The 56,667-nt window shown below is 37.7% G+C and carries 59 protein-coding genes, 2 tRNA genes and 3 pseudogenes (1 of these 64 only partly in view); 39 read left to right on the top strand and 25 right to left on the bottom strand.

What is annotated here, in order from left to right:
• A protein-coding gene (locus G9371_RS16275; protein ID WP_000423281.1) for a LysR family transcriptional regulator crosses the window boundary here: on the top strand, window positions 1-473 show its 3' end. The gene continues 487 nt to the left of window position 1, outside the view; only the last 473 of its 960 coding nucleotides appear in the window; the start codon falls outside the window, past its left edge; the stop codon is at window positions 471-473.
• 48 nt (window positions 474-521) lie between these two features.
• Here the strand turns inward: G9371_RS16275 and G9371_RS16270 are convergent, their stop codons facing one another.
• The 7 genes from G9371_RS16270 to G9371_RS16240 all read right to left on the bottom strand — a co-directional run bounded on the left by G9371_RS16270 (window position 522) and on the right by G9371_RS16240 (window position 6,243).
• On the bottom strand, window positions 522-1,403 hold the full coding sequence (locus tag G9371_RS16270; protein WP_029424259.1) for a transporter: 882 nt from the start codon (window positions 1,401-1,403) through the stop codon (window positions 522-524).
• Between the two features lie 185 nt (window positions 1,404-1,588).
• Window positions 1,589-2,650: an NADH:ubiquinone reductase (Na(+)-transporting) subunit F gene (locus tag G9371_RS16265; protein WP_002163292.1), complete on the bottom strand. Its 1,062-nt coding sequence runs from the start codon at window positions 2,648-2,650 to the stop codon at window positions 1,589-1,591.
• Window positions 2,651-2,664: 14 nt separating this feature from the next.
• Window positions 2,665-3,027 (bottom strand): phenol hydroxylase subunit P4, encoded by a 363-nt coding sequence (locus tag G9371_RS16260; protein WP_000218246.1) that lies wholly within the window; start codon window positions 3,025-3,027, stop codon window positions 2,665-2,667.
• A 59-nt stretch (window positions 3,028-3,086) separates the two neighbouring features.
• Window positions 3,087-4,613, bottom strand: coding sequence for an aromatic/alkene/methane monooxygenase hydroxylase/oxygenase subunit alpha (locus tag G9371_RS16255; protein ID WP_000211830.1), 1,527 nt, complete (start codon window positions 4,611-4,613; stop codon window positions 3,087-3,089).
• A gap of 45 nt (window positions 4,614-4,658) precedes the next feature.
• A complete protein-coding gene (locus tag G9371_RS16250; protein WP_000049448.1) occupies window positions 4,659-4,925 on the bottom strand; it encodes an MmoB/DmpM family protein in 267 nt (88 codons plus the stop codon).
• Between the two features lie 11 nt (window positions 4,926-4,936).
• Window positions 4,937-5,935 (bottom strand): aromatic/alkene monooxygenase hydroxylase subunit beta, encoded by a 999-nt coding sequence (locus G9371_RS16245; protein WP_029424258.1) that lies wholly within the window; start codon window positions 5,933-5,935, stop codon window positions 4,937-4,939.
• 20 nt (window positions 5,936-5,955) lie between these two features.
• On the bottom strand, window positions 5,956-6,243 hold the full coding sequence (locus tag G9371_RS16240) for a phenol hydroxylase subunit (RefSeq protein WP_000193470.1): 288 nt from the start codon (window positions 6,241-6,243) through the stop codon (window positions 5,956-5,958).
• Window positions 6,244-6,612: 369 nt separating this feature from the next.
• Between G9371_RS16240 and mobR the strand changes: the two genes are divergently transcribed.
• Window positions 6,613-8,283 (top strand): phenol degradation transcriptional regulator MobR, encoded by a 1,671-nt coding sequence (gene mobR, locus G9371_RS16235; protein WP_029424257.1) that lies wholly within the window; start codon window positions 6,613-6,615, stop codon window positions 8,281-8,283.
• A gap of 57 nt (window positions 8,284-8,340) precedes the next feature.
• Here the strand turns inward: mobR and G9371_RS16230 are convergent, their stop codons facing one another.
• Window positions 8,341-8,541, bottom strand: a complete 201-nt coding sequence (locus tag G9371_RS16230; RefSeq protein ID WP_001985155.1) for a heavy-metal-associated domain-containing protein — start codon at window positions 8,539-8,541, stop codon at window positions 8,341-8,343.
• 166 nt (window positions 8,542-8,707) lie between these two features.
• Between G9371_RS16230 and G9371_RS16225 the strand changes: the two genes are divergently transcribed.
• The 3 genes from G9371_RS16225 (at window position 8,708) to G9371_RS16215 (ending at window position 12,091) form a co-directional block, all read left to right on the top strand.
• Complete coding sequence (locus tag G9371_RS16225) at window positions 8,708-11,179, top strand: heavy metal translocating P-type ATPase (protein ID WP_029424256.1); 2,472 nt, start codon at window positions 8,708-8,710, stop codon at window positions 11,177-11,179.
• A gap of 75 nt (window positions 11,180-11,254) precedes the next feature.
• A complete protein-coding gene (cueR, locus tag G9371_RS16220; RefSeq protein WP_001020650.1) occupies window positions 11,255-11,656 on the top strand; it encodes a Cu(I)-responsive transcriptional regulator in 402 nt (133 codons plus the stop codon).
• A gap of 27 nt (window positions 11,657-11,683) precedes the next feature.
• Window positions 11,684-12,091, top strand: coding sequence for a GFA family protein (locus tag G9371_RS16215; RefSeq protein ID WP_029424255.1), 408 nt, complete (start codon window positions 11,684-11,686; stop codon window positions 12,089-12,091).
• A 591-nt stretch (window positions 12,092-12,682) separates the two neighbouring features.
• On the opposite strand, the gene G9371_RS16210 is transcribed toward G9371_RS16215, so the two are convergent.
• Together G9371_RS16210 and G9371_RS16205 are read right to left on the bottom strand one after the other, a co-directional pair.
• Entirely contained in the window at window positions 12,683-13,039 is a 357-nt protein-coding gene (locus tag G9371_RS16210; protein ID WP_001088962.1) for a four-helix bundle copper-binding protein, read from the bottom strand.
• A gap of 479 nt (window positions 13,040-13,518) precedes the next feature.
• Window positions 13,519-13,848 (bottom strand): hypothetical protein, encoded by a 330-nt coding sequence (locus G9371_RS16205; protein ID WP_000980495.1) that lies wholly within the window; start codon window positions 13,846-13,848, stop codon window positions 13,519-13,521.
• A gap of 441 nt (window positions 13,849-14,289) precedes the next feature.
• Here G9371_RS16205 and G9371_RS16200 point away from each other — a divergent pair, with 441 nt between their 5' ends.
• Window positions 14,290-14,883, top strand: a complete 594-nt coding sequence (locus G9371_RS16200; RefSeq protein ID WP_000253377.1) for a LysE family translocator — start codon at window positions 14,290-14,292, stop codon at window positions 14,881-14,883.
• A gap of 50 nt (window positions 14,884-14,933) precedes the next feature.
• Window positions 14,934-15,158, top strand: a complete 225-nt coding sequence (locus G9371_RS16195; RefSeq protein ID WP_000825869.1) for a hypothetical protein — start codon at window positions 14,934-14,936, stop codon at window positions 15,156-15,158.
• A 224-nt stretch (window positions 15,159-15,382) separates the two neighbouring features.
• Here G9371_RS16195 and xseB read toward each other — a convergent pair whose 3' ends face one another.
• Window positions 15,383-15,577 (bottom strand): exodeoxyribonuclease VII small subunit, encoded by a 195-nt coding sequence (xseB, locus tag G9371_RS16190; RefSeq protein ID WP_000998196.1) that lies wholly within the window; start codon window positions 15,575-15,577, stop codon window positions 15,383-15,385.
• Window positions 15,570-16,832: an exodeoxyribonuclease VII large subunit gene (gene xseA, locus G9371_RS16185; protein WP_001283239.1), complete on the bottom strand. Its 1,263-nt coding sequence runs from the start codon at window positions 16,830-16,832 to the stop codon at window positions 15,570-15,572. The genes xseB and xseA overlap by 8 nt, the downstream gene beginning before the upstream one ends.
• Before the next feature lie 255 nt (window positions 16,833-17,087).
• On the opposite strand from xseA, the gene G9371_RS16180 reads away from it, so the two are divergent.
• A tRNA-Met gene (locus G9371_RS16180) sits at window positions 17,088-17,164 on the top strand.
• Between the two features lie 173 nt (window positions 17,165-17,337).
• The gene (locus G9371_RS16175; RefSeq protein WP_000636785.1) at window positions 17,338-17,571 is read left to right on the top strand and encodes a transposase; all 234 of its coding nucleotides are present in this window, start codon (window positions 17,338-17,340) and stop codon (window positions 17,569-17,571) included.
• 150 nt (window positions 17,572-17,721) lie between these two features.
• Here the strand turns inward: G9371_RS16175 and G9371_RS16170 are convergent, their stop codons facing one another.
• Window positions 17,722-18,393 (bottom strand): XRE family transcriptional regulator, encoded by a 672-nt coding sequence (locus G9371_RS16170; RefSeq protein ID WP_001185369.1) that lies wholly within the window; start codon window positions 18,391-18,393, stop codon window positions 17,722-17,724.
• A gap of 600 nt (window positions 18,394-18,993) precedes the next feature.
• Here G9371_RS16170 and G9371_RS16165 point away from each other — a divergent pair.
• Both G9371_RS16165 and G9371_RS16160 read left to right on the top strand, forming a co-directional pair.
• Window positions 18,994-19,383, top strand: coding sequence for a hypothetical protein (locus G9371_RS16165; protein ID WP_029424254.1), 390 nt, complete (start codon window positions 18,994-18,996; stop codon window positions 19,381-19,383).
• Between the two features lie 37 nt (window positions 19,384-19,420).
• The gene (locus tag G9371_RS16160; protein WP_001019685.1) at window positions 19,421-19,966 is read left to right on the top strand and encodes a glycoside hydrolase family 108 protein; all 546 of its coding nucleotides are present in this window, start codon (window positions 19,421-19,423) and stop codon (window positions 19,964-19,966) included.
• Between the two features lie 66 nt (window positions 19,967-20,032).
• Here the strand turns inward: G9371_RS16160 and G9371_RS16155 are convergent, their stop codons facing one another.
• Complete coding sequence (locus tag G9371_RS16155; protein ID WP_000015976.1) at window positions 20,033-20,650, bottom strand: LysE family translocator; 618 nt, start codon at window positions 20,648-20,650, stop codon at window positions 20,033-20,035.
• Window positions 20,651-21,160: 510 nt separating this feature from the next.
• On the opposite strand from G9371_RS16155, the gene G9371_RS16150 reads away from it, so the two are divergent.
• The 3 genes and pseudogenes from G9371_RS16150 to G9371_RS16135 all read left to right on the top strand — a co-directional run bounded on the left by G9371_RS16150 (window position 21,161) and on the right by G9371_RS16135 (window position 22,901).
• Window positions 21,161-21,376, top strand: coding sequence for a cold-shock protein (locus G9371_RS16150; RefSeq protein ID WP_000072673.1), 216 nt, complete (start codon window positions 21,161-21,163; stop codon window positions 21,374-21,376).
• A gap of 203 nt (window positions 21,377-21,579) precedes the next feature.
• Entirely contained in the window at window positions 21,580-21,804 is a 225-nt protein-coding gene (locus G9371_RS16145; RefSeq protein WP_000350299.1) for a hypothetical protein, read from the top strand.
• 280 nt (window positions 21,805-22,084) lie between these two features.
• Window positions 22,085-22,901, top strand: a pseudogene (locus tag G9371_RS16135) (pyrroline-5-carboxylate reductase family protein).
• A 155-nt stretch (window positions 22,902-23,056) separates the two neighbouring features.
• On the opposite strand, the gene G9371_RS16130 reads toward G9371_RS16135, so the two are convergent.
• A complete protein-coding gene (locus tag G9371_RS16130) occupies window positions 23,057-23,176 on the bottom strand; it encodes a hypothetical protein (protein ID WP_001982898.1) in 120 nt (39 codons plus the stop codon).
• Between the two features lie 485 nt (window positions 23,177-23,661).
• On the opposite strand from G9371_RS16130, the gene G9371_RS16125 reads away from it, so the two are divergent.
• The 3 genes from G9371_RS16125 (at window position 23,662) to G9371_RS16115 (ending at window position 25,962) form a co-directional block, all read left to right on the top strand.
• Complete coding sequence (locus G9371_RS16125; protein ID WP_001127325.1) at window positions 23,662-24,120, top strand: hypothetical protein; 459 nt, start codon at window positions 23,662-23,664, stop codon at window positions 24,118-24,120.
• 293 nt (window positions 24,121-24,413) lie between these two features.
• Window positions 24,414-24,758, top strand: a complete 345-nt coding sequence (locus tag G9371_RS16120; RefSeq protein WP_001004676.1) for a hypothetical protein — start codon at window positions 24,414-24,416, stop codon at window positions 24,756-24,758.
• Between the two features lie 97 nt (window positions 24,759-24,855).
• Window positions 24,856-25,962 (top strand): minor capsid protein, encoded by a 1,107-nt coding sequence (locus G9371_RS16115; protein WP_029424253.1) that lies wholly within the window; start codon window positions 24,856-24,858, stop codon window positions 25,960-25,962.
• Here the strand turns inward: G9371_RS16115 and G9371_RS16110 are convergent.
• Window positions 25,957-27,171: an MFS transporter gene (locus G9371_RS16110; protein ID WP_029424252.1), complete on the bottom strand. Its 1,215-nt coding sequence runs from the start codon at window positions 27,169-27,171 to the stop codon at window positions 25,957-25,959. The two genes, G9371_RS16115 and G9371_RS16110, sit on opposite strands and share 6 nt — an antisense overlap.
• A gap of 111 nt (window positions 27,172-27,282) precedes the next feature.
• Between G9371_RS16110 and G9371_RS16105 the strand changes: the two genes are divergently transcribed.
• From G9371_RS16105 to G9371_RS16085, 5 genes and pseudogenes are all read left to right on the top strand, one after another.
• The gene (locus tag G9371_RS16105; RefSeq protein WP_029424251.1) at window positions 27,283-27,729 is read left to right on the top strand and encodes a winged helix-turn-helix transcriptional regulator; all 447 of its coding nucleotides are present in this window, start codon (window positions 27,283-27,285) and stop codon (window positions 27,727-27,729) included.
• Window positions 27,730-27,815: 86 nt separating this feature from the next.
• Window positions 27,816-28,145, top strand: coding sequence for a hypothetical protein (locus G9371_RS16100; RefSeq protein ID WP_001210983.1), 330 nt, complete (start codon window positions 27,816-27,818; stop codon window positions 28,143-28,145).
• 70 nt (window positions 28,146-28,215) lie between these two features.
• A pseudogene (locus tag G9371_RS19420) lies at window positions 28,216-28,320 on the top strand (hypothetical protein); the annotation flags it as partial.
• 426 nt (window positions 28,321-28,746) lie between these two features.
• A complete protein-coding gene (locus G9371_RS16090; protein ID WP_000644346.1) occupies window positions 28,747-29,340 on the top strand; it encodes a DUF4142 domain-containing protein in 594 nt (197 codons plus the stop codon).
• 382 nt (window positions 29,341-29,722) lie between these two features.
• Entirely contained in the window at window positions 29,723-30,352 is a 630-nt protein-coding gene (locus tag G9371_RS16085) for a hypothetical protein (RefSeq protein ID WP_029424248.1), read from the top strand.
• A 140-nt stretch (window positions 30,353-30,492) separates the two neighbouring features.
• Here the strand turns inward: G9371_RS16085 and G9371_RS16080 are convergent.
• From G9371_RS16080 to cysS, 3 genes and pseudogenes are all read right to left on the bottom strand, one after another.
• Window positions 30,493-30,759: pseudogene (locus G9371_RS16080) on the bottom strand (site-specific integrase); the annotation flags it as partial.
• A 197-nt stretch (window positions 30,760-30,956) separates the two neighbouring features.
• Window positions 30,957-31,032, bottom strand: a tRNA-Gly gene (locus G9371_RS16075).
• 63 nt (window positions 31,033-31,095) lie between these two features.
• Window positions 31,096-32,517: a cysteine--tRNA ligase gene (gene cysS / locus G9371_RS16070; RefSeq protein ID WP_029424246.1), complete on the bottom strand. Its 1,422-nt coding sequence runs from the start codon at window positions 32,515-32,517 to the stop codon at window positions 31,096-31,098.
• A 213-nt stretch (window positions 32,518-32,730) separates the two neighbouring features.
• Between cysS and G9371_RS16065 the strand changes: the two genes are divergently transcribed.
• From G9371_RS16065 to G9371_RS16015, 11 genes are all read left to right on the top strand, one after another.
• The gene (locus G9371_RS16065) at window positions 32,731-33,708 is read left to right on the top strand and encodes a KpsF/GutQ family sugar-phosphate isomerase (RefSeq protein WP_001133554.1); all 978 of its coding nucleotides are present in this window, start codon (window positions 32,731-32,733) and stop codon (window positions 33,706-33,708) included.
• Window positions 33,709-33,711: 3 nt separating this feature from the next.
• The gene (locus tag G9371_RS16060; RefSeq protein ID WP_000179337.1) at window positions 33,712-34,251 is read left to right on the top strand and encodes a KdsC family phosphatase; all 540 of its coding nucleotides are present in this window, start codon (window positions 33,712-33,714) and stop codon (window positions 34,249-34,251) included.
• Between the two features lie 37 nt (window positions 34,252-34,288).
• Window positions 34,289-34,837 (top strand): LPS export ABC transporter periplasmic protein LptC, encoded by a 549-nt coding sequence (lptC, locus tag G9371_RS16055; RefSeq protein WP_000381220.1) that lies wholly within the window; start codon window positions 34,289-34,291, stop codon window positions 34,835-34,837.
• Entirely contained in the window at window positions 34,821-35,369 is a 549-nt protein-coding gene (gene lptA, locus G9371_RS16050; RefSeq protein ID WP_000554244.1) for a lipopolysaccharide transport periplasmic protein LptA, read from the top strand. Before lptC ends, lptA begins: the two co-directional genes overlap by 17 nt.
• Window positions 35,369-36,115: an LPS export ABC transporter ATP-binding protein gene (gene lptB, locus G9371_RS16045; protein WP_001183458.1), complete on the top strand. Its 747-nt coding sequence runs from the start codon at window positions 35,369-35,371 to the stop codon at window positions 36,113-36,115. Before lptA ends, lptB begins: the two co-directional genes overlap by 1 nt.
• Before the next feature lie 274 nt (window positions 36,116-36,389).
• Entirely contained in the window at window positions 36,390-37,856 is a 1,467-nt protein-coding gene (locus G9371_RS16040) for a TolC family protein (protein WP_000927323.1), read from the top strand.
• A complete protein-coding gene (locus tag G9371_RS16035; RefSeq protein ID WP_000988402.1) occupies window positions 37,853-39,994 on the top strand; it encodes a type I secretion system permease/ATPase in 2,142 nt (713 codons plus the stop codon). The genes G9371_RS16040 and G9371_RS16035 overlap by 4 nt, the downstream gene beginning before the upstream one ends.
• Window positions 39,991-41,181, top strand: coding sequence for an HlyD family type I secretion periplasmic adaptor subunit (locus G9371_RS16030; RefSeq protein WP_000003555.1), 1,191 nt, complete (start codon window positions 39,991-39,993; stop codon window positions 41,179-41,181). Before G9371_RS16035 ends, G9371_RS16030 begins: the two co-directional genes overlap by 4 nt.
• A 92-nt stretch (window positions 41,182-41,273) precedes the next feature.
• Complete coding sequence (locus G9371_RS16025; protein ID WP_000885987.1) at window positions 41,274-41,873, top strand: IMPACT family protein; 600 nt, start codon at window positions 41,274-41,276, stop codon at window positions 41,871-41,873.
• Window positions 41,866-42,477: a chloramphenicol acetyltransferase CAT gene (locus G9371_RS16020; RefSeq protein ID WP_000132356.1), complete on the top strand. Its 612-nt coding sequence runs from the start codon at window positions 41,866-41,868 to the stop codon at window positions 42,475-42,477. The genes G9371_RS16025 and G9371_RS16020 overlap by 8 nt, the downstream gene beginning before the upstream one ends.
• A 155-nt stretch (window positions 42,478-42,632) precedes the next feature.
• A complete protein-coding gene (locus G9371_RS16015) occupies window positions 42,633-43,475 on the top strand; it encodes a universal stress protein (RefSeq protein WP_001082436.1) in 843 nt (280 codons plus the stop codon).
• A gap of 116 nt (window positions 43,476-43,591) precedes the next feature.
• Here G9371_RS16015 and G9371_RS16010 read toward each other — a convergent pair whose 3' ends face one another.
• The 6 genes from G9371_RS16010 to G9371_RS15985 form a co-directional block, all read right to left on the bottom strand.
• Window positions 43,592-44,260: an O-methyltransferase gene (locus G9371_RS16010; RefSeq protein WP_001186835.1), complete on the bottom strand. Its 669-nt coding sequence runs from the start codon at window positions 44,258-44,260 to the stop codon at window positions 43,592-43,594.
• 139 nt (window positions 44,261-44,399) lie between these two features.
• A complete protein-coding gene (locus G9371_RS16005; protein WP_001986294.1) occupies window positions 44,400-45,122 on the bottom strand; it encodes a D-Ala-D-Ala carboxypeptidase family metallohydrolase in 723 nt (240 codons plus the stop codon).
• Between the two features lie 129 nt (window positions 45,123-45,251).
• Entirely contained in the window at window positions 45,252-45,575 is a 324-nt protein-coding gene (gene fdxA, locus G9371_RS16000; RefSeq protein ID WP_000144889.1) for a ferredoxin FdxA, read from the bottom strand.
• 344 nt (window positions 45,576-45,919) lie between these two features.
• Window positions 45,920-46,450, bottom strand: a complete 531-nt coding sequence (locus G9371_RS15995; protein WP_086221521.1) for a GNAT family N-acetyltransferase — start codon at window positions 46,448-46,450, stop codon at window positions 45,920-45,922.
• Window positions 46,451-46,514: 64 nt separating this feature from the next.
• The gene (gene mutS, locus G9371_RS15990) at window positions 46,515-49,160 is read right to left on the bottom strand and encodes a DNA mismatch repair protein MutS (RefSeq protein WP_010590519.1); all 2,646 of its coding nucleotides are present in this window, start codon (window positions 49,158-49,160) and stop codon (window positions 46,515-46,517) included.
• A 273-nt stretch (window positions 49,161-49,433) separates the two neighbouring features.
• Window positions 49,434-49,901, bottom strand: coding sequence for an Lrp/AsnC family transcriptional regulator (locus G9371_RS15985; protein WP_001290075.1), 468 nt, complete (start codon window positions 49,899-49,901; stop codon window positions 49,434-49,436).
• Window positions 49,902-50,019: 118 nt separating this feature from the next.
• On the opposite strand from G9371_RS15985, the gene G9371_RS15980 reads away from it, so the two are divergent.
• From G9371_RS15980 to G9371_RS15955, 6 genes are all read left to right on the top strand, one after another.
• Window positions 50,020-50,880, top strand: a complete 861-nt coding sequence (locus G9371_RS15980) for an EamA family transporter (RefSeq protein ID WP_165471287.1) — start codon at window positions 50,020-50,022, stop codon at window positions 50,878-50,880.
• A gap of 508 nt (window positions 50,881-51,388) precedes the next feature.
• Window positions 51,389-52,738 carry an EAL domain-containing protein gene (locus tag G9371_RS15975; protein WP_086221520.1) on the top strand — a complete coding sequence of 450 codons (1,350 nt, stop codon included), beginning with the start codon at window positions 51,389-51,391 and terminating at the stop codon, window positions 52,736-52,738.
• Window positions 52,739-52,868: 130 nt separating this feature from the next.
• The gene (locus tag G9371_RS15970) at window positions 52,869-53,801 is read left to right on the top strand and encodes a lauroyl acyltransferase (RefSeq protein ID WP_029424242.1); all 933 of its coding nucleotides are present in this window, start codon (window positions 52,869-52,871) and stop codon (window positions 53,799-53,801) included.
• A 321-nt stretch (window positions 53,802-54,122) separates the two neighbouring features.
• Window positions 54,123-54,431 carry a CorA family divalent cation transporter gene (locus G9371_RS15965; RefSeq protein WP_223241117.1) on the top strand — a complete coding sequence of 103 codons (309 nt, stop codon included), beginning with the start codon at window positions 54,123-54,125 and terminating at the stop codon, window positions 54,429-54,431.
• A 206-nt stretch (window positions 54,432-54,637) separates the two neighbouring features.
• Window positions 54,638-55,327 (top strand): hypothetical protein, encoded by a 690-nt coding sequence (locus G9371_RS15960; protein WP_000157168.1) that lies wholly within the window; start codon window positions 54,638-54,640, stop codon window positions 55,325-55,327.
• Window positions 55,328-55,967: 640 nt separating this feature from the next.
• Window positions 55,968-56,528, top strand: coding sequence for a TetR/AcrR family transcriptional regulator (locus G9371_RS15955; protein ID WP_002070076.1), 561 nt, complete (start codon window positions 55,968-55,970; stop codon window positions 56,526-56,528).
• The last annotated feature ends 139 nt before the right edge of the window (window positions 56,529-56,667 follow it).

Genomic DNA, 56,667 nt, shown 5'->3' with positions numbered 1-56,667 from the left:
GTTTGGTCGTTGCCGCGCATACCAGTCATCCAATTGCACAGCGCACAGAAGGGGTATATCTGGCCGATTTGATTGATGAAAAGATGTTTATGTATCCCACTTCACCGAAACCGAACTTCTCAACCCAGCTTTTGAATATTTTTGCCGAACATAGTTTGGTTCCCAAAAATATGCATGAGATACGAGAAATTCAATTGGCTTTGGGCTTAGTCGCAGCAGGAGAAGGGATCTGCATTATTCCAGCAAGTGCCGATACCATTCGATTTCCACACTTAAACTATATTCCGATTTTAGATAACGGCGCGGTCAGCCCAATTTTTATTACTGCACGGGCAATGGACCGAAGTGAAGACTTACAATCATTGTTCGATTGTATTTATCAGGTTTATGATTTAGAAGGGATACCTTATCAGCGAACTGTTTTTACACTCGACCAGAACCCGATAGATGATTCAAATGGTATCGACTCTTAAATAAGGGAGGTGCATAGCCTCAAGGTTGAAGCTATGCGTTGATGTGTTTTAGAAAGCCCAAATTAATTTTAGCCAGCTGGTATGGCCTTCGGGGCGATATTCGACTTCGGTTTCTTTTAGAAATTTGGCTTCAATAGACCAATTCTTATCGGCATATTGAATGCCTGGCCCAATTGCAAAAGCCTGTCCTTTAAACCCAATGTCACTTCCGTTTACTTTGTCATCTGTGGTTTGTTTAAAGGCATAGCCTTCAACTGCAACTTTGAGTTTTGGGTTAATGCGATAACCCAAGCTATAGTCACCCGCAATGTATTGTCCAGACTGGTAGTCGGTCGCGTCATTACGCGTATTCCAGCTATAAGACAATTTAGTAGATAGATCTAAACCTGCCGCGTTGGCATAACTATAGGCAATAATTGGTCGAATGGTGTGATAGTTTTTCCCGAGATTGGCTTCAACTGGATGTGTCGCACTTGGAGTGTCATATTCACCTGTCCCGAGCACAGTTTCTAGGGCTGCAATCCAGTGATGATTTCCTTGATGCCAGCCGAGCATGCCACCCAAAATCAAGTCTCCGAGACCTTGGTTTGAGTCAGCCATTCCATTTATTTTAAGCCTTTGATAAACCAATGGTTGGGCTGCATAAAAACCGAGTTGTCCATCCATAATTTTTTGATCGGTCATCCAAACCAACCGCGGAACCACAGCGTTGACATCAACATGGAACTGATTGGGACCATTTTGAAACTCTGATGCGTGGTAATTTTGATAATAACTGAGTAAGTAGACGCCAGCAGGTGGTAGAGCACCTACCATCATACCTTCGGCACCTAAAGCAAAAGAGTCTGAGCCATTTTCTGTCGCAAATGCAGACGGAAGGTAAAGGGAGCTGATTACACCACATATGATTGCAGAGATTTTGTTATTCATAGAATGTCCTATTCTGTGTTGTTTGGCTTGTCACTAAAAAAACGTTATTCCTTAACGGTCTTTAAAAATTTGAGTCTGTTTAACCTGTAAATTTGGAATGCAGAACTCTTTTGAGCCTTGTATTTGCTTTCTAAATTACAAATACAAAGCTCATTTGAAAAAGCCGAGTGCTTAAAGGTTTATCTTTAAATATGTTTGAATAAAGCTGAACGCGATTGTCCGGCAGCACCATCGGCTGCATTTAAGAAGCGTTCAGTGTGAATGTCCCGTTCGAATAAGCGACTTTGCATGAGTGTTGAAATTGCCGAGTCGATCATGATGGGTGGGCCACACAAATACGCTTTGTGTCCACCACATCGATTTTCAAAGTAATCGGCAACAGCCTCATGCACAAATCCGGTAAATCCAGTCCATTGGTCTTCTGGTTTTGGTGCATTGAGAGCAGGGATATAGCGGAAGTTCGGATAGTCTTTTACGAGCTGTTCAAACAATTCTCGGTTGTATAGCTCTGCCAAGTCTCGTGCTCCTTGGAAGAGGTAAATCGTGCGACTATCTCCAGACTCAAGCAAATCTAAAATCATCGATTGTGGGCTTGAAAGACCTGAACCACCCGCAATGAAAATGGCATTTTGATCATCTGACTTGCGTACAAAAAATTGACCATAAGGGCCTGAAATATCGAGCTGATCACCTGTGGTAAGTTGTTCATGCACATAAGTCGTTGCTGCACCGCCTTCAACTTTACGAATATGCAGCTCAACGATGCCGACTTCACTTGGTGAGTTGGCAATTGAAAATGCACGAGTTCCTTCAATGTTTGGAAATTGGACATTGATATATTGGCCAGCTTGGAATTCGATTGAACGATCTAGTTGTAGACGAATACCCTTAATGGTCGGGGATAAGTCTTTTATTTCAATGACGGTCGCTTGATAGTCTTGAACCAAATGACCTAAGAAATCTGGGTCTTCATCGACATCGGCTTCAATGACCATGTCGGACTGTGGTTTGCAGCAGCAGGCAAGCACCTTATTTTCATCACGTTCAATATCCATGAGCGCAAAGGGAGAAGCTTCACCGACATCATAAAAACCATCGGTGACTTGAACCTTGCATGTCCCGCAAGTGCCATGACCACAGGCAAAGGGTAACCAAACACCTTGGCGTAAAGCTGCATCTAAAATGGTCTGGTCTTCTTCTACTTCAATCGTTGTTCCGATCGGTTCAATGGTGACTTGATAACTCATGACACACCTCCGAATTAAACGTAACTGTCGTTATAGCCATTTAATTCTGGCGTAACGAAACGAAGTAATGACTTATGCCCAAAACCAAGCTCTACCAAAGTTTTTGTACTCTCAGGACTAATTGCTTGACCATCTAATGTGTATTGCACTTTTGACCAATCAATTTTGGAAAAATCTGGATGTTGGGCAAAACCACCTGTAATTTGTTGCTCAATCAACTGTCCAAAAGTTTGTTGAGGCGAGGCAAGCATGGCATGTGCCGAGCAAAAAAGGGTGTGATGATCCCAACCCACGTAAAGTAAGAATTGATCGCCATAATTTTTTTGCAGATCAAGCGGTTCAAATTGATAGTTGTTGTGTATCGCGCGAACAGTCATGTTCAATCTCCTTATTTCCTATCAGGCAGCTTGATGACTGCCTGAACAATTCCTTGTGCTTAAGCTGCGTTGCCTTTCCATTTTTTCCAGCGCTGTTGGTCTGGAGAACCTTCAATATCCAGATTGTCGGCACCGACATTCATGCGGTAATAATCACGGAGCATAGTTTCGAGGTCACCGCCACCACAGTTACCTTGCAATATTTGATTTACAGGTAGCCATGCTTGTATATATTTTTCAGGCTCGCGTTCGAAAATGTCATGACAGCCATCTGAACAGGTGTGGTAGCGTTCGCCTTGGTAAATGCTATGGCGATAACTAAATTGAGTCGGGTCATCGCCCATTTCGGTAAAGGTCATTGGAATCTGACAAACCTGACAAAGCTGTGGTAAACCTGTGCTGTAGAAGCGTTTACCTTCGGCTTCCATTTTGCGAGCCAGCTCCCATTTTGGACGGTAGTATTTATCGAAAGTGTCTGGATATTTAGCAGATAGCCAATCCATTTCTTCGTCGGTTGGAATCCATGTATGGAAACCAGCAGCATGACCAAAGTTATAGAAAATCCACCATGCCTGATGTGAGACATGCTCTTTTTCTTTCACAATGACATCGCTATATTTCGGCATACGAATGCCATAACGGCTTAAATCTTTAAATAGCGCGCCGCCTGCCTGTTCAAAATAAACCTCCCAAGCTTCTTTCCACGACATCACTTTATTTGGCAGCATGTAATCCATCATCATGCCCACAATTGAAAGCAAACGCGTTCCACGCCAGAACCATTTATCAATCCATTCCTGCACAATCGGCACGTTGTCCTCATGCTGTTCGAGCAAGAATTTCACGATTTCAAGACCAAGCGTCATGTGGCGAGCTTCATCTGACTGCGCACTAAAGCCAAAGGTTACAGTTGCCATATCGCCGTTATAAGCTGCACCTGACATAAACGGCACAAACAGTAAGTTGGTAAGTACATATTCAAAAGCAAAACTAATCGCTAATAAAAATTCGAAAGGTCCGGCAGAACGGGCATCTTCAAAAAATGATTTAGGCACAGACAAATACCAAACGCGGTCATGCATATGTGCCCAGTCCTGAAAACCATCAAAGAACTTGTTGTAATGGCTCATGGCATGAATTTGGGTCTGTACATGACGCAGCTCATCAATCGACTGCATCTGAGAAGCAATACGTGCTCCAATACCACTAAACTGGCGACCTACATGGGCATAGCCTTGATAAGCTTGATATTCAAGTGGAGTCACCGCCGTTAAAAAGAGTTTGATCGCATTTAAGTAGCGTTCATTGCTGACATTCATCTGACCATTATTTTGAGCAAAGGCATCAAAAATGGCATAAAGTTTTTTCTCTTTTTCTGCCTGATATTTCCAGTAAGCATCCATGGTTAAACGGAATGGATCTTCCCATTTAGACCAGTCCGTAATTTTGATGCCTTCAAATTCTTCATAAGGAAAGGCGTCTTTACGGTCAGCATAGGAAAAGTCCCAGTCCAGATCACGGGTTAATGCGCGGTAACGATCTTTAGCATTTAACTTTTTGCTGGTTTCTTTCGTTTGAGTTGTCATGATTGATCATCCTTAAATCTTTGTTAAACAACGTCTATGTTGTGATTAATTCCAGTGAAGGCGGAAAGTATCGTCATCTTCTTCGACGTTGCCGCCCAGCGTAATCATGTTGAGTTGTAATGATTGGATGTCCCAATCTTGGCCTAGTTTTTCAGATACGGTTTCGGCTTTAATCACCAAATCAGTTTCACTTTCAATTCGAATCATGGCGGGTAAATACTGAATTGACGCTTCAGGGTTATCTTCTTCAATCGCTTCGATGATGTAGCGTGAAGTATCGTTGTCTTGTAATGCGAGATAGACTTTAGACATGTTGCTTCTCCTTAAGCATTTGTAAGTGGTTGTAGGCCGAGTTTTTTTGCACGATCAATCACAACTTGTTCTGTTTGATCAACTGCATCTGCTGTTAAGGCTGCTGTTGCCCATGGTGTAAAGGCAGCTTTGACATCAGCCAAAGACTGAGTGAACCATTCATTTAATAGCTGTTTGTTATGATCTGACTCTGCTGCGGCAGTTTTAATGACGGTGTCTGACCACTTACGTAAATCACCTAAAGTGTCTTTCATAAACTCAGTCAACATGGCTAAATCACGAGCATTTTGACTCTCTAACCACTTATCAAATTGTTGATAGACCAGTTCTGTCACAAAGCCATCCATCACAAGGTTCTGTAATAAGAAAAGTTTGAAGTAGTCTTGCTCGGTGAGACTTTCTTCACACAAACGGCGTAAGCCTTGCCATGCAGGATGTTGCATCCAAGCCTGTTTTGCCTGTTGTAATGAATCACCGCTATTACCATCTAAAGCTAGACCAATACGTGAGATGTACTGCGCTATCCCTAAATGATCCATTGCGGCATAAATACAGGCTTGAGTAAGCACAGTGCCATAACCATAGGCACTTCCAGACATCATGTGTAAGTTTGCCGTTTGTTCAACGTGGCGAAATGGCAATAGGCACTCAATGACCTTGGCTTTGACTTCATCAGACAAATGCTCTGCAAGCTGACGTTTTTCAAAAAAAGCAAAATTACTTTCGGCAGTATCTTGCAAACGCGCACGGTGCTGAACATAAGTTCCATAATAGAATTGACGTGGATCTTTGAATGCATACCAATCTTGCATTTGCAGGACAGTATGGGTTTTATCATTTAAAGTCTTTTCAGGTTTCCACAGTGGGCGATAGTGAAAGTTAGCTTCTGCCTGTACATCAAAACTCACTTCTTGATATCGAGTTGCTGGCTTACTGCCAAATCGTCTTTCGATATAGGCATAGTTCTGGCGGATAGGTTCGACATTTGACGTTTTGATTTCTAAAGTCATGGCTTTATCTCCTTATATTTTTACATCTGATCATCGTGATCGTTGCTATTACGTTGCGTGCCGACTAAGGTTGCTTCAGTGCCATAGCGCCATTTTTCTTCCTGAGCATCATTAAAAGCTTGCTGCTCTTGGGTCATTTCAACCACTTGATTGGTTTTACAAAAATCATTAAATGCATGTTTAGGCAAAACCAGTTCCACAAATAGACTTGGGTCGTGAATGGCAAAATCGAATTCGATAAACTCTGCGTTTAAGTCGCCAGTGATCCGAATATATTTGGTTAATGCTTCGACTTGAGGTTGCGTCATGCTGTACTCCATCAAGACATGGTCTTGAAATTGATGAATGCTCCTTGCTCTCGCTACTAGCTTTACAAAAGCTATGCCAACTTTATTTTTGTTATTAAAAACAGATGATTAAGTTTTTTATGGAAAATGAGGAATTTTTTAAATTCACCATTTCATGAATTTTTTTGAATGGTGAAATAGATATATTCATGATTTGATGAAGAGAGCCGTAAAAATTTCTTTTTAGATTTTTTGAGGCTTTAAATGGAGAGATTTAGAAATACTTTTTTAGTATGAAGTTATGTCTTTAAGGTACTAGGACATATATCTGGTTCTTCGATAAGATGAGATAACACCCAAATGTGTTTAATGGATTAAAACAGATCACTCATGGCTCGAGTAAAATACGATACAACGGGACGATACGCAGATCATCCGCAAGAAATTCACGATTTGCTGTCTAAACTGCACTTTGATACTGCCCACGGCCAAATCTGGTTTGATGAATATCGGATGCTGCTTTTACACACCAGCATTATGGGATATTTGCGTAAAGATTTAGCGCACATGATTGGGCTTGAGCGGACTAAGCATTTCTTTATTCGTTTAGGGTATCAAGCTGGGTTAAAAGATGCAGAAGTTACAACAAAAATGCGTCCCGATTTAAATGAACACGATGCTTTTATGGCGGGTCCACAAATGCATGCGATTCGTGGAATGGTGCAAGTACAGGCCAACCAGCTCAATTTAAGCCATGATAAAAAACAATTTTATGCCGATTTAAATTGGCTTAACTCTTTTGAAGCCGATGTGCATTTAGAGCATTTTGGCCTAAGTGATAAACCTTCATGTTGGATGTTACTTGGCTATGCATGCGGATATAGCAGTTTTGCGACGGGCATGACTATTATTTATCAAGAAATAGAGTGTAAGGCCTGTGGCCACGAGCATTGCCGTATTATCGGTAAGCCTTTAGAAGAGTGGGAAAATGCAGATGAGCTAATTCAGTTCATGTCTCCCGAACCCATGGAAAAAGAACTCATTGCGTTGCAGGCTGAACTTTTTGAGCTTAAAAGATCAATTTATAGCGATAGCGAAGCTGATTACCAATTATTTAGTTCTGTGGGTAAGTCAGCATCTTATAAACAGGTCTGTGCATTATTAACAAAAGCAGCAGGTTCGAAAGTTTCTATTTTGCTACAAGGCGAAACAGGGGTTGGTAAAGAAGCTTTTGCACGAGGAGTTCATGAAAATAGCCAAAGAAAAGACCAACCTTTTATTGCGGTAAACTGTGCAGCGATTCCACTAGAGTTAATTGAGTCTGAATTATTCGGGGTAGAAAAAGGTGCCTATACAGGAGCACATCAGTCTCGCTTGGGTAAGTTTGAACGAGCCAATGGCGGTACGATTTTTTTAGATGAAGTGATTGAGCTTTCTCCTCGTGCACAAGCAGCACTATTACGCATTTTGCAGGAAGGTGAATTTGAGCGAGTAGGAGATTCACAGACACGTATTTTAGATGTCCGTGTAATTACAGCAACCAATGAAGATCTTGAGCAGGCTGTAAAAACAGGGCGATTTCGGGCAGATTTATATTATCGCTTAAATATTTTCCCAGTGCAGATTCCGCCTTTGCGAGAGCGCCGTGAAGACATTCCTTTACTGGTTGAACATTTTCTTCGTCGCTTTGAAAAAATGTACGGCAAAACCATTCAAGGTGTAAGTGAAAAGACCAAAGTTTTTATGCAGCAATATGAATGGCCGGGAAATATTCGTGAGTTAGAAAACTTATTAGAAAGGGCGGTTTTATTAACGGATGATCAGCAGCTGATTAAGTTAAATGCCATTTTTCCACAGATCAAGCATGACCCAGAGCAGGCGATAACTATAGAAACTGACTTTGGACAATTATTACAGCCAGAGTTTAATTTAGAAGAACACGAGAGACTGTTAATTTTAACAGCCCTAAAAAAAGCTAATCATAACGTGTCTGAAGCAGCACGTTTATTGGGAATAACTCGGGCGGCACTGGATTATCGAATTAAAAAATTTCAGATTTGAATCAATATCAACAAGCTCAAAAATAAAGGCCTAACTTTAAACGTTAGGCCTTATCGACTATTGCACTTTCGCTGGGAAACCATCTTCTTCAAGTGCTTCGGTAATTTTATCGACACTTTCACTGCTTTCAACAGTCACGATTTTGGTCGCTAAGTCTACATCTACTTTTGCATTTGGATCGACATCTTGAATCGTTGCAGTCACACCACGTGCGCAGCCACCACAAGTCATATTTTCAATAAGTAGTTTCATATTCATACTCCATCAAGAATGAGATGTTTGTTTGGATAACACTGAGTCTAAACCTTGTCATGATTGTAAGGTCAAGACCAAATTTTTAAAAAAATATGCTTGACCTTCCCATGATGGGAATCTGTATGCTCAATACAGAATATTAAATTTTGCAGATTTGCAGAGGTGTTTGATGGACTCAAAAACCACAAAATTGCCAGCATATAGTGAAACACTCTCAATTGAGGGCATGACTTGTGCCTCCTGTGTAGGACGTGTCGAAAAAGCACTTAAGAAAGTTGAAAATGTAGAGATTGCCAACGTTAATTTGGCAACAGAAAAAGCCGTTGTTTATTCAAATCAACCGATTCAGCGCGAAGCACTGGTTAAAGCAGTTGAACGTGCGGGTTATGATGTTCCAAAAGCTGCACCAGTGGAGTTGTCTATTGAGGGTATGACCTGTGCATCTTGTGTTGCACGTGTAGAAAAAGCCCTTAAAAAAGTAGAGGGCGTTCAAAACGCTACGGTCAACCTAGCAACAGAGCAGGCTTGGGTACAGGCAGATCCATCAGTCAATGTTGAAGACTTAATTCGTGCTGTTAAAAAAGCAGGTTATGACGCGAAAGCATCTGAAAAAAATCAAGATGAGCAACTCGATAAAAAAGCGTCAGAGTTAGACCAGCTTAAAAAAGATCTGATCATTTCGATTGTGTTAGCCTTACCTGTGTTTATTTTGGAAATGGGTTCACATCTCATTCCAGCTTTTCACATGTGGGTCATGCACACCATTGGTCAATACAATAGCTGGCTTTTACAGTTTGTTTTGACCACATTAGTACTCGTTTTTCCTGGTCGCCGTTTTTACCAAAAAGGGATTCCAGCCTTATGGCGTTTGGCGCCAGATATGAACTCGCTGGTCGCTGTTGGAACTTTAGCTGCCTACAGTTTCTCAGTCGTGGCAACCTTTATGCCGCAGGTTTTACCACAAGGCACGGTCAATGTTTACTTTGAAGCGGCTGCTGTAATTGTCAGTTTAATTTTACTCGGACGTTATTTTGAAGCCAAAGCTAAAGGGCGTACTTCGCAAGCGATTCAACATTTAGTGGGAATGCAACCCAAAACAGCTCGTATTCAGCGTAATGGGCAAATAGTGGAAGTTGCTGTTGCTGAAGTGGTCAGTGGGACTATTGTAGAAATTCGTCCGGGTGAGCGTGTGCCAGTCGATGGTGAGGTGGTTGAAGGGCACAGCTATATTGATGAATCTATGATTACGGGTGAGCCTGTTCCTGTTGAAAAAATAATAGGGCAACAAGTAGTTGGGGGTACAGTTAATCAAAACGGTACTCTAAACATTCGGGCAACCGCTGTTGGTTCTTCGTCTGTACTTTCACAAATTATTCGCATGGTTGAGCAAGCCCAAGGTTCTAAACTTCCGATTCAGGGCTTAGTCGATAAAGTCACTATGTGGTTTGTGCCGGCTGTCATGCTAATTGCTGCAATTACTTTCTTGGTTTGGTTTATTTGGGGACCAGAGCCTGCGCTAACTTTTGGCTTGGTGAATGCTGTTGCGGTACTAATTATTGCTTGTCCTTGTGCGATGGGGCTTGCAACACCAACTTCTATTATGGTCGGTACTGGACGTGGTGCTGAGCTAGGTGTCTTGTTCCGTAAAGGTGAAGCTTTGCAGCTTTTACAAGAAGCACAGGTCGTTGCCGTTGATAAAACGGGTACACTCACCGAAGGTAAACCGACACTGACAGACTTTAATGTGCAATCTGGCTTTGAACGTAACCAAGTGCTGACTTTAGTTGCCTCAGTCGAAGCCAAGTCTGAACATCCAATTGCTCTTGCGATTGTTCAAGCAGCAGAGACGGAGGGGTTAACTTTATTACCCGTAACAGCATTTAACTCGATTACGGGTTCAGGTATTGAAGCAGAAGTTTCAGGCCAAAAAGTACAAATTGGCGCAGACCGTTATATGCACCAACTTGGTTTAGATACCAACTCATTCCAAGCGATTGCTGCTCAGTTAGGTGAAGAAGGCAAAACACCACTCTATGTTGCCATTGACCAGCAACTTGCAGCAATTATTGCCGTGGCAGATCCAATTAAAGAAACAACCTATGCTGCGATTGAAGCCTTACATAAATTAGGTCTCAAAGTGGCCATGATTACAGGAGACAACCGTCATACGGCGCAAGCAATTGCCAAAAAGCTGAACATTGATGAAGTTGTGGCAGAGGTTTTACCCGAAGGCAAAGTGGATACAGTTCGCCAACTGCAAGAACAGTATGGTCATTTGGCTTTTGTTGGTGATGGCATTAACGATGCACCAGCCTTGGCGCAAGCAGATGTCGGTTTAGCCATTGGTACAGGAACAGATGTTGCCATTGAAGCTGCCGATGTGGTGCTGATGTCAGGTAGTTTAAAAGGCGTACCGAATGCAATTGCACTAAGTAAAGCCACCATGCGAAATATACGTCAAAACCTGTTCTGGGCATTTGTATATAACGTAGCCCTAATTCCAATTGCAGCAGGTGCGCTATATCCAGCATTTGGTGTATTACTTTCACCGATGTTTGCAGCAGGCGCGATGGCACTTTCTTCGGTCTTTGTTTTAGGCAATGCGTTACGCTTAAAACGCTTTCATGCGCCAGTACAGTAAGCGTGCTGAAAATCAACTTTTGGTTTAAGATCATGACAGCAGGTCTTAAACCAAATTTAATATTTGAGGTGTGAGATGAATATCGGTCAGGCATCCAAACATTCGGGTATTTCAGCGAAAATGATTCGCTACTATGAAGAAATCGGTTTACTTGAAGCAGCTCAGCGTTCTGCTTCTGGCTATCGTATTTATTCAGAAACAGACCTTAAAACTTTAAACTTTTTAAAGCATGCTCGAGAGTTAGGTTTTTCATCTGAACAGATGAAAGAGCTTATTTCGCTTTGGAAAAATACCGATCGGCATAGTGCAGAGGTGAAAGCTTTAACCGTAAAACACATTGCCGAATTAAAGCAAAAAATTGCTCATTTACAGGAAATGGTTAATATTTTGCAGGCTTCAGCTGATGATTGCTGTGGTGACCAGCAGGCTTCGTGTGCGATTTTAGACCACATTGAAAAAGGTGTAGGCGTAAGTTAAACCTTATAAAAATAAAAAGGAAAAATCATGGCTTATTCAGCTTCTTGTCTTTGTAATGGTGTTCAACTTCGTATTAATGCCGAATTAGAACCCATCATGGTTTGTCACTGTAAGCAATGCCAAAAAGCACAAGGGGCTGCTTTTGCGGCCATCACTCAAGTACAAAAAAGCGATTTAGAGATTGTACAGGGTGAAAATCTTTTGCAAGCGTATTTTGCATCGCTTAATAAAAAGAGAGTGTTCTGTAAAACCTGCGGTTCACCTGTCTGGAGTGAACGTTTAGATAAACCTGATGTGGTGCGTTTAAGGGTAGGGCTCATTAATGAAGAAATATCGACGCCAGTCATCTCTCATGCTTTTGTCAATTCACAAGTGAAGTGGTATCCAATTTGTGATACGGCTCACCAGTATCCAAATGGCGTCGAAAACCCTTGAAATATGAAGGTTTGAAGTATTTTATCTATTTGTAAAAAAACGTGAACAGCACTAGCCATGAATAAATAATGTGCTATAAATGTACTTAAGGTAATCGTAATATCTCCTCGATCCACAGGGAAACTTGGGACAGGGCAAAAGATACGATAAGACCTTATAAACAGCTAGCAAAGAGCAAATAAAAATGGATAGACACATTTTTTGAGTGCTCAACGTTGCAGAAAAGCCCGTGAAACGGGCTTTTTTAATGCCTATGAAAAGTTATTTCTAAGTGTGGGATAACTTATGTTTTTAAACTATTTAAGAAAAAGTAATGTAAAAATAATAAAATATTTAAAATATACAGAATATTCTGTATTGCAATTTATTTTTATTAAGGGTACATTTAGTTAACGGTTTAAAGTTCAAGCTTAATAATGAACTCATGGTCGTTGTGGGAGATCTAAGAGCCTGCATTTTCCCCAAGATGCGGGTTTTTTTTATGCCTAAAAAAGTAATGACTCATCTGATCTAAAAATTTAATCCTTTATTCTATAAAGTTTAAAAACCTACGAACGTAATAGGCCGTAGGTTTCTAAGCACGTCTAAAAATTAAGCACGATATGCCTGACAAGCTTGAGCACATGCTAAACATGCTTTTGCACAAACCTGGCAATGCTCATGTTCGTGTTTACTACACTCAGCTGCACATAGTTGACATGCATTAGCACATAACTGCATGGCTTGTTCAGCAAGTTCGGAATGTCTTAGTTCTAAAGATGTGCATAACTGACAGGTTTCTACACAGGTTAAGCAGTGTTTGATGCACTCACGCATCATATGCACATGCTCTTCTTGTAAACATGCAGAGGCACAATGTTTACAAGCAAACATACATTCAATGCAGGCTTGAATAGAGGTGGATGCTTGATTAAACAGAGATTGATTTGGTTCTTGTGAGCTATTCATTTTAATATTCTCCTTTTGAAAGGCTATTATTAAAAAAACGAATATTGTTATCTTTTTTCATTTTATAAAATCATTTTTCCTATCGGGCACTTTGAAATGAAAGATCTACAAATGCTCAATACGAGATTAACCTCGTATAAGAATGTTACAGGTATTTTGTTAGCTAAATTCTAAAAAGACAGTAAAACCTTAAGAAGAGATACCTAAAAACAAAAAATAAAATTTGTTTGGATATAATACTTTTGGCTAATTTTTTAATGTATGAAAATTAGGCAAATTATTAGTGTGAACTTTAAGGGCACACGTAATGGAAAACATTGAACAGTACGCTCACGGAGCTGAGCATGAAGTCCACGTACACTGCAAACGATCATTAAGCACTTTAATACTGAGTTTGTTTGTATTAATTGCAACTGGTCGATAAAGAAGAAGCACCCACGGGTGCTTTTTCTGTATGACTTGACTATGGGTGGATTAAATTAAGAACCTGTAAAGCCGCGGCGCTTTTTGTAGGCTTTACGATCATAAGAGGGAATATTGGACTTTTGAAGATCAATAGCCAATTGTTTTCTGCGTTGAAATTGCACTTCATTTAAAAGCGCATCATAGATTTTAGGTCGGTCAGTTTTAAACTTTTCTACATCCAGTGGAATCTTACTTTCCTCTTTAACAATATACAAAACTGAACCATTGGCATTGGTTTCATATACTGTCCAACCAACCCGTACTGTATAGAGGCCGGTTTTCTGATCCTTTCCTAAATAAGATTTAAAACCATCGGGATGAGGGCGTACATAAGCATTCATCATGCATCCTCCATCAACTATTTAATTCGATGAAAGCGGCGATCAATGAATTGATGGGAACGATACATCTATTCAGTAAAATCACGATTTTCATGTGTATATATATTGATCAATTTGATAATTTCAAGCTATGTAATTTTTCTTTTTTGTGGGATGAAAAACGTGAGAATTTGTCTAAAAAAGATACAAAAATAACCACTTCATTTTTATAGATAAATTAAGTCTATTTTTAACTTAAATTTGGTTTTTTTAAAATTTATGTGACGTATTTTGCAAATTTAAAATTGAATAATTTATAGTGAAGCTTGAGTTCATTTTTTATTAATAATTTGATTTTAAAAAATAAAAAATATTTGTAATATTTCTTGTTACAACGATTTTGTCGACAATACAGGATTGTTTTTGACATATTTCGCCTAGCGTAATCAATAGAGTTTTTTGCCTATGGTGTCATTTTTATTTATTGGACTTGTAGTCACTATTTTGTTGACTCCAGGACCAACAAATACATTATTAGCCTCGGCTGGTATACAAGCAGGGGTAAAGCATTCTCTTAAGTTGATTCCGGCAGAGGTAATAGGTTACCTGATCGCAATTACCTCATGGGGTGTTTTACTTGAATCGGTGTCTCATTTCATTCCATGGCTTCCAGCCATATTAAAGCTGATGAGTGCGGGCTTTATACTCTATCTTGCTTTTAAACTCTGGATGACATCGTCTGAAGATATTAATTTAAACCGACCGCTTATTACACCAAAAGCTTTATTTCTTGCGACACTTTTAAATCCGAAAGCTTTACTTTTTGCTTCAGCGATTTTTCCACATGCAGCGTGGGAAGTTCCTCATTTATATTTTATTCACATTGTTGTCTTTTTATCTTTAATTACCCCAATTGCTTTTTTATGGATTATGTTTGGTACAGTATTAATCTCAAATAAAGTCACTTGGTTAAATCAACGTAACTTACAACGTATTGCTGCATTTATTTTAACTTTTTTTGCCATGCCAATCGGCTATTCAGCGATTAGCTCATTTTAGACCTAACAAATTAATTTATATTAAAAAATTTAATATACAGGAGTTTTTTCATGAAGAGATTAAAAGTTGTTATTAAAGATCAGTTTGACCAAGAAAGTATTGCTTTAGCAAAGGTTAGACCTGCGAACGATCAGAAATTAGAGCTGTATAAAAGTGTAGAGCATATCGAAATTGATGACGATATTATTCTACCGAATATGGATTTACTCTATGAAAATCCAAAAGATGGAAAAATTTATAAATTAGTCGGCCCGTTTAATGAAGATGAATTATAGAGGGGCGAAGGAAAATTGATTTTTTCATCTGTTTTAGTGTTGCTTAAAATAAAAGCAAACTAACGTATAGACACAATTAAAATCTTGAACACCAAGAGGTCCTTATGGGACTATGTTTTTGCAAAAATGTGACCTAATCCACATTTTTGTATTTCAGGACTAAGTGGTGTTCACTAAGCCCATTTCTTCAATGAGAAGTAGAAATGGGCTTTTTTTATGGAAATTTATTCTTTAAAAGTTTCATCTAAAGCTTGCTGGACTGCTTCAATGCGAGATTTGCAAGCTTTATAAGCACCAATGGATTCTTCAACAATCTTCATCAAATTATCAATATCCGGGCTTTCCTGAGATTCAAGTAATTCGGCATTTCGCTTTAAAATGTCATGACCTTCTTTAAAAGTCAGTTCTTTATCATTCATTTGGAATTACCTCGGTAATATTAGCGTTAATTGCTCCATCTTGCATATCAACAGTAATGGTAGAGCTTGTGATTTGGTGAATGGAACGAATTGCTTTGCCTTCTGATCTTACAATTGCATAACCTTTTGCTTGAATCTGTTTCGGGTTTTGCAAGAGAATTTCTCGCATAAGGGATTCAGTTTGCGACAAAGAAAATTTAACTTGTTGCTGTGAAACAAATTGAATGCGTTCCTTTATCTGCTCAAGGAACTGGTGAGCTGAATTAAGCTGAGCTTGGGCAGAGGATTTAATATGTTGTAGATATTGATCACTCTTACTTTGATAGGTCGTAATTTGATGTTGAGACAAGAGTTTGATTGTTTGCAGGCTGTCTACAGCTTCCTGTACACGTTCAACAATATGGTTGCGAATACCCGCAATCACTTTACTTGGAGTATCAAACGAACGGTGTGCAATCTCGTCAAGGATAGTACGATCTTTTTCATGTCCAATACCGACCCAAATCGGCACGCTGCGTTTACAGAGTAGAGCTGCAAGCTCATAATCATTTAAGTAAGCTAAGTCATTTACAGCGCCACCCCCGCGAATAATTACAATCAGGTCGGGTGGAAAGTTAAAATTATTTGCCCATTGTTTTAAACCTGTTGCCAACGACTCCATAAGACTGACGGCAGCCGTATTTCCCTGAAAGGTCGCACTTTGATAAACAAAATGACAAACCCTATTTCGCTCAAGAGCATCCGCATCCTTTTTAAAGTCACCTAAACCCGCAGCATTTTGAGGAGCAATAACTAATACATTTTGTATATCAAAAGGAGTAGGGAGAAGTTTGTTCTTATGTATTAACCCTTCTTGAGTTAAACGTTCTACAATTTGTTGATAACGTTTTGCAATTTCTCCAAGTGTAAAACTTGAGTCTATTTCTTCAATATTGACTGAAAATCCATATTGCGGATCGAAACGCGCTCTAATTTTGATTAAAACGTTTAAATCACTAGCTAACTCAATACCTGTTTCACGTTCAAACTTGAGAACAATTTTACTTGCTGAAAATTTCCAGATGGTCGCTTTACAGCTTGCAATGACCTTGTCGGTGTCAGCATCTTTTTCTGCAAGCTCTAAATAATAATGTCCACCTTTAACATTTAAATTCCGAATTTCCGCTCTCACCCATACAGGCTCGTCAAAAGTCAGGCGTATGACTTCCTGCACTGTACCGAGATATTCACTAAGAGAGAGCTGAGGATCAGACATATAAACTATAAATGATGGGTTGAAACTAGATAGTATAAAAGCTACCCAAGCATGGCAATTGTTGTCTATGAATAACGGGTTCTGTTTAAAATAAATACAACAATTTAGAGCGTTAAAATTGAAATTGAGGGGGCTTATTTAATTTGAGCGGATAAAAAGAAAAATTAATAAAAAGATAATTCTTAATAATTACAACCGATTAAAAAATAAAGTTTGCTTTATAAAATATATAAGCGTATAAAGCTTACTTCCAATTGCGGGGTGGAGCAGTCTGGTAGCTCGTCGGGCTCATAACCCGAAGGTCGTTGGTTCAAATCCGACCCCCGCATCCAAAATATTATGCTCTGTGATGTACTACTTTTCATGATACGAAATCATGGAAAGCAATTAGCTTATAAATAACCCTATATCAAGCTAAATATTAAATTCTAGACGAATTGTCCATACCTTAAATCTAGCGTTCTAATTAAATACCGTTAAATCACATGAGCTCAGTGATGAGTGAATGATTGTGAATATAGTAAATGAGTGGCAAATCGCCACAGCCGTAAATGGCAATGAAATTAATGTGAGGATTGTTCCTCACGTCCGTAAGCAAAACTCGCTTGATGGTTATCGTTGGGTTGAGGTTGGAAAGAAAATTCAGCTTCAAACTGGTGAAGAAATTGAGTTAAACCAAGACGGAAAAAGCTTTTATGCTGGGTTTAATCAACTTTATCGTTTAAATACATATTGTTGATAAAATCATGGTAATAAAGCAAAAAAACCTATCCCTTTTAAAGGAGATAGGTTTTTTTATATCAAGAAGAAAGTTAATAATTAAAGTTATAAAAAGACGAAAGTGATGAAAAAGGTCTTATTATTATTTTAGCTATATTTAATAACTAAATTAGCCCGCTCTCCAGAACTGACGCCCCATGACCTTAAAGTTTTTACCGTTCTCTTCGGTGACACGTCGGTCTCTAAATTTTTCATTTAAACTATGCAAAATTAAAGAGCCATCTGCCTCTTTAAAAATTTGTTTAATCATGCCTTCACCAGCAAAATAAACGGCATAGATTTCACCATCAATTACTTCTGTTTGAGAAATATCAATACCGACCAGATCACCATCTTTGATGTAATCGGTCATACTATCGCCCTTAGCTTTGATAATACGCATGCATTCCTGAGCAACACGTTTTTCTTTAAAGAATGAAGCGGGGAAAGGAATTTTCCCATTAATTGCATCAAAATGAAATTCGATTGATTCGCCTGTACCACAAGAAAAACTCGCTTCAACTACTTCGATCCAGACATATTGGTCTGCTGCATCGTTATTCACGACAGTAGGACTAAATACATCACTTTCTCTAAAAGAGTCTTCTGAGTTTCCTGTAGTAAGCCAATAAGCATCTACACCTAAAAACTGTGCAATGAGTGGAAGAAAAGCAGATTTTAAATTCTTCCCCGATTCTAAAGCTTGATAAGCAGGCTGAGACATCTTTACTGCTTCAGCAACCTCTGCCTGTGTTTTTTTAGCTTTAATCCTTGAATCTTTTAAACGGTCTTTAAGAGCCATAATGATCGCACCAGCTAACTTATAACAAATATATAACTTAAGTTATATTTAGTAAAACAACTATAGTTATTGACTAATAATAACTATAGTTATAATATCAGTTATAAGGGCATATTGATAGAACGAAAATAATATTTTATTTGAAATTGATTTCTTAATTTTATCAATACCTTATTAAGAAAGTAACGATTATTCTGCCTCACTGGACGACAGAATATAAAAATGGCGATAGTCGATGAGTGGTTTGTAAAGACTATTAAAAACAAGAAATGGAATAAAAAAAGCCCGATTCCGTGGATCAGGCTTAATGTTCGTCGATAAAGGGTATCAAGAACATGAAGAATCTAACAAAGAATTTAATGCGTCACAAAAGTTTCCGATATACGGCAACCTGTTATCTCAACTTTTTGGTCAAAAAAGAGAGGTTATCTAGCGGTGCAGTTTTACTGAGGCTTATGTCATTCATAGCGGTTTAAAAAGAACAAGAGCGACTAGATTAAATCTGTGTACATAGCAGAGTTAGATATAAAAATATGAAAAATAACAAAGCAGTAGCCATGATTATTTTTCAAAAAATTACACTTTAGGCAGGATTAAATTATGGAAAATTTTTTAACTTCAAATGGGCTAGCTGCCGCTTTTAACCTTTATGGCACTGTCATGATGGTGGCTTTAGCAGTGAGCTTAGTTGTTGCAGTAGTTTTAATTATGCGCTTTCCACGTTCACCTCAAGAATGGGTCGTTGGTTTGATTTGTACGGTTGTTTCAAGCTTGACTGGTGGCTCATTCATTATCATGAAATGGAATTTACATGAGTGGGTGACAGATATATGGGGAATGATCACTTTAGGTGGATTCTTCTTTATTTGTGGCTTACCTGGTTGGGCAATTGTGAGGTGGATATTTAATTTCATTAATAGACAAGAAGGAAAAACCATTGTTGAAGTCATGAAAGATCTAAAAAAAGCGAAAGATGATATCCAAAGCTAATAGCTGTTTGGCCCTAATAAAGATGAGGACAACTCTTATGAATATTGAACAATATTTAGATGCACTAATAAAACGCGAAGGTGGCTATGTAAATGATCCACTTGATCATGGGCATGCGACTAAATTTGGAATTACACAAGCCGTTGCTCGTAGTTATGGTTATCAAGGTGCAATGGAGAATTTAACGTTAGAGACAGCCAGAGAAATTTATAGGAATCAATATTGGCTTGAGCCGCGATTTGATCAAGTTAATTTGATCAGTGCACTTATTGCTGAAGAGTTATTCGACACGGGTGTGAATTGTGGCATTAGTTTCACAAAACCACTTTTACAACGTGCATTAAATTTATTGAATAGGCAGGGCAAAGAAGGCTGGGTAGACCTTAAGGTAGATGGTGAATATGGGCCAGCCACTTTGCAGGCTTTAATAAAATATATTAAAAACCGTGGTAAGGAAGGTGAAAAAGTGCTGGTACGGCTTCTTAATATTATGCAAGGCCAACGCTATATTGAAATTACGGAAACAAATCCGAAGCATGAGCAATTCTTTTATGGATGGCTTGCTAATCGTATCAGCTTATAAAAAAGCCAACTTGCTAAAGCTATTGAGTTATAGCCTTACAAGTTGGCTCACTTTCATAAAATAGTTTTATTGAGTAATAAGTAAAACTGCTAAAAGAAAAAATATACAACCACTGACTTTATTGAGCTTAGAAAAATTATTTCCGGCAAGCATCTTCTCTTTGAATATTGAGGAAAAGTTGGCATAAACTAAATGAATTAAAAATCCGATCAAGCAGAATGTTAAAGATAAAACCAAAAACTGATTTAATATTTCTTTTTTAATATCAATAAACTGTGGAAAAAGGGCAATAAAAAAGACAATTGTTTTGGGATTAAGTAGTGAGGCAAACAACCCTTGATAGAAAAGCTTTGATTTCTTTATACTTTTTTGATTATGTTCAGTTTCTAATAAGTCTTGAGTTGGGGATTTTCTAATAAAATTTTTATAGCCTAAGTACATTAAGTAAAAGGCCCCAATAAATTTTAAAGCAGTGAAGATAGTAGGGTTGCTAGTAATAATAAGTCCGACACCGCTTGCAGAAATCACAGCGATAATAAACATACCAATAATTAAACCACTAATGCCAAATAAAGCTGTTCTCACACCATAATTTATTGAATTTGTTACTGTAAATAAAACGCCTGGGCCTGGGCTTGATAAAGTAAGAAAAGCAATGGTTATAAAAACTAAAAGACCGCTCACGTTGATACTTCCTGTTTATCATCAATATGTTAATTGCATGTCTACTTTAAAGCAGAATAGAAATTATGTATACAGACAAGTATGTATAATTTATAAAAAAGTAAATTAATAGGATAATATTTGAAAGTTCCTACACAATCTTATTTTTAAATTATTTGAAAATTAAAAATCCAATGCTTTAAAAAGCATTAAATATGTTTAATTAATATATAGATACAGTGTTAGAAAACTATATTTAAATATCATTGAAAATCAGTTAGAAAGTTAGAATTTGATACCTTTGTATTCAATAAGAAATGAATTAATTAAGATATCGATTGCAATTCGTTAAGAAGCGTGTATAGTCAACACTAACTACAAAAATATTCATGTTACCCAAAGTCTCTCTTTTCGCAGTTTTATTTATAATCCTCCGTATATTTTTAGATATTTAAGTAGAATGTGTATTTTTTAGTTCTATTGGTTTGCCCAATAATAAATGATAATGTTTTTAAAAGTTAGGATTAATTTATGTCTAATACTACTGGTACAGTAAAATGGTTTAATGAAACTAAAGGTTTCGGTTTTATTCAAACTGATGAAGGTAAAGATGTTTTTGCACATTTTTCTGAGATTCAAACACAAGGCTTTAAAGTTCTTTTAGAAGGTCAGCGTGTTCAGTTTACTGTAACACAGGGTAAAAAAGGCCCACAAGCTTCGAATATCACAATTGTGACGAATGCTTAAACTAAAGTAATTTGATGATTTTAGACGATTTGATCTGTAGTGATTTGCTCAATTAAACGGCTCTAATCATCAAGATAGTTAAAAAACCCACTTCTTCCTTTGTGGGTTTTTTATATGAATAATTAAACAAGTTGATTATTTGTTTTATATAATATAGAAATTAGAATTGTGTTGTATAAGTTGAATTTATAACTGGTATAAAAATGGATATTTGTATTGGCGGTATTTTAAACGGTAAAGTAAGAAAGAATAATGAAAATTATTTCTCTATAGGAAACCCTCATTCAGATGATGTAACGGAATATCACAAGCAATATTTCCATTTGGATGGAAAGCTTTTATCATTTTGGGTGTGTAATGAAATTAATTTTCAAGAAGCCTCCAGAATAGCTGAAAGTTTCTTTAAAAAAGAACAAAGTTTTTATTAAGTAAATTTTAATTAAAATACTTTAAGTCTGGTAAGTCTATTTCTTTAATGAGATAAGCTAAAAATTATTTTTAATTACATATTTTTAACAATTTAGATTAATTTGTTATTCATAAAGTCATAAGTAAAGAGTAATCTTAGCTCAGAATTTAAAATCGTTGTAAAATTAAACTTAACATTCATGAAAATTTATTAAATTTTTCTTGTCTTAACGGTGCATGACTTACGTCATAAATAATATTTCTTTTTGTAGTATATCTAAAGGAAGGAAATAATTCTAAATGTTGAATATAGTACAGCCTAATATTTGCTTCATTGGTAGCAGTAATTTGTCTTTAGCTTTAATTGGAGGTTTAGTTTTAAAAGGCTTTCAAAGAGAAAAAATTAATCTAATAGAGGAAGTCAAATTTGAGAATCAAATCATTCTAAAGCAAAAGCAACATGAGGTGAAAAAGGCAGATATAGTTGTTCTATTACTAGACCCAAAAGACTTAAAGGCTATACTGGCGCCCATTAAAAAAATGGTTAGCTGATAAAACTATTGTGTCGATGATGGCCGGAGTTAATATTAAACAATTAATGAGTATTACGGGTTCAAAAAAAATTATCAGAGTCATTTCTAATCCTCCTGTATTAACTTATACAGGTACCCATGTGTTAATTGGTTCAGACTATTTAGAGCCTTTAGATAAAGAAGTGATAGAAACAATTTACTCAGCAACAGGGCGAACCTATTGGGCAAATTCAGAATCCCAAAGTGACGCGATTATTGCTTTATCGGGTTCAGGACCAGCTTACTTCTTCTATATTCTCGACAGTATGGTGAAAACAGGGGTGTCTATGGGGCTAGATAAGCAATTTGCTTTAGATCTAATACTTCAAGCTGCATCAGGCGCTGTAGAAATGGTTCGTAAAAGTAATGTTCAGCCTAGTGAGTTATGTGGCAAGGTCACATTAGCGAATGGTATTACAGAGTCTGCATTACGAATGTTTGAATTGGGCAACCTCTCTGATGATATTCGGTTGGCTTTAAAAGCAGCTTACCATCGTAGTAAAGAAATAAGCTTAGAAATTAATGCAGAAATTACGAGACACTAGCTTTGGTTGATTGCAAAGTACCTTCCAAATATTAACATCTTATATTTGGAAGGTATTTTTTAACCACCCTGGTTTAGCCGTATAAAGGTAAAGCAAACATTATCTTTCAAAGAACCATCAAAACGGCTACTTTAAAAATTAATTATTAGCTCAAGTTATGGAATTTGTAGGAAATACTCCCAAATAATAAAACCTAAGCCGAACCCTAGCATTGAATAGAGGGTAATAATAAATAGTACAAAACTAGCTTTATTTTTCTTTCTTAAAAAACTCATGTTAGCTACCTCGTGTCTAGATAGTTACTATCATGAAGAAAGGCAAGGTGTAATCATAGATACAGAATTTTTTCAAAAAAATATAACAGATGGGTAGGTGTTATAACCTCATCTTTAATTAAGTTTTTCTTCAAATTTATGACTGAAAAAAGACTAAAGTATGGTGAATCTAGAAGCATGAGAGGTACTTATAAAAATTATTTCTACATTGTTTTTTAATGATAATTTATTACTCATGTTGTGTGAAAAATAATCATTTACAATTGAAAGAAAATATTTCTAATTAGTTAAAAGTATTAAATAAAATTGTGAAACATTTAACATTAGTTTGACTATTTGTGTTCCTTTATGGTGCAATTTTACATAATATGGGTAGTTCTTACATTGTTTTAAATTTATTTGCACTCAATTACAATTAAGTCTTCATAATCAGAAGATGAATTTTTTTATTTTCAATTATTTATAATAATATTGAGGAGGAAGAAATGCCAAAGTATTTAGCTATAGCGGAGAAAGTATACAAGGAAATTAAAAAAGATAATTTATTTACTGAAGATACCATTCAAAATTTAAATTGTTTAATTAGCTTGATTCGCAAAGCAATTAAAGGTACTGAGTTCAAACTTAAGTACAATTTTATAAATTTTGAAGAATGCTTAAATCAATTTAATAAAGAAAAATCAGTGCATATTGATTTAAGTCTTATGCCCAAGTTTAAAAATGAAGATGAATTCATTTTGTGGCTTGCAGGCTTTATTGAGCGAATGACAATTGGAGGGAAAGAGAAGCTTCCACCAATTTCAAACTATATTCCAAAAGGCTTTAAAATTGATCAAGCCGAAATTCCTGTGGCTGCTGAACCAAGCAAAGAAGAAAATGCTGAGATGATTATTAACTACTTTAAATCTGAGGATTTCATTAAAAATAATAAAATATCCTCTTAAATATAGAAGTATTTGTCCACCTTACTTCTATATCTGGCTGATAATATTCAGCTACCGCCTTCTGGGGCGGTTTTTTTTATTTAACAAGCTTAAATGATCAGCATATAAAACTTATCAAAAATGTCAGTAAATATGGAAATGTTTTATAAAGAATTAATAATGACATAAAAAATAATAAGTTGGAGATTATATTGTTATTTTTATTAAAATATTTTTCACATAAAAATAATCTTAAATTACGTATAGAAACATTTACTGGTACATAATTTCCAAAAAAATAGGATGATGAAGAGATGAATGAGAATGCTGAACTCATTAAATATTTAGATATTGCCGAAAATGTATACGAAAATATGTATGAAAAGTACCAGATTACGGATAACCCTGTAACCAATCTCAATAGAGTGATGGCAGAAATTAGAAAAGAAGCCGAACAAAATGATTTAAAGTTAAAATATACCAAAATTGATTTTGAAGAATGTTTAACTAAGCCCCTTTCTGAAAGAGAGATAAAAGTTGACTTAAGTCTACTTCCTCGTTTTGAGTATAGAGATGAATTTATTTTATGGCTCACTAATTTTATTAGAAATATTAGTGTGCAAAAAAAGTTCGTAAAACAAAAGTACTATTTTAATTAGCTTTATAAACTTTTTAACTACTCAAAACTATTAATAAATTTTATAGAACAGCGATATAAAAAGAAAAATAAAGTGCACCTTTGTAGAGGTAACTTACATGAAGAATATTACTGAAAAATCACTTTTTGATGTTTTCACCCAGCATCAAGCTTATCTCTACCGAGCATCATCACGATCGGTAAATGAACTTTATAAGTTTTTTAATAGTGAAACGATGGATATGCTTGATCGGTTAAGCAATTTAATGAAAGAGCTGAATGAAACTGAGAGGTTTGCTCTTGCTGGTGGTGAGTATACAACTCAGCATCTAAAAAACATTCAACTTGTTATTTCGAACTGGTTTAATTCAATTAGCACTGTTTTACCGGAAATTTTTACTCACTCGGCAATTGCTTTGGCTATATATGAGTCAAACTATATGGCCAAACTATTTGGTAAGGTTATTAAAGATTTAGAGGGAGAGCAGCTTTATCAGTCAATAAAACGAGTGCCTTTGGCTGGCGGTGCCTTGGTTGATGAATCCTTAGCTCAAATTGGTGAAAATGCCCTTCAACGCATAGAATATGCTATTCGGGATGGTATGAATACCGGAATGACGCCTCAGCAAATCATCAAACGTATTACGGGTACAAAACGCCTTAAGTACGAAGATGGATTGCTCAACAGTACCAAAATCGATATTGAAAGAATTATTAGAACGCTACGTAGCCATATATCAAATCAGGTCTATTTATATAACTTCAAAAATTTTAATTTTGAATATGTAAGGTTCGTGAGTGTTTTAGATGGCAGGACTTCTAAAATCTGTGCAGCCGTTGATGGTTCTATTTGGAAACTGAATGACTCGGCGAAAAGAGTGCCACCTTTGCATCCAAATTGCCGAAGTATTCTGGTTCCCGTAAGTAAGGATGGAAGGCTTATTGGGAACAGATCTTTCGTTATGGATGAAAGAAAAGTACGAGATATTCCTAAAGATGAGCGGACTCAGTTAATGGGTCAAATAGACGCAAATATTTCCTTCAAAGAATTTTTTAATCTGACCGATAATTTTTTCCAAAAAGAATGGTTAGGCCCTAAACGTTATAAGTTATATAAAGAAGGGCAATTTGATTTTGATAAATTTTTTGATCCAAAGGGGCGGCTCTATACTTTGGATGAATTGAGAGAATTAGATGAACGAACTTTTAAAATACTTGGGTTATAGCTTCATCGTTCTCCACCAAAATAATAATGCCAATAAACTCACACATGCGCCTAGACTACATACGCCGAGCCATCCTGCATAAGCATAAGTCGCTGTTGTGCTGATTGCACCCAGTCCACTACCTATTGCATAAAAGAGCATGTATAGACCAACAAGACGACTATGTGCTTCTGGGCGAGTACGAAAAATCATACTTTGGTTGGTCACATGCAGGGCTTGTCCACCTAAGTCGAGCAATACTATGCCAATCATCAGCGCCCAAAGCGAGTAGGTCATGAGTGAAAGCGGCCACCATGCGAGCAGTAATATCAACAGTGCTGCCAAGCTTGTGCGCTGAGCATATCCGCGGTCGGCCCATTGGCCAGCACGAGTGGCGGCTAGAGCACCGATTACACCGAACAGTCCAAAAGACCCAATTACAGTATGCGAAAAGTTATAGGGTGGTGCACTTAACGGTAGTACCAATGCGCTCCAGAAAATATTAAATGCCGCGAACATGAATAAGGCTAATACACCGCGTATTTGTAGGACTTTTTCTTGGCGCAGTAGCTTTAACATAGAAGCTAGAAGTTGCGGGTAGCGCATGGTAACAGGCTGAACATTTAAATGAGGGAGTCGTCTCCAAAGTGGTAAGGCAATCATGAGCATAATGATAGCTGCGCAAAAGTACACGCCGCGCCAACCCGCTATATCACTTATTCCTCCTGAAAATACACGGGCAAGCAGTAACCCAATGAACACACCGCTCTGTGCAGTACCGACCACATGCCCTTGCTCATGTGGGGCCGCAGCACTTGCAGCATAGGCAATAAGTCCTTGTGTCATAGCTGTGCCGAGTAGACCCACCGCAAGCATTCCTGTCAAAAGAACAATTGTAGAGTGGGCAAAGGCAACCATTAGCAATGCAGATATTAAAGCCAGTAACTGTATAGCCATTAACCGACGCCGATTTATAAAATCACCCAATGGCACTAAAAACACGAGGGCAAGTGCACAACCTATTTGAGTGGCTGTAACCACACCACCAATGGCGGCATGACTAACATTAAAGTCACTCGCCAAGATGACGAGCAAAGGCTGTGCATAATAGACATTTGCTACGCTTGCACCACTTGCTATAGCAAATAGCAAAACTACGCTACGAGGTAGGTTCGAATGCGTTTTATTGTTATCTACTGAAGACGTTGAAGATACAAGGGAGGCTTTCATTATTCTAAATCTATCCAATCTAGTTTTAAAATGCAACTAGTTGAATGTTAGATCAACTGGTTTTAAAATGCAACTAGATATCTTATTACTGATTATTGGTAAGGAAACTCAATGGCTAACTCTATATTGATGAAAGAAGAACCTTGTCCTGTTGCACGCTGCGTCAATCTCATAGGAGATCGCTGGTCACTGCTTATTGTGCGCGATGCATTTGACGGAATGCGCCGTTTTGGAGATTTCCAGCGGAGCTTAGGCGTTGCACGAAATATTCTTTCTGACCGGCTAAAAAAGTTGGTGGAAGCAGGTGTTCTCGAAATGCAAGATGCTTCAGATGGTACGGCTTATCAGGAATATGTGTTGACCACTAAAGGGGAGAGTTTATTTCCTGTGATTGTTGCTCTACGTCAATGGGGAGAACACAACTTATTCGAAAGTGGCGAGCGCCATTCTCTGTTAATTGATAAAAATACAGGTCAACAAATTCCATTTATGGTGCCAGTCGCGGCAGATGGAAAAGTGCTAAAAGCCTCTGATACTCAAGTGCAAAAGGTGAAATAAAATAAGAGAATAGAAAAATTAACCTTTTTTAACTTAAATTTTGGGAGATTAATTGCTAACCTTGCGCGTCAAATTAAGGTGAGATTATGAGATTTATATTCCTCTTTATAAGCGCAATTTCAATTCAATGTTATGCAGCATCGGAAGCGATGGAGCTTCATTACTGTGAAACTGTGAAAAAAGCAGCGAGTGGCGTGATGGATGCTAGACAACATGAAGTGCCAGCTAAAGAGTTACATGACATCGCCAATCATCTTGAAGAGCAACAAGCCAAACAACTTTATCAAGAGCTGATCAAATCTGCATATTCTTCAAAGCTATTTGAAGACCCTCTCATTAAGTCAAAAGCTGTCGAGAATTTCCAAACCACTTGGCATGAACAATGTTTGGCAAAAGAATTGGCTAAAAATATGTGAGTGTTAGGGGGAAATGGCTAGCTTAGGTTGGAAGATAGAACTTTATTTCTTACTTATCTCTTCACTAACACTGGCTAAGCGCGGTAAAGAAGGAGAGAAGGTATTAGTTCGAGTTCTTAATATCATGCAAGGCCAACGTTACATTGAAATCTGTGAACGAAATCCTACCCAATAGCAATTCTTTTATGGTTGGATCGCTAACCGCGTTTCACTATGAAGGTTCTGATTTCGCTGTGTATTTTACTTTCAGGTTGCACAGCTCGTACGATATCTACAAAAGTGCATGTCACTGTTTGTGTGCAGTGTGTGAATTAAAGTCTTTAGGAGAACGCTTTTTTATAGATGGGTGAATAAGTTAAATTGGTTTAAATTTTCTTTAAATATATTTAATTTTAGCTTTAGTATCTATAAGTTAATATAACGAGCTTTATTGTTATTTTCGTAAAAATAAAAAATAAAAATTTTTTTAACTTAATGTTTTTTAAAATTATATATATTTTATATTTACATTAATAAGATTGGATACAGAGGCATGATTCATTATTAAATTTATATCATCTATAAGTAGAAATACTCATGAATTAAGTTAAAGGATATTGGTATGAAAGCTATTTTAACGAAGAAAATTATTAGCTGTATCGCAATTAGTGGTGTTTTAAGCTTCAGTGCATTTGAGATTATGGCAGCGAATCAACAAACTATAAATGATGGGAAGAATCACTCTAAAATATTAAATGAAAACCATGAAAATTTGACTGATAGTCAAATTTTCAAGATATTAAGTACAGCTAATAATAGTGAAATTAAGCAGGCAAAAACTGCATTGCCAAAACTAAAAATGGATGAAGCTAAGAAATATGCTGAAATGATGATTAAAGAACATTCAGCCAATGAAAAAAATGCACAAGCGTTGGCAAGTCGGTTACAGTTGATTTCACAAACCAGTAATCTTAGTAAATCATTGCAAAATGATAGTGATAAAATTGTTAGTAAGCTTAATCAAATAACATCAGATACTGATAAAAATTATATGATGAGTCAAGTTAAAGTTCACCGTAAAGTTTTGACGATAATTGATAAGCAGTTAATACCAAACACGAAAAGTTCTGAATTAAAAAATATGCTCGTACAAACACGTGATGCTGTTGCGAAACACCTAAAAGCAGCTGAAGATATATTTAAAAATATGAAATAATATAATTATTTTCTTTTAAAAATACATTTAAAAAGCCTAGTATTAATTAACTAGGCTTTTTTAAATTGCATATACATAAAATCATAATTTCCTGCAGGACAGTGTAAAACTAGAATGTTATGGGTAATGTTTAATCTAGCGAAATATAATGATTATGGGGTAAAGGATGATATAATTGTGATGTCTATTTGAATAAGAATTTTTATTGATGAGAAATAATTTCTTTAATGAATAACATCTCCTTACTTAATAGGGGTATTTATGAAACATAACTAACCTAAAGGTGAATTATAATAATAATTGTCAAGCATACTTCAAAAGTTCTTTTAATATTCTAGCTCTTTTGAAAGACACTAGATTTTAAAATATAGGGAGTAAGAAAATGGTAAATACAAAACAATCAAATTCAGTTGGTAATCATACGACTCAAAAAGAGCCATCTTCTAATGGTAATGTATCAAATAGCAAACCATTACAAGACATTTCATCCACAATTGATAATGCTCGTCCAGATTTAAACTCTCCACCGACTAATAACAATCATGTACCCGATATGAATGAAGGGGGAGAGAATTTGGTTGCTACAGGTGCAGGAACTTTGGGAGGAGCGGCGGTAGGTGCTGCATTTGGTGTTGTTGGCGGCCCTCCAGGTGCTGTTGTTGGGGGGATTATTGGTGGTGTGGTAGGGGCAATAGCAGGTAGTGATATAGCTCAAACAAATAATCAAAAAGATGATAGTAATGACTGGCAAGAAGAAGATAATTATTGGCGAGAAAACTATAAAAAAATGCCATATTATACTGAAAACAAGAATCTAGAATATGATCGTGATTATCGGGCGGCTTATCGTTTAGGTTATGAAAATCGTGTAGATAATAATGCAGAAATTAATTTTTCCGAGGTTGAATCTAAATTGAAAACTAAATGGGAGCAAGTTAAAGGCAGTTCACGTTTACAGTGGGAGGAAGCTAAATTTGCTGTAGAAGATGGATTGAAAAAAATTCATCCTTAAGTCATTTAATATTTAGAAAGTCTCCTCAATGGGGAGACTTTGCGATAATATACTTTTAAGCTAATTTTTAATTTCAATATCAATAAAAACTTAATGATGGGTTTAATCATAAAATATTAATTATATTTTCATTATTCTTTTTTCTTTAGGCATTTAAGTATTTGAACAATTAAGCGGGCACTCTTCATTTTTCTGCCTTCTTCTTGATAGTACTGTTCAAAAAGGGCATAGAAGGAGATATGGATTTTTTCAGACTCAGGATTAGCCTGTTCAGATTGTAATTCTAATAATTTTTTAGCGGCCCATTGTTCACACTCATTCGCTGTATCTCGAGTAGCCGTATAACGTTTGCCTAGATAACGAACAGTGATGCGCCACGCGTCCCCGCACTTAATCGGTTTTTGCATAATAACACTCCAAATTTCATGGTGTCGCCGCGACCCCAAAATTCGCGAATGTCTAAAAGACATCCACTTTTTTTGGTGTCGCAACGGAAATATAAAGCGTTTTTTAATGCGAATTTTGACTATTTTGAGTAGTCAAAGCCAACCAATAGCTAATAAAAAACCACCTAATTCTTTCGAATTAAGTGGTTTTTGAATTTTGGAGCGGGAAACGAGACTCGAACTCGCGACCCCAACCTTGGCAAGGTTATGCTCTACCAACTGAGCTATTCCCGCAATGTGAGCACATTATAGAGTGTTTCATTAAAGTGTCAACACTCTTGTGATCTAATTGAACGTTTAATCAGCACGACGCCAAACTGTACCTTGGCGAGTGTCTTCAAGAACTACGCCTTGCTCAAGTAAAGACTGACGAATGCTATCTGCTTTAGCAAAGTCTTTTGCTTTTTTCGCATCAACACGTTGTTGAATGAAATCTTCAATTTCCGCATCAGACAAAGCAAGCGCATCTTGTCCAATATCTGATTTTAAGAAATCGTCTACATTGTGTTGTACCAAACCTAAAATGTTAGTGAGGTGACGTAATGTCGAATAAAGCACAGTCGCTTGGTCAGCTTGCTCTTCTTTTACAGCACGGTTTAACTCTTTGTTCAGTTCAAACAATACAGCCATTGCTTCGGCAGTATTGAAATCGTCACACATTGCATTGTTAAAGCGTTCAACAAAGCTTTGATCAAGCGTTTCAGTTGTCGTTTGACCATACACTTGTTGATAAGCTTTAAATGAATGATAGAAACGAGTTAAAGATGTTTTTGCCTCTTTAAGTGCTACATCAGAGAAGTTCACAGGGCTACGATAGTGTGAAGACACAATAAAGTAGCGGATTACTTCAGGGTGGAATTTCTCCATTACGTCACGAATCGTAAAGAAGTTGCCTAAAGACTTAGACATCTTTTCACCATCAACGTTAATAAAGCCAACATGCATCCAGTAGTTTACATATTGCTCACCAGTCGAAGCTTCACTTTGCGCAATTTCATTTTCATGGTGCGGGAACATTAAATCTGAACCGCCACCATGAATGTCAAAGTGATTGCCTAGGCAGCAAGTCGACATTGCAGAACATTCAATGTGCCAACCCGGGCGGCCATTACCCCAAGGAGATGCCCAAGACGGTTCATTTTCTTTTGCATGTTTCCAAAGTACAAAGTCAAAAGGATGTTTCTTTTCAACTTCTACATCAACACGCTCACTTGCACCAGCTTGCATGTCATCAAGCTTACGGCCAGAGAGACGACCATATTTTTCAAATTTGGTGACTTCAAAATAAACATCACCGTTTGAAGCAGGGTAAGCAGCGCCTTTATTCACCAGATTGCCAATCATGTTTTGCATCTGGTCAATATATTCAGTCGCTTTAGGTGCTTCATCTGGTGCTAAACAGCCTAAGTTCGCTGCATCTTCATTCATGGCGTCGATGAAACGCGTGGTGAGCTGTTGGATTGTTTCACCATTCTCATTCGCACGTTTGATGATTTTGTCATCAATATCGGTAATGTTGCGAATGTAGCGGACTTTCCAGCCTTGACTACGCAAAAAACGGATAATGTAGTCAAATGCAACCATAACTCGAGCATGCCCGATATGACAGTAGTCGTAAACGGTCATACCGCAGACGTACATATCGATGTGACCTTCTTTGCGAGGTACAAATTCAACTTTTTTTCGTTGCTCAGAGTTATATAAAACAAACGGTTGCATAAGGGTTTTCAAACACTCAACAAAAATAGTGTTACATCATAACTGATGCATCATTTTTAACAAAGTTTTATGCATGAATTTTATAAGCTTGTGAAATCTTATACATTTAAAAACGTGTAACTGATTGAGTTATGCTAGAATGCCCCCAAATCTTTTGATTAAAATCACCGATCTCAACCAGAGATCAGATCAATTATTTTGAGTCAAACTCGTATGCCTAATCCTACAGATTTCCAAAGCAGTGCATTAGCGACATTGCGTATTGAGCAACAAGCCATAGATGTATTAGCAACACAAATTGATGACCGTTTTAATCGTGCTTGTGAAATATTATTACAATGCAAAGGTCGTGTTGTGATCACAGGTATGGGTAAATCTGGGCATATTGGCCGAAAAATGGCAGCGACATTTGCTTCGACAGGCACGCCGTCTTTCTTTATGCATCCTGGCGAAGCAGGGCATGGCGATTTAGGAATGCTGGTTCGTGGTGATGTACTTATTGCAATTTCCAACTCGGGGAAAAGCGATGAAATCATGATGTTAATGCCACTCATTAAGCATCTTGGTGTACCTCTTATTACGATTAGTCGTGATGATAAAGGCCCAATGCCGCAAAATGCAGATATTGCTTTAACTCTAGGTGAGTCTGACGAAGCATGCCCTTTAGGCTTGGCGCCTACTTCAAGTACGACAGCGACTTTGGTTTTAGGCGATGCTTTAGCAGTTGCTTTACTTGAAGCTCGTGGTTTTACTGCTGATGACTTTGCTCGTTCGCATCCAGCAGGTGCGTTGGGTAAGCGTTTACTATTACATGTAAAACATTTAATGCATACAGGCGACGAGTTACCGAAAGTTTCACCTGAGACTCCAATGAATCAAGTGCTTTACGAGATCTCAAATAAGCGTTTAGGCTTGACAACAATTGTTGATGAACAAGACCATCTACTTGGTATTTTTACAGATGGGGATTTACGTCGTCTCATCGATAAACAGCAAGGGTTTGATGTAAATTTACCTGTGTCTGAAGTGATGACAAAGAAACCGTCAACGATCTCTCAAGAAGCACGAGCTGTAGAAGCTTTACAACAACTTAACCAGAAGAAAATCAGTCAGTTTGTAGTAGTCGATGACCAGAACAAAGTAATTGGTGTAATTAGTATGCATGACCTTATTCAGGCAGGGGTGAATTAATCAATGGCATCGTATGCATTGTTAGAACAAGCACGTCATTTGCAGGCATTGGTTCTGGATGTTGATGGTATTTTAAGTGATGGTTTTGTGACATTAACCAACACGGGCGATGAAATTAAATCATTCGACATTCGTGATGGTTTGGGTATGAAACTTGCGCAACAAGCGGGTATGAAAGTCATCATTATTACTGGACGAAAAAGTAATATCGTTGAAAAACGCATGTCCGATTTAGGTGTCGATCTGGTTTTCCAAGGCCGTGAAGATAAAGGCTCGGCGCTACGTGAAGCGTGTGCACAGTTTAATATCCTGCCTTCAGACTGCTTATACATGGGTGATGATTGGCCGGATCTTTCAGCATTTGCCATTGCCGGAATGAGTGTTACTGTTCCAAACGGACATGAAGAAGTGCGCCGTCGTGCGGATTTGGTAACACAGGCGATGGGTGGCCGTGGAGCTGTGCGTGAAGTTTGTGATATGTTGCTGATCGCAAAAGGCATTTACCAAGAACTTCTTGAAAAATATCTTGCAGTACCGCATTAATAACAAGATTACTTAAAAAGGTAGGCTATTCCTGCTCATGGATACCAGAGTTTTATATATTGTTGCTGTAGTGGTTGCTGCTGTGAGTGGTGGTTACTACTACTATAGTGGCAAGGCAAAAAAACTGGACATTGGTTCGGCGAAGAATATGACTTATTCGGCGCAGGGCGTCCATTTGACTCAAACTGATGACAAAGGCAATTTGTATATTCGTGCTGAAGTTCGTCAGCTTGAACAGGATATGCAACAAAAAACGTCAAAGTTGGATCAACTCAATGCCACTATGTATAAATTAGGTAAAGTTGATGCAACATTCTTTGCTAAACAAGCTTATGGATATGATGATAATCAAAAGGTTGTGTTATCGGGTGATGTGGTAGCCACTAAGCTGGCACCGCAAGGAACCATTGAGTTTCAAACCGATGAATTAACTGGTTATCCAAAAACTAGAGATATTGAAACTAATCATCAAGTGACAGTTCAGTCTCCACAAGGCGAGTTTGTGAGTAAAGGACTAAAAGCCAATTTGAATAATGGTCAGTACGAATTTTTTAATATTCGAGGAAAGTATGCACCAAAGTCTTAATTTAAAACGTTCTTCAGCTTTCCTAAAACAAGCTGCGGTAATTACATTCGTTGCTTTATCATCTGCTTCGACTTTTGCTTTGCCGTCTGACCGTAATCAACAAATTTCATTAGTGGCAGACCGAGCAACTTATAATGAAAAAACCGGTTTGACGACTTATACGGGTAATGTCGTGATTGAGCAGGGCACCATGAAGCTTCAGGCTGACTCAATTGTGGCTACGCTAAACTCTAAACGTGAAATTCAAACGATCACTGCTAAAGGTAGACCGTCTAAGTTTCAGCAACAAATAAGTGCTGATAAAGGTATTGCACGCGGTGAAGGACAAACGATTGTTTATAATGCAGATACAGGCATTATTACCTTGTCTGGCGGTGCATATTTATACCAAGATGGTTCAAGTATTCGCGGTAACACCCTGAAATATAGTATGAATAAGGGTGATGTTGAAGCTCAAGGTTCTTCTTCAAACCGTGTACAAATCATTATTCCACCTTCAAGTTCAAAAAGTTTCCCAGGAGCGCGTGACTAATGCAGCAAGCTCTTCAACAACCGCAAACTTTGTGTATTAAACACTTAGCAAAAAACTATAGTAAGCGTTGGGTTGTCAAAGACGTCTCTTTTAGTATGCAAAGTGGACAGATTGTTGGTTTGCTTGGTCCTAACGGCGCTGGAAAAACCACCAGTTTCTATATGGTGGTTGGACTAGTGCGCATGGATAAAGGTGAGATTCATCTTGATGACTTGGATATGTCAGACCTAGCGATGCATGAACGTGCACGTAAGGGTATTGGTTATTTACCTCAAGAAGCTTCTATCTTTAGAAAATTGACGATTGCTGAAAATATTATGTCGATCTTAGAGACGCGTAAAGATTTGAATAAACAGCAACGTCAGCAGCGCCTTACTGAGTTATTAAATGACTTTAAAATTAGTCATATTAAAGATTCATTGGGAATGAGTGTATCTGGTGGTGAACGTCGTCGTGCAGAAATTGCACGTGCTTTGGCCGCAGATCCAAAATTTATGCTTCTGGATGAGCCGTTCGCGGGTGTTGACCCAATTTCAGTAGGCGATATTAAAGATATTATCCAGACCTTAAAGGATCGCGGTATTGGTGTCCTCATTACCGATCACAATGTTCGTGAAACTTTAGCAATCTGTGAACGTGCTTATATTGTAAGTGAAGGCTCGGTAATTGCCGAAGGCACACCACAAGAAATTTTAGACAATGAACAGGTACGTAAAGTCTATTTAGGTGATGATTTCACAGTTTAATTAAAGACATTAATCTGTTTGGTTAAAAAGAGGTCAAGGCCTCTTTTTTTATTTTTTAGTATTTTATAAATAAAAACAAATACATATATCAATCATTTAATGAAAAAATAATGTGTGATTTATTCCATCAATTATGCTGCTTTAGGTGAAAAACTATGTAGAATGTAGAAGCTTTTAAACGATAACAAACAAGATCAACAAGATAAGCATGATTGGATATAACCAAAGAAGAGTAAGAGGGATATGTAGAAAGCAGGCTTTCCTGAAAGGGCTTATGCTTTTAAGTACACTACATGTACCTGTCGTGATATACGCTGCTAAGCCAAGTGAGCAATACCACACCCTGAAAGAAAACTTGTCACAACTTTTTGTCCCTAAAAGTAGTGATGACTTTAAAGTTGCCAAAATGCACAAGCTTAGTAATTTTAAGCTAGACCGTTCTATTGTGCAGGAATTTCCTACTGTTCAACTTAATGATAATCGAGCTTCATCTTTTTCTAACTTGCCATCTAGAACGATGACATTGCAAGATGCGGTAAAAATTGCCATTCAGCGTAGCCCCGATATTTCACAATCTATTGCAACTTTAGCAGGTCAAAATTCAGGAGTTGATGTTGCTAAAGCCGGTTACTATCCCCAGCTTTCAGGAGGGATTACGACTGGTGATTTAAGCAGTGGAGAACGAGGTCGGCAGTTATTAACCTTAAGTGCTACTCAAATGCTTTATGACTTCGGTAAAGTCAAATCAGGTGTTGATGTTGAAGAAGCGAAAGTTCAGGTTGAACAAGCCAATGTCTTGGTTAGCGTTGATACTCTAGCTTTGGATGTTGCACAGACCATTGTGAATATTCAGCGTTATCTACAGCTTAATAAAATTGCTGAGCAGCAAATTGCCGGTATTCGACGTATTCAGGAAATTGCTAACCTGCGTGCAAACGCTGGTGTCGCGAGTCAAGCAGACCCAATTCAGGCGCAGTCATATTTACAGGCAGCGCAGTCTGCTTTGATTGCTCAGCAATCATTATTACGTCAATATCAACAGCATTTAAGAACCTTATTAGGTGCAGATGTTAGTCATACTGGATGGATTATTTCCGATGATCTCGTGAAGCAATCCGATCTTTATGGTGAACCTGAGTTTAATACTATTCCAAAAATGATTGCCGCGCAGGCAGGTGTTGAGGTTGCAAAAGCTCAAAAACAACAAACCCGTTTAACCCGATATCCGACCTTGGCTGTGAAAGGTTCGGTAAGTCAGGCGATTAATGGTAAAAACCCGAATAACGACAAAGATGACGGTTTATATAGTTCAGTCATGCTTGAAGCAACCAGTCAGTTTTACCAAGGTGGTGCTACCGCTTCACAAGTAAAAATGGCAAGTTATGCCGAAGAAGCTGCAAAAGCCAAAGTGAATTCGGTGTATATGGATGTTCTGGACCAAATTAGAACAAGTCGCGAACAGATTGAAAATAAACAGCGTCAAATGCAGGTTTTGGCAAGTCGCCAAGCAACAACGGTTCGTACACGTGAACTCTATCAAGAGCAATACAAGCTCGGTACGCGTTCATTGGTCGATTTATTAAATGCTGAACAAGCTATTCATAGTGCCAACTCAGAACTCGAATCAGCACGTTATGACATTTATAGCAGCATTGTTCAGTACATTGAAGCAACAGGACGTTCCCGCCAAGCCTATGGCTTAAATAATATTTCAATTCAGGGGTTCGAAGTACAACCATGATGACAAAAATAAATTACCAGCCTTGGCTACAGGCGGTCTTAACTATTGCTAAACATTATCGAATAGAGCCTTCAGAAGAAAGAATTCGTTTACAACTTGATTGGAACCAAAATCAGAATTTAGATAACGTCTTGCAGTTAATGACACGTCAAGTCGGTCTGAATCTTCGTAAGGCACCATTTTCCTTAGATTTACTCAACCCATGGCGTTTACCTGTCATGGTGGAGTTTAATGATGGTCAAGTCGGTGTAATCGATAAGGCTGATACCCAAGGAAATGTGAGTATCCAGTTCAGTGGAGATCAGGGCCTTTCACAAAGTTTATCTTTAGACGCTTTAAAAACTACACTTAAAAATGTCTATATCTTGCGTCCTGAAACGTCTATCCCAGATGCACGTATTGACGAATATATCAAACCTTATGAAGCCAACTGGTTCTGGTCAATCGTTTTAAGAGACTGGAAACGCTACGTTGATATTATGTTTGCCTCGCTGATTGCCAATGTGCTGGCACTGGCAACCATTATTTTCTCGATGCAAGTGTATGACCGTGTGGTTCCATCCCAGTCAATACCCACTTTATGGGTTTTGGCGGGTGGTGTACTGATTGCCGCTCTTTTTGAGTTTACCTTACGTGTTTCACGAGTATATTTATCCGATATTATTGGTAAACGTGCTGATTTACGTGTGTCGGATCGTGTATTTGGCCATGCCTTAAGAATTAAAAATAAAGATCGCTCAAAATCTACAGGTAGTTTTATTTCCCAGATTCGTGAACTCGAAGGCGTTCGTGAACTGGTCACCTCAACTACAATTAGTGCGATTGCCGATTTTCCGTTCTTTTTCCTGTTCTTAGTAATTTTTGCCATTATTGGTGGAAAACTGTTCTGGGTAATGTTACTTGTTGTGCCGCTTATGATCTTGCCAGGTATTTTGGTACAGAAGAAGCTGGCTCAACTGGCACAAGAAGGCATGAGAGAATCTTCAATTCGTAACGCAATTTTGGTAGAAGCGGTGCAAGGTATTGAAGACATTAAGCTCTTACGTGCTGAATCAAGATTCCAAAACCAATGGAACCATATGAATGAAGTCTCAGCCGACATCGGTATGAGACAGCGTAAAATTGTGGGTACCTTAATGGCTTGGACCCAAATGGTTCAGGGTTTAACTTATGCCATTGTGGTGTTAGTGGGCTGTTTTGCGGTAATGGACGGTGAAATGACCACAGGTGCGTTAGTCGCATGTTCAATTTTATCTTCGCGTATGTTAGGGCCAATTGCCCAGATTACGGGCGTATTAGGTCGTTTACAACAGGCAAAAGTTGCTAAGCAAAGTTTAGATGAGCTCATGCAGCGTCCGATTGATCAGGCCGACCGTTCACATCTGGTACACAAAGCTGTTTTAAATGGCGACTATGAATTAAAAAATATCTTGTTCCAATATGGAGAAGAAGATCCGAGACCAAGTCTTGCGATCCGCCATTTAAAAATTCGTGCCGGAGAAAAAATTGCGATTTTGGGTCGTAATGGTGCTGGTAAGTCAACATTGCTTCAGCTTTTATCTGGCATGCAGGTTCCAACTCAGGGAGCTGTGCATTTAGATGGACTCGATCTTTCTTTAATCGACCCATCAGATGTACGCCGAGATATGGGGCTACTCAACCAGAATGCACATTTATTCTACGGAACAATCCGTGAAAACCTGACTTTAGGTGCACCGCTTGCAACAGATGAAGACATTCTTCGTGCATTGGTAGTAACAGGTGCTTTATCTTTTGTTCAAGAGAAAAAAGAAGGCTTGGATTACTTGGTTTTAGAAGGAGGCGTTGGTTTCTCTGGTGGTCAGAAACAAGCGTTATTATTGGCTCGTTTATTGATTCGTCAACCGAATATTTTATTGCTTGATGAGCCGACAGCAGCCATTGATGATGTTGCAGAGAAACAATTAATTGATCATCTCAAAGGATGGTTAGCACACCGAACGTTGGTTGTGGCGACCCACCGCCGAGCTGTTCTTGAACTAGTGGACCGTATTATTGTTGTCAATGAAGGCAAAATCGTGATGGATGGACCACGAGATCAGGTACTTAATCAATCTACAGCCCAACAAAAACAAGTGAGCCAAGGGGGCAATTCATGAGCGAACAACAACAAGAACTTACCCGTTCAATGAATGTATCTTATAGTGAACCACCATTACCGCGTGCCAGTTTAGTCATCTGGATCGTGGGCATTGGTTTAGTGATTTTCTTTATCTGGGCATGGTTTTTTAAGCTTGAAGAAGTTTCAACCGGTACAGGTAAAGTTATCCCATCATCTAAAGAACAGGTCATCCAGTCTTTAGAGGGCGGTATTTTAACTAAGCTAAATGTACAAGAAGGCGATATTGTCCAAAAAGGGCAAATTCTTGCTCAGCTTGACCCAACCCGTTTTGCTTCAAATGTGGGTGAGTCGAGATCTTTATTAATTGCAGCTCAAGCCACAGCAGCACGTTTACGTGCGGAAGTGAACGGTACACCATTGGTTTTCCCTGAAATAGTTGCACAAGATCCGAAGCTTGTTCATGAAGAGACTGCTTTGTATGAATCACGCAGAGCCGATCTTGAACAAACGCTTTCAGGATTAAGACAGGCTTTACAACTGGTTCAGCAAGAATTGGCCATGACAGAGCCTTTGGTTGCCAAAGGTGCTGCTAGTGAGGTTGAGGTTTTACGCTTACGCCGTGAAGCAAATGATTTGCAAAACAAGATGAACGATGCACGTAACCAATACTACGTTAAAGCACGTGAAGAGTTATCTAAAGCAAATACTGACACGCAAACTCAACAACAAGTGGTCATGGGCCGTAACGACAGTTTACAACGTGCCGTATTTAAAGCCCCTGTGCGCGGTGTGGTAAAAGAAATTACAGTGACAACGCATGGCGGTGTAATTCCACAAAATGGTAAGTTAATGACCATCGTTCCAATTGATGAACAGTTATTAATTGAAGCCCGTATTTTGCCACGTGACATTGCATTCATTCGTCCTGGTCAAGAAGCTTTGGTTAAGATCACGGCCTATGACTACTCAATTTATGGTGGTTTAAAAGGTAAGGTTACGGTTATTTCTCCAGATACCATTCGCGATGAAGTGAAACAGGATCAATTCTATTATCGTGTTTATATCCGAACTGACTCCGACAAGCTTTACAATAAAGAAGGTAAAGCATTCGGTATTACACCGGGTATGGTGGCAACTGTAGATATTCGTACTGGTGAGAAGACTGTACTGGATTACTTACTTAAACCATTTAATAAAGCCAAAGAAGCATTAAGAGAAAGATAAGAAAAAAAGCCCCGAAATTCGGGGCTTTTTTATAGGTTTGCTTCTATTAAATTCACGTTATAATTTGATTTTTATTATGCTTTATTTCATTTATGGCTTTTACGATTGCATCACCCGTTACTTTTGAAGAAGAAATTAAAAAAAGTAGATTTCAGGCGATTGCTGCGCCAGTAGAAAATGAACAGCAAGTGAAAGAGTTTTTAGAATTAAATAAAGATATCTCGACCACACATCAATGTTGGGCATGGAAAATTGGGCATAACGTTCGCTTTAATGATGATGGAGAACCATCTGGTACAGCGGGACGTCCAATTCTGGCAACTATTGAAGGAAATGACCTGACTAATATTATTGTCATGGTGAACCGCTGGTATGGCGGTATAAAACTGGGAACTGGTGGCCTTGTTCGGGCGTATGGTGGTTGTGCCGGACAATCATTATTGTTAGCTGAACGTATTGAACTGATTGCTAAGAAAACGATTCATTTTTCTTGTCATTTTAATGAATGGGCTATCTTTCAGTATGAGCTGACACAGCAGCAAATTGAATATCAGGAAAGTTATACTGCAACAGGTGTCGATATTGAAGCGAGGCTACAGCTTCACCAAATTGAACCACTCGCTCTAAAACTGCGAGATGTGACTCGTGGTCGCGAAGAATTAAAAGTTGAGGAGGAATTGACTGATGACTGATTCTTTACTCAAGTACCGCGAGCAACATAAACACCGTTTAAATTATATGCCATGGCTATATTGGACATTGAAGCCCAAACACCGTGTTTGGGCGGAAGAATGGCAAAAAGAATATCAGGCTTATTTAATGGATATGGAAACGGTCGAGATCGGGGAGAACTGTTTTATTTCACCGTTAGCCCATATTTTTGCCGAGCCAGGTCGGAAAATTAAGATTGGTGATAATTGTTTTATTGCGGCAGATTGTAGTTTGCATGGACCGCTTGAGATTGGTAATGAGGTTGCAATTAACCACCACTGTATTTTAGATGGCGGTCGAGCAGGCATAAAACTGCATGATCAAGTTCGTATTGCTGCTTATTGTCATCTCTATGCATTTGATCATGGCATGCAACTCGACCGTCCACTTTACCAACAGCCGGTTCGCTCACAGGGTATCGAAATTGAAAAAGATGTTTGGTTAGGTGCGCATGTGGGGATTAAAGACGGGATTAAAATTGGAAAACATGCTGTAGTTGGCATGAATAGTATGGTGACAAAAGATGTGGAGCCGTACCATATTGTGGGAGGAAACCCAGCAAAATTTATCCGTTTAAGAGAATAATGCAGTCTCAAGAATGTAATAAAATGTTTGATCTTTAAACAAAAAAGTGGATTTTAATACATAAACCTTAACATACGGATTTTTATCTATGTTAAGTTAAAGCTAAGTTATAGAAAAATCTCCAAGGCAAATAGACCTGAAGAAGAGAGGCAAAAATGAACCGTGTTATTGCGTGTATTGACTCATCACCTTGTATTAATGCTATTGCAGATGCAGCGGCTTGGGTTGCGAAAGCAACTGGACGAGAGCTTGTATTATTACAAATTCTAGATTACTACCCGGCAAGTTATCACCTTGGTGAAATTAGTGGCGTAATCGGCTTTGAAAGCAATGCAATGTTGCTTAAAGAGTTAGCTGAATTAGAGCAAAAACAAAGTGAACTCGCTTTAGATTACAGCAATAATTTACTCAGACATATCTCTGACTTAATTAAAGAAAAACACGGAATTACTTGCTCAAAAATTCAGGAAAAAGGGGATTTTCTAGAGCAAAGTTTTAATCTCTTACACGAAAACGATATCGTGATTTTAGGTCGCGTAGGCGAAAGAGCTGCCGAAAAACATAAACCGATTGGCAGCAATGTTGAAAACTTTATCCGCGGTGCAAATTGTACGGTTTTGACCATTGGTGAAAACTTCAAAGTACCGACACGTTTTATTTTTGCTTATGAATACTCTCCGACATGTCAAAAGATGATGCGCCGTATTGCGCAAAGTGACTTATTACGGACTTTACAGTGCCATTTAGTTTATGTCGGTGACCATCCTGAAATATTGAATGAACCAGAGCATTACTTGAAACAAGCGGGACTAGATGTAGTGACCGTTTATAGATACGGCGATGTGGCGCAAAATATTCTAGAGTACCAACAAGAACACGGCATTCAAATTATTGTGCTCGGCGCATTTAGCCATAGCAAAATACATCAGTTCTTCTTGGGAAGTATTGCAACCACGATTTTCCGTAACGCGACTGTACCATTACTTGTGGCTAAATGATGAGATTTGCATATAGTTATCCGCAAATCTTGTGGATAACTATATGGAAAAGCAGGGGTAATAAAAGTAATTTATTGATTATAAATAATAAAATGAAAAAGATGATTTTTTAACCATTATTTCACAATTGCAATTGCAAAACCATCATGACCTTTTGAGCCAACCGTTTGTAAAGCTGTGCAAGACAAAATTTGCGGATGATTTTCTAGGGCTTTAAAAGTTTCACGAATGCCTTCAATACTTGGTTTTTTGTTTTCAGGATTCAAAATATCACCAGCACGAATGACATTATCTAGCACAATAATAGTGCCCGATTTTGAAAATTTGAGACTGAGTTCTAAATATTCCGGATAGCCCTGTTTATCGGCATCGATAAAGATAAAATCAAAAGGCTCAATCGACTGAGGATCAATTGCAGAAAGTACATCGGCAGCACGGCCTAATTTAAGGTCAACTTTTACAGGCAGGTTGGCATGATCGATATTCTTTTGAGCCATTTCTGCATGAGTATCACGACCTTCAATGGTAAGCAAATAGCCATCTTCAGGCAGTGCACGTCCTAACCAGATTGTACTGTAGGCAGCAAAGGTCCCAATTTCTAAAACACGCTTGCATTTATTCATCTGAATGAGCATTTGCAAGAACATTCCTTGATTTGGAGCAACTGCAAGATGATTTGAAAAGCCGTGTTCGTCGGTATTTTTTAATGCAAAGTCGAGTCGAGGATCTTCGGGAATTAAATGTGAATCGATATATTCGTCAATGTCTGTCCACATCTGCTGCATAGTCAAATTTACCTGTATGTTGATAGGCGTATTTTAAACGTTTATGACTAGAGTGCAAAAATCTTCGATTCAAGAAATTTTGGTTGATTATAGAATGAGCAAATCCCCTTAAACTGAAGCGCATAAGGGGATTTATATTTTAGAAATTACACATTGACGTATTGCGGGTTAGGTCAGGTCCCCAAGTACGATAGCCTTGAGTATCAATATGGATTTGTCCTGAACTATATAATCCAATACCTAAATTTAAACTTTGGCCGTGCTGAGCCCAGAACTGACACAATTTAAACTTCGTATTTTCAATAAACGCATAGTCTTGTGGCTGTGGAACTTCTGGCCCAATACGGAAATCGATGGCAGAGTTAAATAAATGCTTAGAAGAACTTGCGCCGCCTGCACATTCATTTAAAGGTAAGTCTCGGTAAACTGAAGTTACCTCAAAGTCGGTTAAAACTTTTGCGGCAATAAGATATTTAAAGACACGTAAGGTCGATAAAGAATTATTCCAAAGTTCACGGTTAGGTACCGCATATTCTGAACGGCCACACTTCTGCCAATCACGAGCGGATCTTAATAATTCAAAACTTGGTACGATACCTGCTACATCATGACGCGCCAGAAATTTTTCATATTCGCGTACACGTTCATAATGATCGCCTGTATTTAACCAAGCGCGATAGGAAGCAGGTTCAACTTTAGGTGGAATTGGACGTTCGATAATAACGCGCTCTTGAGGAATAAAGATGCGCTTACCGCTTGGAGAGGTTTTGCCTGTTGTTGTGTGTTGAGGAGAGCTGGCGCAACCCACCATAATCGCAGGGATTATGCATAGGGGCAGCATGCTCTGCAAAAACTTCCGCATAAGAAAAATCAAAAGCTTATAAATATTGCGCCTATTTTAATGCAAAACAGTGCACAAATTACGAGGAATTTGCAATGAAATGTTTGAATAGGGTATAAAAAAGATCAGCGGTTGCTGATCTTTTTGAAATTATTTTTCTAGATACTGTAACTTATCTGGTTTGCCGTTCCATTCTTCGCGGTCAGCAGGTTGTTCACCAATTTGAGTAATGTTAGGCCACTTTTGAGAAAGTTCAGCATTTAATTCAATAAATACTTCTTGACCTTCTGGTAGCTCATCTTCAGAGAAAATTGCATTTGCAGGGCATTCTGGTTCACACAATGCACAGTCAATACATTCATCCGGATTAATCACTAGGAAATTCGGACCTTCGTAAAAACAGTCTACAGGACAAACTTCTACGCAATCTTGGTATTTACATTTAATACAATTTTCAGTGACAACAAAGGTCATGGCGACAGCTACCTAAAAAATATGGTTTCATTTCGAATAGCTTATTTTAGGCAAAAAAGGGGTAAACAAACAATTGCTTTTATTGATATTGTTTATTTATACATATGAAGATAAGTTAATACATTGATATTCAAAAGAATGTTTCAGCTTAAATAAGAGCTAAATTATAAAATTAGGATAATAATAAGTTTTATAAAACAATAGTTTAAATAATTTTTTTGTCATGAGTTTTAATGTCATTTGGGTCAAGGTATCTGTTTAGGCAGACACCTCAACTACAACATTTACTTTTAAATTTTGCCTCTATGTTGAATCGATAAACAAAAAATCTTTAAGTAATGAGCTTAAAGTGTACAAAGTAAATGGATGTCTTCTGGTTCAAGTTCCCATAATTGACGATCTGGGTGCTTTAATACGACCGCGCCATGCTTTATATAGAAATCTACTGTACGCTTACTTGGAGTGGCTGAAATATAAAGTTGATTGGCTTCCAATTGCTTGGCCGATTCTTTTGCCGCTTGCATCAGCTTTGCACCAATACCTTTGCCTTGTTGATCGGCATCGACATAAAAATATTGCAGTAATTTTGCATCGGGATAATCAGTAATAGTCTGATTCGAGACTACACTAATGCCAGCCAACTGTTCAGACGCATCAAAAGCACCGATAAATAAAGCCCCTTGTTCATAAAGTTCTTTTAATTTGGGCGGATCATTTTCTAAATGATAAGCATCCCAATGTTTAACATCATAAAAACAATCTGTTAATTCTAAGTGTTCTTGCTTTTGTAAGTAGAGTTGGGTAATCAGTTCACGACGATTAATCTGTTGCCAAATTAAATCGATCTCTGTGTATTGTAGTGGCCTTAAGAAAATAGAAATTTTATTCTCCTTAAAGTAAGAGCAAACATGCCTATACACATGTTTGCTCAATGATTGATTATGAATTAAGCGCTGCTTTTAGCTCATAAAGCTGTTCAAGTGCCTGACGAGGAGTCAGGTTGTCTACTTCGATTTGCTTAAGTAAATCGAGGGCAGGTGAAGAGACTTCAACTTCTATCACTTTCTCTATGACTTGAGTGCTTGGGGTAACTTCTGAATCTAGAGTTGCAAACAAATCACTTTGAACACTAGTTTGTAAATGCTGCTGTTGTTGCTTCTCTAAAATACGTAAACGCTTTTGAGCTTCTTTAATCACATTAGCTGGAATACCGGCTAATTTTGCAACTTGTAAACCATGACTTTGGCTCGCTGGTCCTTGTTGGACTTTATGCAATAAAATGAGATTGCCGTTTAACTCTTGAGCAGTGACATGGTAGTTATCAATACCAGGTTCGCTACCCAACTCTGTTAATTCGAAATAGTGAGTTGCAAACAAGCAAAGACATTTAACGCGTTTGGTTAAATCAACCACACAAGCCCACGCTAAAGAAAGACCATCGTAGGTACTGGTTCCGCGACCAACTTCATCCATTAACACAAGCGATTGATTCGTCGCATGGTGCAAGATTTGTGAAGTTTCAGTCATCTCAACCATAAAGGTCGATTTGCCTGTCGATAAGTCGTCGGCTGAACCAATACGGGTAAAAATACGGTCGATTGGGCCAAGTTTGGCAGCTCGTGCCGGAACGTAACTACCGCAGTAAGCAAGCAAACTAATTAATGCTGTTTGGCGCATAAAGGTAGACTTACCGCCCATGTTTGGACCGGTAATAATTGCCATACGGTGCTGCACATCAAGGAAAGTATCATTTGGTGTAAATGGCGCTTTACTTAACGCTTCAACTACAGGATGACGGCCACCTTGAATCTTAATACCTGTTTCTGGTGTAAATTCAGGGCGTGCCCAGTTGTTTAAACGCGCTTGATGAGCAAAGTTTGCAATTACATCAATTTGTGCGATTGCTGAACTCATCATTTGTAGGTGAGCAATATTTTCACGAAGGTTTTCAAGTAAAGCTTCAAATAATGCTTTTTCACGAGCTAATGCACGCGACTCACTGGATAAAACTTTATCTTCAAAACTTTTTAGTTCAGGCGTAATGTAGCGCTCAGCATTCTTTAAGGTTTGACGGCGAATATAATCGGCAGGGGCTTGTTCGGCTTGAGCGCGAGTCAGCTCAATGTAGTAACCACTCACACGGTTATAACCGATTTTTAAAGTGCTAATACCAGTACGTTCACGCTCTTTTATTTCTAAATCAATGAGGAATTGACCTGCATGATCACGAATTTGGCGTAATTCATCAAGTTCAGCATCATAACCTTCTGCAATTACATTGCCATCACGAAGTAATACAGGCGGATTTTCAACAATCGCAGCCATTAAATGTTGATGAAGCGCTTTAAAGTCACCCAATTCCTGATCGAGCTGTCCTAATAACTTAGATTTCTTTGCTTGTACAACAGGTGCTAAAGCATTCCGTAAAAATGGAATTTGCGCGCAAGCATGACGAAGTTGCACTAAATCACGTGGTCGCGCACTACCCAGCGCCACACGACTAAGAACACGTTCAATATCACCAATTTCTTTAAGCACCATACGAACTGGGCTTTCATGGTAGCCTTGAATCAATTGCTCAATCGCATCTAAACGTGCGTCAAGTAATGCTGTATCACGGACAGGCTGCATGAGTATTCGGCTAAGTAAACGTCCACCCATTGCAGTTTGGCAATCATTCACAAGTTGAAATAAAGAAGTTCCGTGCTCAAACAAAGGTTCAATAATTTCCAAGTTACGGCGCGTGATTGGGTCGAGCGCAATAAAATCAGTACTTTGTTCTAAAAGAATTGAACGGATATGAGGTAACGCCGTTTTTTGAGTTTCTTTGGCATAGTGAATAAGTGCTGCCGCGGCGGCTTTAGCCAAAGGTAACGGGTCTAGTCCGAAACCAGAGAGTGTTGATACAGAGAACTGGTCACATAAGGTTTTTTGCGCATTGTTTAAATTAAAATCGACATTTGGGCGCTTGGTTACAGGGCAATCTAAATGCTTTTTAATTTGTTCGATAATATTCGGGTCAACCAGATCTTCATCAATCAAAATTTCACTTGGCATGAGGCGAGCCAGTTCAATTGGAAGTTGTTCCGGTTTGTAGTCTTGTTGTTGAACTTTAAAAATACCCGCACTTAAGTCGAGTAAAGCAAAACCGATCTGGTTTTGATGGATACATAGCGCAACAAGGTTAGACGACTGATAACTTGTAAGTAGTGCGTCGTCGGTTAAAGTACCCGGTGTAAGAATACGAACAACTTTGCGTTCAACCGGGCCTTTGCCAGTAACTTCGCCGACTTGCTCACAAATAGCTACAGTTCGGCCGGCTTTTACTAAACGCGCCAAATAACCTTCGGCTGAATGGTAGGGAACACCTGCCATTGGAATCGGGTTGCCATTTGCTTTACCCCGATGGGTTAAGGTAATACCTAAAAGTTTGGCTGCTAAATGCGCGTCTTCAAAGAACAATTCATAAAAGTCGCCCATACGATAAAACAGCAACGCATGTTGATAGTCTTTTTTGACTTTGAGATATTGCTGCATCATTGGAGTGTGGTTGGAGAGATCAGCCATGATTTCAGCGCTATTCATGCGTAATAAACCCTTAAAAAAACGAAAAATCTACTTTTGGTTTATTAACCAATTTCAAGTCTTTAAAAATGAATGTAATTCAAGAAAAGTACAACAACTGGATGAACTTTAGAATCAGCATCCCTAGTATAAAGTGACTTCAGACCATTCCAGTGGTGCAATGGTAACAAATTTGAGTTATCGAAAAAAAGTGATCAAGCATTGAAATAGAGGTTGAATGTAGCAAGACATAAAAATAGAGCGATTGGGCCTTTTAGGCCAAGGATTGAAAATTTAAATATTCAACTCAAAGTTTACTTTTACGCGATCTAAAACAATGAGTGTTCTATAAGTTTTTACGTCTTCATTATCAGCGAAATGTTTTCTAACTAAACTTTCAAAATGAGATAAGTTATTGCTCAGCATGATAATTATAAATGAGACTCCTCCATTTACGAAGTAGCACTGTTGAATTTCTTCAACAGAAGCAAAGTATAGCTTCGCTCTGTCCATAACTACTGAACGGTCTTCGCTAAGGCGGACCTCAATAATGGAAGTAATTTTTTCACCAAATTTGAGAGGATTTAAGATAGCGCAATTTTTTAAAATAATTTCCTTTTCTTCCATCCGAGTTATACGCCTTTGTACAGATGCAGCGGATAGACCGATTTTTTCAGAAATTTCTCGATGGGAAGTTTTATTGTCTTTTTGCAGTATTCTTAAGATCGCATAATCAAAATTATCTAAAGAAATCTCTGACATGAGTAAATCTCTCATTAAATGTTAAATATAGAGTTATTTAATCGTTTTACCGTGAAAAATAGAAGAAATATATTGATTATAGAGAATTAAAATTTCAATCATTCCCAGAGCGGTAAATATGATGATTGAGACAAACTCCAAGCAAGGCATGGCATTTGCAGCCGCATTTTTATCTTTAGTTTCTGTACAGATCGGCGCAGCAATAGCAAAAGTCCTTTTTCCGATTCTTACTGCTGAAGGAGTCACCTTAGCTCGACTTGCCTTATCGGCCTGTTTCTTATGGATAGTCTTTAAACCATGGCGACAGTGGAATAAACAGACCAATTGGAAAAATCTAATTATTTATGGATCAATCCTCACTTTAATGAATACATTGGTTTATAAAGCTTTTTCTTACATGTCTGTTGGGATTGCGATTTCCATCGAAGTGTTAGGACCACTTACGGTTGCTATTTTAATGTCTAAAAATAAATTAGATTATTTTTGGGGTGGATTATCTATTATTGGTTTGCTTCTTCTACCTATGGACAATGCCAATAATAACTTTAGTTTTATTGGCATGACGTATGCTTTATTAGCTGCAGTGGGTTGGGGACTGTATGTGATTTATGGCTCAAAAGTTGCACAAGGTGGTGGCAGCTCTGTTGCGACTGGAATGTTTATAGCGGCTTTATTTGCAACACCTTTAGGTGTATCTCACATTATCCATATTTTTGATAGTTATAAGATTCTTTTTACATGTTTACTTATGGCGATGCTAGCAAGTGCTATTCCATTTATATTAGATATGATTGCCATGAAAAAACTGCATCCTCGAGTTTTTGGGATTTTACTAAGTGCGTCACCCGCAGTCAGCGCTTTGGCTGGTTGGCTGATTTTAGATGAACGATTAAATAGTTTTCAGGTTCTAGGCATAACAATTATTATGGCATCGTGTGCAGGTTGCTCTTATTTCTCTTATAAACGCAATAAGGTATAAGCTGAGACTACTATATTATTAAAAAATAAATATTTCTGGTAAACATGAGATAGCCCGATCAAAAAATATGAGATGGGTATCTCATGGGTTCTTTAGCTTTTAGCTCCAACCTCAGAACAACAAAGCTCACAACTTGGTCATTAGCAGCATAATTAAGCACACATGTGCATTATTTTAAATGGTCCTATTGATGAATCTAAATAATAAAAATATTTAACGCAAAAATTGTAATTCACTAATTTTTCTGCACTTAAAGGCTGTACCTGAGAGTCATAGGCATGTATCGTTAAGTCATGATACTTTAAAATTATAGAGTGTTTAAAAAGCAGTATCGTTCAAGTGACCTAATCGGGCTATACCATTAAGGTGGTTAAAACTTGATCTCAAAATAATAAGTACAAATCACAATGGGAGAAATGATTACGTTTTATTGGTAAATATTGAAATGGAGTATCAATGACCAAGCTGGCTGGGGTCCTTTAAAGAAATATTTACGGTTGGTTTATTTATGATAACTTCGTCTTACTTTAAAAAACACAAGAAAAATTACCGCTCCCTAAAGGACCAGCAGCTTACAATCGCAGCCAAAGCAAATATCTTTATTTGTATTATTTTTTGCTTGTTTTGGACTATATATTTTGCATTTGCCCAAATGTGGGTGATTGTTTATATGGATATCTGTTTCACACTAATTTCCATATTTAGCTTTTTTCTTATTTATATAAACCGTATTTCGGCAGGGATACTTTTATCACAAGCGGTTCTACTGGTTTTTCCAGTTGTCTTTTGCTTATTTTTCGATGTCGCTACGCCTGATCGCCCTCGAGTGGCCCATTTGTTTTTACCTGCCGGAGCGATATTGGGGTATTTGAATTACCGTAGAGAGCCAAGCTTCTTACAAATTGTTTTAATTTTACTGTCGATTGGCTGCTTTATATTTTTTAGTGGCAGCTCTTTTACTCTCGATAGTGCCATACCTTTATCAGAAGATATTCGTGATCATGGTGGGTGGATAGCCACTTTTGTCGCTACTCTTATGATTTGTATTTCAATTTATACCATGCAATTAGAAATACAAATAGAAAGCAGTATGGAGCACAATCTACGTTTGGCACTCACTAAGCAACAATTTGAGCTTTTTTATCAGCCCCAAGTTAATTCGTCAGAAAAGCTGATTGGTGCGGAAGCCTTGTTAAGATGGCATCATCCGGTTTTAGGGTATATTCCAACAAAAGAGTTTATTCCGGCAGCAGCAACTTTTGGGTTAATGCCAGAGATCGGAGAGTGGGTATTGGCCGAAGCCTGCCAAGTTTTACAAGACTGGAGTAAAAAAGAAGAGACCAAAGATCTTACGCTTTCAATCAATATTAGTGCTGATCATTTTATGCAATCTAACTTTGAGCACACTGTGATTAGTCTGGTTCAGCGGTATGACTCCAATCCATCTCGGCTTATATTAGAAATTACTGAAAATATTGCTTTAAATAATTGTGCGAGCATGATTGAAAAAATGCACTTCTTGTCTAAGCATGGTATTCAGCTTTCACTTGATGACTTTGGTACAGGGTATTCATCGTTAAGCTATTTACAAAAAATGCCCATTAAACAAATTAAAATTGATCGCAGCTTTGTACAGGCAGCTTTAGATGATAAACGCAGCAATAAATTAGTGACGGGTATAATTAAAATTGGCCTAGATTTAAACCTTCGCGTGTTGGTAGAAGGAATAGAAACGGCTGAACAGTTTAGTGCTTTTAAAAGTAATGGTTGTACCGAGTTTCAGGGCTATTTATGGGGCTGTCCAATGTCTTTAAATGACTTTATCAAGCAATTGCCCATCAAGACCGATAAAGAATAAATCGGAGCACTCACCAGTACTGTTTAGCAGTTGTTTGCTAGATTGAGCCTAATATTAAGACACACTTTACAAACGTATGTAGAGTGCGAGTGTGTTAGGATGAATTTCTATACCTCTAGATATTTACAATATGACGAAACCTGAAGCGCAGTATCAATCAGGGCAATTTCAATTTTCCTTTCTATCATTAAAATATTGGGGTATCTGGTTCACAGCTTTTATTCTAATGTTTCTTGCGTACTTGCCTTGGGCAATCCAGTGGCGCTTAGCAAAACTATTTTCAAAAATTGCTTGGACACTATTGGCTTCTAGAAGGAAAACGACTTTAAGAAATTTAGGTGCATGTTTTCCTGAAAAAACACCTGAGCAAATTGAAGCCAAGGCTAAGTCGGTTTTTACCGATACGATGATTGGTATATTTGAAGCCTTAAATGCTTGGTATTGTCCTGCATGGTTTAAAAAAAGAGTTCATATAGAAGGCTTGGAACATCTAAATGACAATCGGGATCGCGGTATTCTGCTTTTAGGCACGCATAGCACATTACTCGATGCCGGAGGTGCTGCATGTACGCTATTTTTTGATATGGATGTGGTGTATAGACCTCAAAATAATCCTTTTATGGATTTCCTCATTCATCGTAGTCGCGCTAGGGTTCATAAAAATCAGATTGCAAAAGACAACATGCGTAGCTTAATTGAAAAACTCAAAAATGGTCATGCAATCTGGTATAGCCCTGATCAGGACTTTGGTTTAAAGCAAGGTGTCATGGCTTCATTCTTTGGAATACAAGCAGCCACAGTCACGGCACATCGAAGACTCATGGATATTTCAAACGCTGTTGCAATACCATTATATTTTTACAGAAGCGGGGATATTCGAGATCCTCAATATAACGTACTAATAGAACCTAAACTTGAAAATTTTCCTAGCGAATGCGAAGTGAATGATGCTGAACGCGTCAATAAAATTATTGAAAACCAGATTCGGATCGCCCCAACACAATACATGTGGTTTCATAGAAGGTTTAAAACTCGTCCTGCTGGTGAAGCGAAGTTTTACTGATTTTGTTATGCCTTTTTATCCAGTCAACTGAGAGATTTAAAGGCCTTTAAACCGAGACTTTATAAATCCTAAATTAACAATAATTTTTTAATTATTTATCCTTAGTTTTTAATGATCTAATTTAAAACAAATGTCATTTTGTGTGCTTGACTGTATGGGGCTTGGCTACTAACCTTCGTAGCGGTAGGACGGAGGTGGGACGCCTTGTGCGTGCCGGTTTCTAGATGACTGGTCTGTCAACCCGCCTTCGTTCTACCACCATCATTTGATAGTGATTTGGTAGAACCGCAGATTTTAGTATCTAAACTAGCTTGTGACGTTGTGGAAGTTAAGAAATACGCGTCATTTGAGTATGAACAAGTTAGATATCTTCAGAATGCTGTCACGAATATTAAACAAAACCAAATTGTTAAGGTCTTTACTATTATTACTGCTGTGTTTTTATCACTAACATTGGTAGGTACATTTTATGGGATGGACTTTGATGTAATGCCTGAATTATCTTGGGAGCACGGTTTTTTATATTGTATGATACTTACTTTAGCAGTAGCGATAATACCTTTAGCATATATTAAATACAAAGGTTGGTTACGTTATTCTATATCCAGAATGTGCTCTTTCCGAATATAAAAGGGCATAATAAAAGTATTTTAAAAAGATGAGCGTATATTTCCTTCTATTAATTCTTTTCATTTTTTTTGATTTCATTTAAAACATAAAGTAAAGTTTGCTCGCAAGATATTAAATAAAATGCATGGCTTTTTATAAATATTATAAAAAGCTTTTGATGAGTTTTATAAAGCTAAACATATGATTCCAAATTGTAAAATATAGATATGGCCTCTAAAAACTTTCTTTCTACGCTGCCACGGAAAATTAAAGAGAACAAAGGGAGTATAGCTATATGTTTTATTCTTTTTATTATTCCTTTATTTGTATTTCCTACTTATCCTAAAAACGAATGGCAGTACGAAATATATCAATACATTACACAAATTATGCATGTGACTATTGGTACGAAAGGGCCATTACCGTTTTTTACGATTCTTTACAGCCTTTATATAACCATAGTCATGTTCATTGTTGGTTGTGTTATATGTTATTTTTTTATTAGAAAATATGGAATTAATAACGCTTATCAAGAGGAAATCTATAAATTATTTTTCAAAGCCGAATTTGAATCTTCAAAAAAATACCGTTGGTTAGAAAAGCCTCTAATTAAAAAGACTTTAGTCTCAAGTACCTTTGCTGGGTGTTTTGTCATGGGAATTATTCACTTTATTGAGGATGATATTACTCAGCAAAGACCTAGACGTAGAGGTGGACTTATAGCATTTAGTTATAATTACAGAGTCGGGGTGATGTTTTGGGAAATAGTAACAACTGTCTTTAGCATTTTCCCGATTTTTTATTTTGGCTTGTTATTCTTATATATCATTAATTATTTTTTTCGCGGGTTAGGTACAGGTAAAGTGGTTGTTTTAGAAAAAACTTCAAACCCAAAATTCAGATCTTCTAATAAATAATTATAAGTAATTTTCAAGTGAAAAGGATTTTTATATAAATCACAAATGAACAATAAATTTTAATTATTTATCCTTACTTTTTAATGATCTATTTTAAAACAAATGTCATTTTGTGTGCTTGACTGTAATAGGGCAGAGCACTATCCTTTGCCTGCTGGCCACATTGCCAGTCGGTTTTAGCAGGCCGTATTTACCCAAAGCACACGAAAAAGTCTCTCTTTTTTGTGGGCATCCTTACGTGCCCCCTCTGCGGCGGAACGGGAGGGGGACATCTTCGGATGTGCTGATTTTTGGGTAAATCAGTCTGCTAACCCCTTTTCGTTTCGCCACCATAATCATTTAGCAGTGATGTGGCGAAACTTCTTTCTTACCCAAAGGAGTTCGCACATGCGTACTATTTCTTATTTATTGGCTTTTGCCAAATTCTCTCTATTGATACCGCCGAAACAGTCTTTAAAACGGCTCTAGGTTTTCTACACCTTAAGAATCGTTACGACTAAAAAATCATATCAACAACAAAACTCGAGATAGGCGAGCACACCAATTGTGCGGCTTTTGCATGCCTGTATTTAGCACTCATTTTAAGAGTGACGGCATTTCTATCTCTGTACATACAACAAGAATTTATAACGGTAAAACTATGCCAAATTTAGAAACCTCTTCTAAAAAATTACATATTATTCGTACCGCTATTCGTTTGTTTACCACACATGGATTCCATACAACAGGCGTAGACCTGATTGTCAAAGAATCAGAAATACCGAAAGCCACCTTGTATAACTATTTTCACTCAAAAGAACGACTTATTGAAATGTGTATAGCTTTCCAAAAAAGTCTACTTAAAGAAGAAGTGCTTGCGATTATCTATTCAAGCCGTTATTGCACGCCAACCGATAAGCTCAAGGAAATAGTAGTTTTACATGTTAACTCTAACAGTCTGTATCACTTGCTACTTAAAGCTTTGTTTGAAATTAAAGTGGCTTACCAGCAGGCTTACCGTATGGCAATTGAGTATAGAAAATGGCTGACTCGTGAAATTTTTGAACTGATTTTTAGCTTAGAAACACGTGCCTTAAAACCCGATGCCAACATGGTTTTAAACTTAATAGATGGCTTGATGTTCGGGTTTTTGAGTACAAAGAGTTTGGATGAAAGGGATGTGGTGGTGGAGTATTTTTTTAAGCCAACTTGTTTGAGGTAAATGAGTTATTTAAATAAAAGGATGTATGGTTTGCTTGATTTTTATTAGATGAGCAGACCATATAGAGGTGGATCAGGAAATTTGAACAACACTTATAAGTGATATTTTGCTCCCCAAATGATGTTATAAACATCAATAT

This window comes from Acinetobacter sp. EKM10A, assembly GCF_011075215.1.
GTDB classification, from domain to species: domain Bacteria; phylum Pseudomonadota; class Gammaproteobacteria; order Pseudomonadales; family Moraxellaceae; genus Acinetobacter; species Acinetobacter baumannii.
This window is presented reverse-complemented; position numbering and strand designations above follow the sequence as displayed.

What these genes read in the sequence shown, in the direction of transcription:
- G9371_RS16090 (WP_000644346.1), top strand. Translation starts at nt 28,747, where the DNA reads ATGAAAGCTATTTTAACGAAGAAAATTATTAGCTGTATCGCAATTAGT.
- lptB (WP_001183458.1), top strand. Translation starts at nt 35,369, where the DNA reads ATGCAGCAAGCTCTTCAACAACCGCAAACTTTGTGTATTAAACACTTA.
- G9371_RS16130 (WP_001982898.1), bottom strand. Translation starts at nt 23,176, where the DNA reads ATGAGTTTTTTAAGAAAGAAAAATAAAGCTAGTTTTGTACTATTTATT.
- G9371_RS15960 (WP_000157168.1), top strand. Translation starts at nt 54,638, where the DNA reads ATGGCCTCTAAAAACTTTCTTTCTACGCTGCCACGGAAAATTAAAGAG.
- G9371_RS16010 (WP_001186835.1), bottom strand. Translation starts at nt 44,260, where the DNA reads ATGCAGCAGATGTGGACAGACATTGACGAATATATCGATTCACATTTA.
- G9371_RS16255 (WP_000211830.1), bottom strand. Translation starts at nt 4,613, where the DNA reads ATGACAACTCAAACGAAAGAAACCAGCAAAAAGTTAAATGCTAAAGAT.
- G9371_RS16060 (WP_000179337.1), top strand. Translation starts at nt 33,712, where the DNA reads ATGGCATCGTATGCATTGTTAGAACAAGCACGTCATTTGCAGGCATTG.
- lptA (WP_000554244.1), top strand. Translation starts at nt 34,821, where the DNA reads ATGCACCAAAGTCTTAATTTAAAACGTTCTTCAGCTTTCCTAAAACAA.
- G9371_RS16240 (WP_000193470.1), bottom strand. Translation starts at nt 6,243, where the DNA reads ATGACGCAACCTCAAGTCGAAGCATTAACCAAATATATTCGGATCACT.
- G9371_RS16200 (WP_000253377.1), top strand. Translation starts at nt 14,290, where the DNA reads ATGGTGTCATTTTTATTTATTGGACTTGTAGTCACTATTTTGTTGACT.
- G9371_RS16115 (WP_029424253.1), top strand. Translation starts at nt 24,856, where the DNA reads ATGAAGAATATTACTGAAAAATCACTTTTTGATGTTTTCACCCAGCAT.
- mutS (WP_010590519.1), bottom strand. Translation starts at nt 49,160, where the DNA reads ATGAATAGCGCTGAAATCATGGCTGATCTCTCCAACCACACTCCAATG.
- G9371_RS15985 (WP_001290075.1), bottom strand. Translation starts at nt 49,901, where the DNA reads ATGTCAGAGATTTCTTTAGATAATTTTGATTATGCGATCTTAAGAATA.
- G9371_RS15970 (WP_029424242.1), top strand. Translation starts at nt 52,869, where the DNA reads ATGACGAAACCTGAAGCGCAGTATCAATCAGGGCAATTTCAATTTTCC.
- G9371_RS16125 (WP_001127325.1), top strand. Translation starts at nt 23,662, where the DNA reads ATGCCAAAGTATTTAGCTATAGCGGAGAAAGTATACAAGGAAATTAAA.
- xseA (WP_001283239.1), bottom strand. Translation starts at nt 16,832, where the DNA reads ATGTCTGATCCTCAGCTCTCTCTTAGTGAATATCTCGGTACAGTGCAG.
- G9371_RS16195 (WP_000825869.1), top strand. Translation starts at nt 14,934, where the DNA reads ATGAAGAGATTAAAAGTTGTTATTAAAGATCAGTTTGACCAAGAAAGT.
- G9371_RS16205 (WP_000980495.1), bottom strand. Translation starts at nt 13,848, where the DNA reads ATGATGAATGCTTATGTACGCCCTCATCCCGATGGTTTTAAATCTTAT.
- G9371_RS16035 (WP_000988402.1), top strand. Translation starts at nt 37,853, where the DNA reads ATGATGACAAAAATAAATTACCAGCCTTGGCTACAGGCGGTCTTAACT.
- G9371_RS16110 (WP_029424252.1), bottom strand. Translation starts at nt 27,171, where the DNA reads ATGAAAGCCTCCCTTGTATCTTCAACGTCTTCAGTAGATAACAATAAA.
- cueR (WP_001020650.1), top strand. Translation starts at nt 11,255, where the DNA reads ATGAATATCGGTCAGGCATCCAAACATTCGGGTATTTCAGCGAAAATG.
- G9371_RS16170 (WP_001185369.1), bottom strand. Translation starts at nt 18,393, where the DNA reads ATGGCTCTTAAAGACCGTTTAAAAGATTCAAGGATTAAAGCTAAAAAA.
- G9371_RS16065 (WP_001133554.1), top strand. Translation starts at nt 32,731, where the DNA reads ATGCCTAATCCTACAGATTTCCAAAGCAGTGCATTAGCGACATTGCGT.
- xseB (WP_000998196.1), bottom strand. Translation starts at nt 15,577, where the DNA reads ATGAATGATAAAGAACTGACTTTTAAAGAAGGTCATGACATTTTAAAG.
- G9371_RS16210 (WP_001088962.1), bottom strand. Translation starts at nt 13,039, where the DNA reads ATGAATAGCTCACAAGAACCAAATCAATCTCTGTTTAATCAAGCATCC.
- G9371_RS15955 (WP_002070076.1), top strand. Translation starts at nt 55,968, where the DNA reads ATGCCAAATTTAGAAACCTCTTCTAAAAAATTACATATTATTCGTACC.
- G9371_RS16105 (WP_029424251.1), top strand. Translation starts at nt 27,283, where the DNA reads ATGGCTAACTCTATATTGATGAAAGAAGAACCTTGTCCTGTTGCACGC.
- G9371_RS16245 (WP_029424258.1), bottom strand. Translation starts at nt 5,935, where the DNA reads ATGACTTTAGAAATCAAAACGTCAAATGTCGAACCTATCCGCCAGAAC.
- G9371_RS16260 (WP_000218246.1), bottom strand. Translation starts at nt 3,027, where the DNA reads ATGACTGTTCGCGCGATACACAACAACTATCAATTTGAACCGCTTGAT.
- G9371_RS16225 (WP_029424256.1), top strand. Translation starts at nt 8,708, where the DNA reads ATGGACTCAAAAACCACAAAATTGCCAGCATATAGTGAAACACTCTCA.
- G9371_RS16250 (WP_000049448.1), bottom strand. Translation starts at nt 4,925, where the DNA reads ATGTCTAAAGTCTATCTCGCATTACAAGACAACGATACTTCACGCTAC.
- G9371_RS16160 (WP_001019685.1), top strand. Translation starts at nt 19,421, where the DNA reads ATGAATATTGAACAATATTTAGATGCACTAATAAAACGCGAAGGTGGC.
- G9371_RS16120 (WP_001004676.1), top strand. Translation starts at nt 24,414, where the DNA reads ATGAATGAGAATGCTGAACTCATTAAATATTTAGATATTGCCGAAAAT.
- G9371_RS16015 (WP_001082436.1), top strand. Translation starts at nt 42,633, where the DNA reads ATGAACCGTGTTATTGCGTGTATTGACTCATCACCTTGTATTAATGCT.
- G9371_RS16265 (WP_002163292.1), bottom strand. Translation starts at nt 2,650, where the DNA reads ATGAGTTATCAAGTCACCATTGAACCGATCGGAACAACGATTGAAGTA.
- G9371_RS15975 (WP_086221520.1), top strand. Translation starts at nt 51,389, where the DNA reads ATGATAACTTCGTCTTACTTTAAAAAACACAAGAAAAATTACCGCTCC.
- cysS (WP_029424246.1), bottom strand. Translation starts at nt 32,517, where the DNA reads ATGCAACCGTTTGTTTTATATAACTCTGAGCAACGAAAAAAAGTTGAA.
- G9371_RS16030 (WP_000003555.1), top strand. Translation starts at nt 39,991, where the DNA reads ATGAGCGAACAACAACAAGAACTTACCCGTTCAATGAATGTATCTTAT.
- G9371_RS16005 (WP_001986294.1), bottom strand. Translation starts at nt 45,122, where the DNA reads ATGCGGAAGTTTTTGCAGAGCATGCTGCCCCTATGCATAATCCCTGCG.
- G9371_RS16020 (WP_000132356.1), top strand. Translation starts at nt 41,866, where the DNA reads ATGACTGATTCTTTACTCAAGTACCGCGAGCAACATAAACACCGTTTA.
- mobR (WP_029424257.1), top strand. Translation starts at nt 6,613, where the DNA reads ATGGCTCGAGTAAAATACGATACAACGGGACGATACGCAGATCATCCG.
- G9371_RS16175 (WP_000636785.1), top strand. Translation starts at nt 17,338, where the DNA reads ATGATTGTGAATATAGTAAATGAGTGGCAAATCGCCACAGCCGTAAAT.
- G9371_RS16230 (WP_001985155.1), bottom strand. Translation starts at nt 8,541, where the DNA reads ATGAATATGAAACTACTTATTGAAAATATGACTTGTGGTGGCTGCGCA.
- G9371_RS16025 (WP_000885987.1), top strand. Translation starts at nt 41,274, where the DNA reads ATGGCTTTTACGATTGCATCACCCGTTACTTTTGAAGAAGAAATTAAA.
- G9371_RS16145 (WP_000350299.1), top strand. Translation starts at nt 21,580, where the DNA reads ATGGATATTTGTATTGGCGGTATTTTAAACGGTAAAGTAAGAAAGAAT.
- lptC (WP_000381220.1), top strand. Translation starts at nt 34,289, where the DNA reads ATGGATACCAGAGTTTTATATATTGTTGCTGTAGTGGTTGCTGCTGTG.
- G9371_RS16165 (WP_029424254.1), top strand. Translation starts at nt 18,994, where the DNA reads ATGGAAAATTTTTTAACTTCAAATGGGCTAGCTGCCGCTTTTAACCTT.
- fdxA (WP_000144889.1), bottom strand. Translation starts at nt 45,575, where the DNA reads ATGACCTTTGTTGTCACTGAAAATTGTATTAAATGTAAATACCAAGAT.
- G9371_RS15980 (WP_165471287.1), top strand. Translation starts at nt 50,020, where the DNA reads ATGATGATTGAGACAAACTCCAAGCAAGGCATGGCATTTGCAGCCGCA.
- G9371_RS16100 (WP_001210983.1), top strand. Translation starts at nt 27,816, where the DNA reads ATGAGATTTATATTCCTCTTTATAAGCGCAATTTCAATTCAATGTTAT.
- G9371_RS16150 (WP_000072673.1), top strand. Translation starts at nt 21,161, where the DNA reads ATGTCTAATACTACTGGTACAGTAAAATGGTTTAATGAAACTAAAGGT.
- G9371_RS16270 (WP_029424259.1), bottom strand. Translation starts at nt 1,403, where the DNA reads ATGAATAACAAAATCTCTGCAATCATATGTGGTGTAATCAGCTCCCTT.
- G9371_RS16040 (WP_000927323.1), top strand. Translation starts at nt 36,390, where the DNA reads ATGCTTTTAAGTACACTACATGTACCTGTCGTGATATACGCTGCTAAG.
- G9371_RS16085 (WP_029424248.1), top strand. Translation starts at nt 29,723, where the DNA reads ATGGTAAATACAAAACAATCAAATTCAGTTGGTAATCATACGACTCAA.
- G9371_RS16215 (WP_029424255.1), top strand. Translation starts at nt 11,684, where the DNA reads ATGGCTTATTCAGCTTCTTGTCTTTGTAATGGTGTTCAACTTCGTATT.